Source organism: Paenibacillus sp. FSL L8-0644 (genome assembly GCF_038008165.1).
In the GTDB taxonomy this organism is placed as follows: domain Bacteria; phylum Bacillota; class Bacilli; order Paenibacillales; family Paenibacillaceae; genus Paenibacillus; species Paenibacillus polymyxa_D.
This window is the reverse complement of the sequence record NZ_JBBOYN010000001.1, coordinates 5030243-5087913: the sequence shown is the minus strand read 5'-3', so window position 1 is coordinate 5087913 and position 57671 is coordinate 5030243. Positions and strand designations below refer to the sequence as shown.

The following is a 57671-nucleotide window of genomic DNA, read 5'->3' as shown; positions in this document are numbered from 1 at the left end:
CCCTTTCTGCTCGGTGAGTTGTTCAATTACCTGATTAAAAAACGTTGTAAAGTCTGTTGCCACCAGATACAAATGTCCACATTCGTCCTGCTCTGCAATATCATAGTTCAGTTTGTCATCATAGGCATGAAGATGTGTGCGGTCCCAGTAGTACATATATGGGGTGTATTCATTACATATCAGAACGTAAAAATTGTCGCCCGCATCTGCACCAATCAACAGAGCGTTCTCGACATGATTGATTTCATCCAGAAATTCATCATTAATCGCTAGAAGGTCATGATTTTTGTTGGATATCTCATATCCGAAAAAACAAGTCAAATCAATGTCTCCGTTATCCACTCGATCGAAGGGCACATTGCAATAAAAAGGGGCGGCTACATAAAATCCGTTATATTGTGAAAGAAAACGTTTATAGCCAGCGGGCAATATATGCTGTATCTGTTCCTCCAATGCTGCGATCTGGGCAGGCAAAAGCCCTGATTCAATTGCGAATGACATCAACAACCAGCCCCCTTGATTCTAGTAAACCATAAATCTCTTTTTTGGAAATGAGACGACGCAGCGGTGCATCACTGTGAAATCATGTCATCGATAGGGTGACGATTTTGTTGTCCTCATCCACATCTACCTTCACATTCACTCCTAGCTTATCCTTAAACAGCTTACTGATATTGATATAGTCATCCTTAACCGGACGGCTTGAATTACCAGTTGTGCGAGTCATCCCAGCGGTGATGATGGAACGGACGTATGTTTTATCGAGCTTGGCTTCGGGATTATAGGTATAAATCATCCGTTCCTGCTGATTATAAAAATGGGTTAATTCCGTGTAGTCGTTAGCATTCTCATACTCCTTTTCCTCACGCACATACTCGGGATGATCCATGGTATAGTGGACTCCTCCGTCCAGAAAAGGATTTTCCTTGGAGGGTCGGAGTTCATATTGTCCATAGGCTAGCTGAAACAGATACTCTAAGCCTGAGCCCTCCGCCTGGTAGTAGAGCTGACGACTGTCCCCTCTTTTATCTATAGCGGCATAGCTACTGATTAAAGGCCAGGCATCATACTTTTTATCCTTTACCTCAATGGCAAGCTTGTAATGTACAAGCACCTTTTCATTTTGAAATAATCCAAAGCTGCTCATAATAAAATACGCAGGCACACATATAATTCCGATAATTAATATGAATATAAATATTCTTACACGCATAAGTAGAGTGATTCTCCTTTGGTTGTCGATTATGTGAAAAGCTCCCGTTTGGCAGATGCACCGAATTCTTCATGCTCAACTAATTGTTTCAGAGCATGTTGTGCGAAAGGCATGCTTTTATGTGCGCGAAGCAATGCAAAAGCGGCCCCCTTGACTAAGATATATGTATCACTGCGGATCAACTCTCATGTCTGTAGCTCGATAAAGCTTCTTCCGGTCCGCCACCCTCCAGCAGCACCATAACCGCATAGGAGATTGTATCAATCCAATCGTCGAGGGTGTTGATCTGCTCTACGGTCAGCAGATGATTTCGCTGCAGCATACCATCAGGATGCAACGCCCATGCCCGTGTATATTGGCAAATCCCCCACAGTGCGGCAATCAACTCTCGTTCTATGGATGGTTTCTCCAACTCATCTGCCAGAACTTCAATGATAGTCATGAGTTCATGAAAATTGTCCTCGATCAGTTCGCCTTGGAAGGGGCGAAGCATCCCTAAAAATCCGCTTCGCATTTTGGGATGCTCCAGATCATCATGGATAAAAGAATGACAGCGCAACAGCTCACGGGCTTCTTGTTTATTCATGAAGTTCCGTAATCTCTGCACGGATGCCTCTGCACAGAAAGCTGCCTGACAGCCCCGACAAGGCATCGATGTCAACGACCATATCAGCCTCTTCATAACGGAAGTCAAGTTGCAAAATGATATTTTCTGTTTCTACAGGGCTTAATACATGCTCTTTAGTTTCCAGAAATGTAAAAGTTACTGCATAGCGTGGGACGTCTTTTGCTGGAGCTTCAGGGATTACAGGTGCCTCAGTTGAAGGCTCCAGATCCGGTGATTTAGGGACAAGCACGCTAGCGTAGGATAGCTCAATCGTCAGCGTAATCTGGTCTTTCGTCATATTAGCAGCTGTAATTCGGTCATAATGAAAGGGAGGGAAATAGCCAAGCTTTTCGACAATGCTGTCTGCACCTTGAATAGAAACAGTTGGAGAGAAAGCCAGCTCCAGTCCGATGGACCCTGCCAGTTGGTCTTCATATTCCGGATTAATACGGACAAGGGCCTGTTCCGGCTCTACTTTCAAAATCGTGCCTATAAAATACTGTTTGCCATGGATCAGAACAATATCATGCGGAACGAACGGCAACGCTCCCCCGGCTTGATAATGAATGAGATATTCGTTCTCTTTTTTTTCAACCTTTTGAACTTGAATTTGCATAAATTGCAGCCTCCTGGGGTTAATAGTATGACGGATTGTTTAAGTGTGTGGTAAAGGGAACGGAGTCCACGATTGAAAAACATACTTCATATCCGGGGTATCCTGTTCGAGCATAAATGGAAGAATATCCATAATGGCGCGTGCTTTACTGCCAGCATAAAAGTTGCGCGAGCTATGTAACATTTTGTTTGCCTTTATCCACTGGCTGAGCTGCATCATAACGTCTTCGACGATTGTTTGGTCGATACGTTCATAAACGTCCTGACGGATCGAAACGAGTATGCCGCAATTATTGGATGATTGGGACATGGGGTCATTGGACAAAAGAATGTACACTTCCGGCGTCGTCCCTTTGTTATAGGACGATTTGATACTAGGCGCCTCTATAACCAGCATCAAAGGAGTCAATTCATCATTGGTTACAATACGAAGCAACTCCTGCTTGTCCCAGCGAATCTTACCGTGTTTGGCTTTCGTGGATTGATAGATAGACACACGGGTATTGCGGATTCCTGATATATTCAGGAACGTTTCAAAACAATCGAACAGGTTAGTAAAGCACTCTTCAGCAAACAAAGTGTGCTTCTCCGACAAGGAACCGGCCATTATAAAATTATAATGCAAGTTGTTAACCACAAGCATCCATCCTTTATTCATGAATTACCAATTCTTATACCATAATATATGACATGAAGATCGAATTCACCTTTTATATAGACTGTGGTCCTGTTCATTAAAATCGTTTGGAAACCAGTTCAACTTCGCGTATACTAGGAAAGTCATATATGGAACGGCCTGAGCCGCCTTGCGGCCGTATGTTGAGTTACATGAACAGATTCAACGATAACGGATATGCTCCCTTCCTGAAAAGGGGAGAATGAGAACCGATACAAAAATGGGAATTCTGAACTATGGAACGATAGATGTCATATGGCACATGAACCTATTTTACGTGACACATATTGAATACAGATAAGGGAAGTGAATACAACTTGAAGAATTTTACAGCATTAGGTGTGGAGCAACATTGGGTAGAAGCCTTGAAAGAGCAGGGCATCTCAGCGCCAACACCTGTACAGCAGGAGTCCATTCCACTGTTGATGGAAGGTCAGGATGTGATTGCCGAGGCACATACGGGGACAGGGAAGACGCTTGCGTTTTTACTGCCGATTTTACAAAAGCTGAATTTGGACAAGCGGCACCCGCAGGCGCTTGTGATTGCACCTACGCGTGAATTGGCACTCCAGATTACAGAGGAAGCTAAATGCTTGGCTGCTGCGGAGCCGAGTTTATCTCTACTAGCTGTTTACGGAGGACAGGACGTGGAGCGTCAGCTTCGTAAACTGAAAGGTGGCGCACAACTGATTATTGGGACACCTGGGCGACTGCTGGATCACCTGAGACGTGGCACGCTGGATCTAGGCGGCATTAAAATGCTGGTCCTGGATGAAGCCGATCAAATGTTACACATGGGCTTTTTGAACGATGTGGAGACGATTCTTCAGGAAGTTCCTTACCGGAGACAGACGATGCTGTTCTCCGCTACGATGCCAGCCGGTATTCGCAAACTGGCTCGTGTATATATGAACGAACCTGTAGATGTCAAAGTGAAATCCGCTTCTTCCGTTCCGGTGAGCCAAATCCGTCAGGTCGTTGTGCAAACAACAGACCGTGGTAAGCAACAGGCATTGGTGGATATGCTGAATACGGATCGTCCGTACTTGGCTGTTATTTTCTGCCGTACGAAGCGCCGGGCTGCCAAACTGAACGAAGAGCTGCAAGAAATGGGCTTTCAGAGCGGTGAGCTTCACGGGGATTTGTCCCAGAACAAGCGGGAGCAAGTGATGAAGGCGTTTCGTGAAGCGAAACTCCAATTGCTCGTAGCGACTGATGTAGCTGCACGCGGCCTGGATGTAGAAGGCGTCACGCATGTCTTCAACTACGACATGCCGCAGGATGCCGAAAGCTACATCCACCGCATCGGGCGTACCGGCCGTGCCGGAGGCAAAGGCGTGGCGGTGACGCTCGCTACGCCAAGGGATATTCCAGAGCTTCGGAACATCCAGAAAGTTGCTGGTGTCACATTCACCAGCAGTGAGGGCGGCGGACAGCGTAGACCTGCTTCCGATACGGCTGATCGGCAGGGTCGAGAACGCCGTTCGGGCAGAAACGACCGCCGTTCCTACGGTGGCAACGACTCCGGCGGTGGACGCCGGGGCAGCGGCCGCGAACAGGCGGGCCGTCGTGACAGTGCAGGCGGCGAACGTCGCTCTAGCCGCGGCAGTAACGAGCGCAGCGGATATGACCGCAGCAGCGGTTCCGCACGCGGAGGCCAAGGTCGCTCGGCGGGACAAAGCAGCGAGCGTGGCGGGTATGACCGTAGTAGCGGCGGTTCTGCACGTGGAGGCCAAGGTCGCTCGGCAGGGCAAAGCAGCGAGCGCGGTGGATATGACCGCAGCAGCGGCGGTTCCGCACGAGGAGGCCAAGGTCGCTCGGCAGGACAAAGCAGCGAGCGCGGTGGGTATGACCGCAGCAGCAGTGGTTCTGCGCGCGGAGGCCAAGGTGGCCGCGGTGGACAAGCCAAAGGCGGCCCGCGTGGTGGTCAAGGACAAGGAGGCCGTCGCGGACGGTCCAGATAGATAAAATAGGAGTATTCTCATAGAATGCTCCACTATGGTTATCATAATAGCCCCGGGGAGGCTCATCTTCCGGGGCTATTGTAATCTTCATCCATACCGCTGAAAGAGCAGCGCCATAAGATAAATTCAAAAGATAAATTTGGAGGGGTTATACATCATGCAGGAACAGGATATGGGCAAGCGCGCCATGGTCTCAGCATGGATCAGCCTGATTAGCAACATCCTATTAACCGGCATTAAGATTATTACAGGACTTATGTTCAACAGCAAGGTGCTGGTAGCCGATGGTGTGCATAATGCTGGGGACGTGATTGCCTCTGCAACGGCACTGGGGGCGATGCGCATATCTAGCCAGCCGCCGGATGAGGACCATCCTTATGGTCACGGCAAGGCAGAAGTGATCGGTGCAAGCGTGGTGGCGGTCATATTGTTTGGAGCGGGTATATTCATCGGCTATCATTCGATTGCAGCACTGTTCGAACCGATGCCACAGGAGCATATACTGGCATTGGTGGCCGCCATTATTTCCTTGCTCTGGAAACAGTGGCTGTATATCTACACGATTCGTATCGGGAGAGCGGCCAATAGTCAGGGTCTTATTGCAACGGCAAAAGATCATCTCGCTGATGTGTACGCCTCTGGGGCTGCTGTACTGGGTATCGGATTGGGGCTGATTGGGGAGCACTGGGGCATTTCAATCTTATCTTACGGTGACCCTATTGCGGGATTCGTAGTGGCATTGCTAGTTCTGAAATTGGCGTGGGAAATGGGCCGTGAATCCATAGATGTGCTTATGGAAAAGGCGATTGCAACGGAGGAAATTGAGAGCTACGCCGCAGCCGCACTGAGTGTAGCCGAGGTTCAACGTATTGACCGTATCCGTGCCCGTGAGCACGGCCATTATATTATCGTGGATATCCGCGCTTCAGTGGATGCCTCTTTGACGATCCAGCAGGGACACGATATTATTCGACTGATTAAGGGGGCTGTCATGAAGCGGGAACCGCGGGTTTATGAGGTGCTTGTCCATTTGAATCCATGGTATGCGGACGACCACTAGAACAGACGGCGCGAATTGACAGATAACTTGCAGGAAGGGTATGCTTTTAAAAGCCGAACGATGATGAATAAAAGCGAGGTTACCCGAAAATATGCGAAAATTTTTAAAATGGTTAGGCATTTCTGTGACTGCGGCGGTTCTTTTAGTGGGCGGATATTATACGTATTCTATATATCATTTTACGAATCAAATTTCAGTTGCTTCCGGACAGGATTCGAAATTCAAACCGCAGGCACAAACTCAAACCAATGTACAACCTGTAGAGGTATCGCTCCCACCGGAATGGGATGGGACAGAAAGAGTGAATATTCTGCTGCTAGGCGGCGACTCCCGTGGAGAGGATTCAGGGCGTTCTGACTCCGTTATGGTTGCTTCTATTGATCCGGTTACGAAAAAGGCTACACTGATGTCGATTCTTCGTGATACCTACGTCAATATCCCAGGTCATGGGCAAAGTCGATTGAATGCTGCCTTTTCCTACGGGGGACCGGATTTGACCAGACAGACCGTGAGCGACCTGCTGGGCATACCAATTCAATATTATGTATATACTGATTTCAATGGTTTTATTGCGCTGGTTGATTCTGTGGGTGGTATTGACCTGGATGTCGAAAAAGATATGCATTATACCTCCAAGGCGGATAAACACCAGTTTGATATTGATTTGAAAAAGGGAATGCAGCACATGGACGGTAAAACAGCCTTGCAATATGTACGCTTCCGTCATGATGCGACTTCCGATTTTACGCGTACGGAGCGGCAACGCAAATTCATTACTGAGCTTGGCGGTAAAATTCAGTCAACCTCATCTCTAATCAAACTGCCGAGTATTTTAAATAGCATTTCTCCTTATATTGAAACGAATCTGAGTACTACGGAAATGCTGCAATTGGCTTCATTGGGCTTTAATATCGATGCAACAACAGTAGCGAAGCAGCAAATCCCGCCGAATGAATTGGTGCGCGGGGAAACCATTAAGGGTGCGCAGGTATTGGGTGTAGACGAAAGAAAGCTCAAGCGCTTCATACAGAATCTTTTTGAACAGGAGAACAAACCTGTGACCACGACGGTGGATGCTGCAACCACGATAAATGATACTCCATAACCCTCGAAAGCAAGCGAAGTTCGTACGATGACGTACAACTTTGTTTGCTTTTGTGTTTATTTGGGTATAAGCTTGTATATTTTGTTCCAAAAATATATCGTATCTATGAAGAACGTATACTCATTTGTGTAAAGAGAAGGGGAATGTGGTGTGGAAATAACTCCGGCATGGAAAGACCGATTCAAGAAGTTTTTTCTGAACAACAAGTTTGTGTTATTCCTGCTGGTACTGCTGCTGATCGGCTTGAATATCTTGGTTCTTACCAAAATTTCATACATATTCACACCTGTCATAGTGCTGTTAAAAACGATCATTCTCCCTGTCATATTATCCGGCGTGTTGTACTATCTGTTCAACCCGTTGGTTGATGTACTGGAGCGTAACAAGGTGAAACGAGTATACTCCATTGTTGTATTGTTTTTGCTTATTATAGGGGTTATTGCGATTGTGGTTACATCGGTGGTGCCTGTGATCCGTGATCAAATACAGGGGCTTATTCAAAATTTCCCTGCCTATAGCGAGCAAGTACAACGACAATTCGAGAAACTGATCGGCAGCGATTTTGTAAACCAGTTCCAGAACACGATTCAAATTAATCCATCAGAGCTGGCCTCCAAAGCTTCTGAAAAGTTATCTAGCTTTATTAATAATGCATGGACGGGTGTGGGCAGCTTTTTGGGCGTGGTTACAGAAACGGTACTTGCGATTGCCACGGTTCCATTTATTCTGTTCTACTTGCTAAAAGATGGACACAAGCTACCACAGTTTATCCTGAAAATGCTCCCGCCTATGTTTCGTAAAGAAACAGATCGCATTATGACCGAGATGAATCATCAGGTCAGTTCCTATATTCGTGGGCAGATTATTGTCAGCTTCTGTATTGGGGCGCTGTTGTATATTGGTTACCTAATCATTGGATTAGACTACTCTCTGACGCTTGCAGTCATTGCATCCTTTACGAGCGTTGTCCCCTACTTAGGTCCCGTCATTGCCATTACACCTGCGTTAATTGTAGCCTTGGTCACCTCACCGATTATGCTGCTCAAGATGGTTATCGTGTGGACAGTCGTACAGCTCATTGAGGGTAAATTAATTTCTCCACAAATTATGGGCAAATCTCTTCGGGTACATCCGATCACGATTATCTTCGTTATTCTGACCGCAGGCAATTTGTTTGGTGTGGTGGGAATTGTACTGGCGGTTCCGGGGTACGCTGTCTTGAAAGTAATCGTTACACATTTGTACAGTTTCTTTAAAAAGCGTTCGCATCTCTATGAGGCGGATAAAGGGAACGCAAGTCTTTACGAAAAATGAAATTTTCCACTATAAAATTGATATGGGCCCCTCTTGGGTAACTGTGGCTACGCGTGCTATAATTAATGCCTATCCTTATTCCCAAATAGAAAGGTCAGACTTTTATGATAAAACTCAGCATTCTTGACCAATCTCCGGTATCGGAAGGCATGACGCATGCGCAGGCATTACAAAAGACCGCTGAGCTTGCTATAGAGGCGGAACGCTTGGGTTATCATCGCTTTTGGGTATCAGAGCATCATTCTGCAGCAAATCTCGCTGGGTCCAGCCCGGAGGTACTGATTTCACATCTGGCCGCCCGTACTCGGGCCATTCGAGTGGGGTCGGGTGGGGTGATGCTGCCTCATTACAGCGCTTATAAAGTAGCGGAAAACTTTCGTGTGTTGGAGGGATTGTATCCGGGACGCATTGATTTAGGTCTGGGACGGGCGCCTGGAGGAATGCCCATTGCTACCAGAGCCCTGCAAGAAGGCAAAATGCGAGGGGGTGTAGATCTATACCCTGAGCAGTTGGATGACCTGTTAGCTTATTTACATGACAGCACAGGCAATAATCACCGTTTCGGTTCGCTACAGGCGATGCCGCTTATAGAAACTGTACCGGAAATGTGGTTGCTCGGCTCCAGTGGTGATAGCGCAGGTCTGGCAGCCGAGCGTGGCGTGGGCTTTGCGTTTGCACAGTTCATTAATGGTGAAGGCGGCACAGGGGCTATGAAGGAATACCAGGAAAGCTTCCAGCCTTCCCAGCATAGTGACCAACCACGTTCGCTTGTTGCCGTATTTGCGATCTGTGCGGATACCGAAGAGGAGGCCAATCGCTTGGCTTCCAGCATGGACTTGTCTCTTGTACTATTAGAGCAGGGAATGCGCTCCGCTGGAACACCTTCCGTGGAAAAGGCACTGGCGTATCCGTATACGCCGTTTGACCGGATGCGGATACGTGAGAATCGCAAACGTATGGTGGTCGGTTCGCCCGAACAGGTGAAGCGTCAGATTGAGCAATTAAGTAAGGACTATAATGCACAGGAGATCATGGTTGCGAGCATTATTCATGACTTTGATGCCAAAATGAAATCTATACGTCTCATGGCCGAAGCATTTGGACTGTCTTCTGTACAGTCATAATGCAATTCGCCGGATTTGAAAGATCACAGCTTCGAGGAGCTGTGATCTTTTTTTGAATTTTTTGAGGAAATATTGGATGATATGCACTGTATGATATAGGAAATAAACCAGTTAACACTTGATAATGATTATCAATATCTTTATTATATAAAGATAGAATGAAGTTTTGATGAAAGTCGTGCGTTAAGCCCGTGACTATATATATTGGATAAGGGAAAGGGATGATTCCACATGTTTCGTCTGAAAACGGCAAATCTGGATATTGCTTATGAAGATCGATTGATTGTAGAAGATCTGAACGTAGAAATACCGCAAGGGAAAATCACAGCCTTGGTGGGCGCAAATGGTTCTGGCAAGTCCACTATTCTGAAGACGATGGCTCGCATCATGAATCCTAAGGGCGGCAGTGTTCTGCTTGACGGTAAATCCATTCATAAGCAATCCACCCGGGAAGTAGCTAAGCAGCTGGCTATTTTGCCGCAAAATCCGACTGCACCGGAAGGATTAACCGTGACGGAACTGGTATCTTACGGACGTTTTCCTTATCAAAAAGGTTTTGGTTCCATGAAAGCGGAAGATCGCAAAATGGTAGAGTGGGCCATTCAAGTAACGGGAATGAGCGAGTTCCACGATCGTCCGATTGATCAGCTTTCTGGCGGTCAGCGTCAGCGTGCCTGGATTGCTATGGCACTTGCGCAGGATACGGATATTTTGTTTCTGGATGAGCCGACGACATTTTTAGATATGGCGCATCAACTGGAAGTGCTGCATTTGCTGGAGTATCTAAATACTTCGGAGGAGCGCACCATTGTTATGGTCGTGCATGATTTGAACCATGCGGCCCGGTATGCTCAGCATATGATTGCAATCAAAAAAGGGAAAGCTGAGGCGGTAGGAACTCCAACTGAGGTTATGTCCCCTGATGTGCTGCGTGAAGTGTTCGGGATTGAGGCTGATATTGTAACAGATCCTCGTACAGGTGTACCGCTCTGTCTTCCGTATGCTTTGGCTGGACAGCCTGCGGTAAGCCAAGCCATAAAAGAAATGAATGTGGAAGATAAGCAACCTGTGGGTTCTGTTGCTGAGCGACGTGATGCTAGAGCACAAGTAGCGGCAAGAGGTTAAAGGGGACATACCATGAAACCACTGGATTACGATCAGCTTGAGCAACTAGCAAACATAGTGAGAGTCACGCCGGAGGATGCTGTATATTCCCGGCCAGTGGCCGAATGGCTTGAACCAGATAAGATCCGCTCTGTGATGGAGTATTATGGCGATCTTCTGCGTGCTGAAGACGATTTAACCGCAGCCGTTTACTTTGCGAACCAGTTGCGTGGCCTCGTGTTTGCGCAGCATTTTATGGTATCACTGTGTGAACGCCGTTGGGACCTGTCCGTTTCTAATCTCAGATTTCATATTTGTTATGAAGGTCAATATCCCTCTATTAGTCTTCAGGTCATCGACTTAACAGAGCTGGACAATACGTGGAACCATGGAGATCACCGTTCTTCCAAACAGGCTCAGCAAGTGTTACGAGACTTTTACAGTTTGCAGATGCGGCCCCTATTGGAAGCAATTGCTACAGTGGGGAGCGCATCTATCGGCCAAATGTGGGGACAGTTTCCGTTGGCATTGCTGTATTTTAAGGATAGAGTACAGCCATCGTTGACTGATCCTCAGGATGTGGAGCGCTTTGAACAAGATTATATGTATGTGACACGTGAACTTGAGGGAGAGATATTCGGGCGTAAAAGAAATCCGTTTACGGTTCGTCTCGTTGAATTGGACAATCCTTACCGCCCTGGTGAAAATACCTACATGAAACCGTCCTGTTGCCAATATTACAAGACAGGTGGAGGTCAGCGGTATTGTTATACTTGCCCCAAAATGTCCGCTTCCGAACGTGAAGAACGCAGACTCGAAGTGGTGGCATCACGGTAAAGTCTCTGTGGATGTTGGCATGTCCGTCACCTTTTGGTTAAAATAGGTTATGTAACCTAAACCAAGTGACACGAAGGAGGATGCTGTATGTCTGTCTATTCACATAATGCCGTAACACCAGCGAATCAGGAGGTTTCTCTGAATACTTACGCTGGTAAGGTGCTGGTTATTGCGAATACCGCCAGTAAATGCGGACTTACCCCGCAATATGGGGATTTGCAAAAGCTTTATGACGAATATAAGGATCGGGGATTAGTTGTATTAGGCTTTCCTTGCAACCAATTTGGCGGTCAGGAGCCGGGCAGCAGCGAGGAAGCGGCTGAATTTTGCCAACTGAATTACGGGGTTAATTTCCCGGTATTCGCCAAAGTGGACGTCAATGGACCGGATACAGCGCCTCTGTTTGAATATTTGAAAAAGCAACAGCCTGGAGAACAGGAAGATGGGACAATTCAGTGGAATTTTACGAAATTCATTGTGAATCGTGAAGGTGTACCTGTGGGTCGTTTTGAACCGAAGGAGTCACCAGAAGCGATGAAAGCAGCCATTGAGCAATTGCTATAGTAGCTTTGCCTTCATTCCAAAATATATGTTTAAAAAGGTCTGATTTCCGGCATGTCTCCGGGAAGCGGACCTTTTTTTGTTCTCTACATGTGCATTTGTCTAAGGTGGGAGCATCATGTGAAAGTCGATTCCATGGGCATAATCAGGCCGCCTACAGGGGAAACTGAATGGAGCAAAAAAACATTTCAGCAAACAGTTGATCTCGTATATCCTTTCTTTTTTAAATGTGGACAAATTGTGAATATCACAAAAAGCTATTGTAATGTGAAAAATATCACATTATAATAAGTGCATGAAGTGAAATAAATCACAAACACTAACGAGCTGTTTACGTGAAACTATTCACAATTATTATACAGTTTATGCCCACACACCAAGGAGGAATTCAACATGAAAGTAGCAGTTATCGGATGTACACACGCAGGCACAGCAGCTATCGTTAACACAGCTAAATGTTATCCAGATGCAGAAATTACCGTTTACGAGCGTAATGATAATATTTCATTTTTATCTTGTGGTATTGCGCTGTACGTAGGTGGTGTCGTCAAAGATCCGCACGGCCTGTTTTATTCGTCTCCAGATCAACTGTCTGACTTGGGTGTAGTGACCAAGATGCTTCATGAGGTAACGAGTGTGGATACGGCTGGCAAGTCGCTGCATGCCCGTAATCTCCAAACAGGTGAGGAATTTACAGACACATTTGATAAACTAATTGTGACCACGGGATCATGGCCCATTATTCCAAAGCTGGAAGGCATTGAACTTGATCATATTTTGCTCTGTAAAAACTATAATCATTCCAATGATATCATTGAGAAAGCCCAGCACGTACAGAACATTACAGTCGTGGGAGCTGGATACATTGGTGTTGAATTGGTAGAAGCTTTCCAAATGAATGGTAAAAATGTAACGCTGATCGACAGTGCTGATCGTATATTGAATAAGTATTTGGACCATGAGTATACAGACCGGATTGAAAGTTCCCTGAAGGAACATGGCATTAAGCTGGTACTTGGCGAGACGGTGAGTCGTTTTGAGGGTACGAACGGTAAGGTAAGTAAAGTCGTGACCTCTAAAGGAGAATATGAAACAGAGCTTGTTATTCTCTGCATCGGTTTCCGACCTCAAACGGATCTGCTCAAAGGTCAGGTAGATATGTTGCCTAACGGTGCGATCATTGTGGATAACTATATGCAAAGTAGTTGCCCGGACGTGTTTGCAGCAGGCGACAGTTGTGCAATTCGCTATAATCCGACCGGCAAAACGGCTTATATCCCTTTGGCAACCAACGCAGTTCGTATGGGTACGCTGGTGGCACGTAATCTGGTGCAACCAACCATTGCCTACATGGGAACCCAAGGAACTTCGGGTATCAAAATTTACGAAGACAATATCGCAGGAACAGGCATGACGGAAGCTGCGGCAACAGATGAAGGCATGACTGTAGAAGCTGTAACCATTGAGGACAGCTACCGACCTGAATTTATGCCAACCTCCGAAAAAGTGTTACTGAAAGTGGTATATGAACAGGGGACGCGGAGAATTCTGGGTGCTCAAATTATGTCGAAGGTGGATTTGACGCAATCCATTAACACGCTATCCGTAGCCATTCAAAACCATATGACCATTGACCAGTTGGCCTTTGTCGATTTCTTCTTCCAGCCGCACTATAACAAGCCTTGGAATTTCTTGAACGCGGCAGGTTTACAAGCATTGCCTACAATATCTGAACGGAACCCAGTTACTGTATAATTAGATTTGTCTGTGACATTGTTCATAAGTTTGTCAACAATCTGAGGCGTACGGATGAATCCTTATAGTACAATATAGAGTAGCATAAGGATCAGGGGGGAAGTAACTTATGGGTTTGTTTTATATCCTTTTTCTTGTAGTCGTGGCCATGGTAGGCCTTGGTGGAGTTCTTTGGTTCTTAAGAGCAGTTGAAAAGGAAGAATACAATTAAATGTAAAGCGCGTAGTAGCGCAGTAGATGTAATAATACAGAAAAACAGTCCTTTTTTCAGGGGCTGTTTTTTTATAGTTACGAAAGTGATTTTTTTCACAAACTTAATCACTGATTTTAAATAAAATATGAAAGAAGAATATTTTAGTGAATAGATATTAAAGGAGCGGGGATATATGGCGAGCTATAAACCGGGGCAAATTGCTGAAAAGACGGTGGAAACAGGAGTGGCCAAGGCGAACAACCCGTGGACTGTGGCGGTGGTACTGGGGTTTTTGGCAGGTGCATTTATTGCACTCGGGTTTTTGCTGGATATACGTGTTATTGCAAGTGCGCCTAAAGAATGGGGAAGCATTGCCACCTTTATTGGAGCTGCGGTGTTCCCTATTGGTCTGGTATTAGTTTTGATCGCCGGCGGAGAATTGCTGACCGGCAATATGATGGCGGTCCCTTTGGCGAGATGGGCAGGACGGATTAAGACAGGAGTCATGTTTCGTAATTTGGCGATTATTACGCTCAGTAATTTTGCAGGTGCGTTATTCGTTGCATTTTTCTTTGGGCATGTGCTGGGTTTGACAGAAACGGGCCCTTATCTGGACAAAGTGGTGGATATGGCAGGACATAAGCTACACGAAAGCTTTTTGCAGTCTTTTATATCGGGTATAGGATGTAACTGGCTCGTAGCACTGGCTGTATGGTTGGCATATAGCACAGACTCCATTGGCGGCAAAATTATGGGGATTTGGTTCCCGACCATGGCCTTTGTGGCTATTGGATTTCAGCACGTTGTTGCCAATATGTTTCTCATTCCGGCGGCTATTTTTGCAGGCCACTTTTCATGGGCAGATTATGTTATGAACTTCATTCCGGTCTGGCTGGGGAATTTGGTAGGAGGTAGCCTGTTTGTGGCTGGAGCCTACTGGTTGGCCTATCTGAAAAAGCCTCAAGCCAACGCACATCCAGTGAATGAATCTCCAACTACTTCTTCGGTTGCACATCCAATCCGTTGATTGATCCTACATAATCACAGTACTTTAAACAGCAATGAACAAAGCAAATCCGCCATGACAGGCCCGGGGGAACGAAACCTGTCATGGCGGATTTTTTTGGGAGTGGTCCATGATTTGGCATGGAGGATGAGTGTGCTCTCGTCCATGATGCCTTGATCTTTTTTACCCTCAGTAAGATATGATGAAACAGGATGTTGAAAAAAATTATAATTCTTAAAAAATCCGTTTTGCTCTATGCAGCAGACGGATTTTTTTAATATTTTGGAGAGCGGCTGTGTGGGAAAATCCTTCTCTTGCCATCGGCCAAAGCTGTGGATATGATAAGATCAGTGTAATTTTTGGAAACGGTAACGGAAAGGAGCATCAACACTATGGATCATCGCAATAGCGCGCCTCGTGAGGCCACGCTTCAACAAGACTTACAAGGGGGACAGCGGATGACGGAGCAGCAGGACGGTATTTTTCCGGCTGTATGCCCGTTAGATTGCCCGGATACGTGTGGGCTCCTGCTTCACAAGGAAAAAGGAAAGATAATCAAGGTGACTGGAAACCCAGATCATCCCATTACCAAAGGGGCTATTTGTAACAAAGTTCGCAATATGACGGAGCGGGTATATGATCCTGATCGGGTGCTCTATCCGTTGAAGCGTATAGGCCCCAAAGGAGAAGGGAAGTTTGAACGAATTAGCTGGGAGGAGGCGGTCAATACCATTACAGGTCGGTTCAAGGAGCTGATCCGTACGGACGGACCGGAATCTATTCTCCCCTACAGCTTTTATGGCAATATGGGCGTATTGAGTGTGGATGGAATGGATCGCCGATTTTTTAATGCGCTGGGTTCAAGCCAACTGGATCAGACGATTTGCAGCGTGGCTGGGAATGAAGGCTGGGCGTCCGTTATGGGTTTTAAGGGCGGCACCAGCCCGGAGGACACGGAGGATGCAGACCTCATTATTGTGTGGGGTGGTAATGTCATTAGCACCAACATGCATCAGGTCGTTTTGGCTGAGAAAGCACGTAAAAAAGGTGCTAAGGTGGTCGTTATTGACGTTCATCGTAACCGGACGGCGCAATGGGGGGATTGGTTCATTCCGTTATATCCGGGGACGGATACAGCGCTCGCGCTGGGTGTTATGAATGTACTGTTCGCTCAAGGACTGACGGACGACGAATTTTTACATCGCTACACAGTAGGTCATGAGGAACTGCGCGAGCATGTTAAGACATATACACCAGAGCGAGTTTCGCGGATTACCGGCGTGCCGGAAGCGGATATTATCCGTTTGGCGGAAATGTACGGAACTGCAAGAGCAGCGTATATCAATATCGGTAATGGGCTTCAGCATCATGATAATGGCGGTATGAACGTACGTGCGGTTACATGCTTGCCTGCGCTCACTGGACAATGGCTGAAGCACGGCGGGGGAGCGTCACGCTCCAACGGCGCTTATGCCAAGATTAACAGCGCCCATCTGGAGCGTCCTGATCTGCGACAGAACCCGGATGCCCGGATGATTAACATGAACCGGATCGGAGAAGCGCTGCTACAGAAGGAACAGCCGATTAAGGCGTTATTCGTATATTGCAGTAATCCGGTAGTTGTAGCCCCCGATTCGGAACGGGTGACTAAAGGATTTGAACGAGAGGATTTGTTCACAGTCGTTCATGACCTATTCCTAACCGATACGGCCCGCTATGCAGATATTGTGCTGCCTGCCGCGTCTTCTTTTGAAGGAACAGATCTATACAAATCGTACTGGCACCACTATATCCAAATGCAGCAGCCCGTCATTGATCCGCTTGGGGAAAGCAAAAGCAATTATGAGCTGTTTAGCCTGCTTGGACGGGCAATGGGCTTTGATGAAGCTGCCTTTACGGAAAGTGAAGAGGAGATGATCGCAGGCGCGCTTGATAATCCAACGAACCCTTATCTCAACGGTGTGACCTTGGAAGCCTTAAAGAAGTCACCTTTTGTAAAGCTTGATATGACGCCAAAGGCCACTTATTTGGATCGTTTAACCACGCCTTCAGGCAAGATTGAGCTATATTCGGAAAAAATGAAACAAGCAGGTCTGCCCGCGATGCCTTCTTATGTGCCGCTGATTGAAGGGTACGACGGAGAGCACCGACCGCAAGCGGACGAGCGGTATCCATTAATGTTTATTTCACCGCCAAACCATAATTTTCTGAATTCTACTTTCGCTAACTTGCCCAAGCATCAGCGACTGGAGCGGGAGCCCTTGCTACAAATTCACCCGGAGGATGCTCAGACAAGAGGCATCGCGGACGGGGAGCCGGTTACCGTATGGAATGATCGGGGGACGTATGAGCTGAAAGCCAAAGTCACCGATCTGATGCTGCCCGGTACAGTGATTAGTCAGGGATTATGGTGGGAAGGCAAAGGACGCAGACAGCGTGTCAATGTGTTAACCTCTGATCGGCTGTCGGATATGGGACAGGGGGCTACTTTCTTCTCAACGGTGGTGAATGTGAAGCGCCAATGAGATTATGCCTTTTATGGCGTCAGATGCAAAAGGAGAAACAAAAGATATGAAATGGTTGGAGTCTTATCCGAAAGAAGTGAAAGTGTTTCTCATTGCCAGCCTGATTAATTCTGCTGGAAGTTCCGTGATGTGGCCGTTGGTTAGCATGTATGTGTTTGACGAGCTAAACCGTAGTATGGGAGATGCAGGAATTGCGATTTTAGTGCAGTCTCTGGGCGGAATTTTTGGTCAAGTGTTGGGCGGAGCCCTCTATCACCGTATTGGAGCCAAGAAGCTGATTGTTGGCTCACTCGCGATGAACGCGCTGGGACTTCTCGCGCTTCCATTTACCAGCGGTCATTGGGTAGCGTTTGTCATCATGATGGGCTTTATCGGCTTTTTTAATGTCGTATCTGTACCTGCGATTCAGGCGTTTGTAGGTTTTCGTTTCGCTGACCGTCGTGGAGAGCTATTTAATATTATTTATGTCGCTAACAATATTGGGGTTGCAGTGGGTACGGGATTGAGTGGCGTTCTGGCTGACCTCTCCTATCAGCTCAGCTTTGTGATGAACGGAGTGACTTCTGCGGTATTTGCCGGATTCTTCTGGTCTTATCTAAGCAGGGTGGATCGGGAAGAGGGAGAAGTACAGCTCAGCAAGTCTGTGAAGAAAAGAGAGGAAATCCCAGCTCGTTTGCTGTTTCGTGATACCAGATTGTATCTCTTTGTGGGGTTAGGCTCACTTTTTTTATGGTTCGGCAATTCGATCTGGAATACAGGAGTGTCTCCCCATATTATTGAGCAGGGTTTGCCTAAAACGATGTATGGGTTACTATGGACACTGAATGGTATCCTTATTTTTGCCGCACAACCCATTATTTTTTGGATAAAACGCCTGTACGCTCATCACGCTTCAGCGCAAATGACATGGGCCGGAGGATTTTATTTGGCGGCTTATATTGTCATGCTGGGCACACAGAACTATACTGGGATGATATTCGCTATGGTTCTGGCGACCCTGGGAGAAATGCTGATCGCACCTGCGGTTCCAGCATTCCTGTCTGATCATGGAGGTCGGGGTGCACCCTTTTACATTGGGCTTGTGGGGGGCATTGGCGCAGCCGGACGGGTAATGGGGCCTTATATTATGGGGAAATTGTATGATGGCGGTGGGTTACCACCTACACTTTGGCTTGCATCAGGCGTAGCGGTGTTGTCGATCCTGTTTTTCGTCCTGCATAGCTGGTTGAACCGTTACCGGCATCATTCGGATACTTTGAATACTATGACGTCCAAGGCGGATGTTCCCAGTTCTTAAGTCCTAATAAAAATGCAGTATTATGCTGTAATTATGGTACAATAAGTGACGGATGATTGTAGTTATTGCTTCAGGAAAGCCTTCACAGGAAGGATTGAAAGGAATTGTTTACAAGTCAACTCTTGACGATACGTCATTCGGAGATGAAGGATGCTCCTGATCTGATTGCGCTGGATGAATTGGTATGGAATGAACGCACGGCTCCCGCCTCGCTGTCCTGGAAGTCGCGCGGGGAGTTTCTGCGTAATACGCCTCCAGGCTCTCAACTGGTCGCCATCGAACAGGAAGTACTCTGCGGGTATATTGGATTTCGTCCTCCAACGCTGTTGGCTAGTAATTGTCATGTACTCGAAATAAATATAGCTGTACATCCAGCTTATCATCGCAAAGGCATTGGGACGGCACTCATGAACTCCATGAAGGATATTGCAGCTGCGGAGGGCATACGTAAGTTGAGTTTGCGTGTACTCTCATGCAACACGGAAGCCCTTATGTTTTATGAAAAAAGTGGTTTCGCGATTGAAGGACGTTTGCATGAGGAGTTTTACATAGCAGGCCAATTCGTAGATGATGTGTTAATGGCCTATTTCTTAAAATAGGCGGGAGGCTACAGACAGCAATTCGGTTGTATGCCCGGCCTAAACCAACAACGCCGCAGACCTGCTCAGGTCTGCGGCGTTGTTGTACAATACAATATTACCGAAGTTGCTTCCATTCATTTTGGAGCATACCGTACACTGCGTGGTTCATGTAGCCGTCGGGCAGCAATTCCGCTTCGCGTACAATGCCTTCGAGCACAAAGCCCAAACGTTCCGGAATACCGCGGCTACGGCGGTTCGTCGTTGCAGAGCGGATTTCGACCCGGTGCAAGTCCAGCTCCATCAAAGCATATTCAACGAATACGCGGCAGGCGCTGGTCATTAGACCTTGTCCTTCGTACCCGTGTCCAAGCCAGTATCCGATGCTAACGGAGCGGTGAGTCCAATTGATCTCATGGTAGCTGATGATGCCAGCAAGCTCGTTGTCTATCCAAATTCCGGCGGTCAGACTACCGTTCTCTGCGGCTTGTTTCAAGGCGCCCTGCACGAACTGCTCTGTGTGGCTGATTTCCGTGGTAGAGTCTACCCATGGAAGCCATTGACGCAGGCGGTCACGGGACATTTCGATCAGCTCAAACAGAGGCTGCACATGCTCCTTGGTGAGCGGCCGAAGGACTGTGCGTTCGTCCAACGCATATGTAAACATGATTGATCCCCTCTTTCACTCGGAAAATCGCTAAACCAGCCAGTCTAGCATTTAATCCCATGCTACCTTATTCTGCGAGAGTCGTCAAAAGGGAGAGGAAGCTTCAAATTCAATAGGTCCCACCCGGAACCGTTCATGCTCGTATACATATCTCAGATCCAAATCCCCTACAAATTCGGTTGGGGATACACTGCCAGATACAGTGGCTTGCAGAGGAAGCTGTTCGGCATCATACATTACGACAGAGCTAAAATCGAGATGCTTTGTAAATTGGGCTGGATCATCGTAAAATACTGATGCTTTAGGGTCCATCGTGTGTGTGACACCGTCAATCGTGACAGCAATATGAACCTGGCGGTTGTGGTCACGTGGCTCCACTGAGCTGTGAACGCGCTGGGACACAGCATCTGCTGCCGATTCGACTGCATATTCTTCCATCGTCCGTGCGTTAACAATATGCAACTCCTGCAATTCGACACCCGTTCCCGAGGCACGCGTGAGGACCACGACGGCTTCACGCACACCATCCCCATTCACATCCCTATAATATAATTGTGGTGCGGTGGAGATATCTGCCGAGCCCGACCATCGGAATGTGTGGCGTTGTTGGCCGATTTCCAATACAGCTGAATGGAATAATCCCTGTGACGGACTAACAGCATATAAGCGGACGGATGAGTCTTCTGAAGCGCTGGCTAGTGGACGAGATTGTACAGTTCCGTTCACCGGGTCCGGTGAAGGATGGCCGGAAGTCATGACGGAAGAGGACAAAAGCATAGACAGCAGGATCACAATGAGCAGCTTAAACACGGGTGGGTCTCCTTTTCCGGGCAAAATAAAAGATATATACACTATAACGAATTTATTTGCCGAAAATGTTAACTCTTTTTCATAACTTGTCACTTTTTTTGCTGAAGAGAGCATAAGGATTTTCATTTTATTGAGTTATGCGGTGTGAAAGGGTATATTTAAGGGAACATGTTTTACACAGATTATACGGAAGAAAGGTTGATTAGCGTGGAGAAGCCGATCACTCCCCCCAATTTTATTAAAAATGTTATTGAAGAGGATCTACGTACGGGTAAGGTAAAGGAGGTTGTTACACGATTTCCGCCTGAACCTAACGGATATTTGCATATTGGACATGCCAAAGCTATCTGGATCAATTTCTCGTTGGGAGATGAATTCGGAGGACGCACCAATCTGCGTTTTGACGACACCAATCCGGCGAAGGAAGACACGGAATACGTGAACTCCATTCAGGAGGACGTGAAGTGGCTCGGTTATGAATGGGAGGAAAAACATTTTGCCTCCAATTATTTCGAAGAAATGTACAAGCGTGCCATCCTGCTGATCCAAAAGGGTAAAGCTTATGTGGATGATCAAAGCGCGGACCAAATCCGTGAAACTCGTGGCACACTGACCGAACCGGGGCAAAATAGTCCTTATCGGGATCGCAGTGTGGAAGATAATCTGAAGCTGTTTGAAGAGATGCGTGCAGGCAAATACCAAAATGGTGAAAAGGTGCTGCGTGCCAAAATTGATATGGCTTCGGGAAACATTAATTTACGTGATCCGATTATTTACCGTATTTCACACACAGCACATCACAATACAGGCGACACATGGTGTATCTATCCAATGTACTCCTATGCTCATCCGCTGGAAGATGCGATTGAGGGAGTAACGCACTCGCTCTGTTCGCTGGAATTCGAAGATCAACGCCCGCTGTATGATTGGGTTGTAGCTGAATGTGAAATGGAAAAGGTACCGCACCAATACGAATTTGGACGGCTGAACCTGGCTCAAACCGTAACCAGCAAACGTAAGCTCAAGCTTCTGGTCGATGAAAAGCACGTAGATGGTTGGGATGATCCTCGTATGCCGACGATTTCCGGTTTACGTCGTCGCGGCTATACACCGGAGGCCATCCGCAGCTTCGTATATGAGACAGGTATTTCCAAAGCCTACGGAGTCATTGATTTGCAGGTGCTGGAGCATTTTGTACGTGAGGATTTGAAGCTTAAGGCACCTCGCACCATGGCAGTCATAGATCCGTTGAAGGTGGTTATCACAAACTATCCTGAAGGACAAGTTGAAATGCTGGAGGCGGAAAATAATACGGAAAATCCGGAACTCGGTACACGCCAAATTCCGTTTTCCCGGGAAATTTATATCGAGCGTGAGGACTTCATGGAGAATCCGCCGAGCAAATACTTCCGTTTGTTCCCTGGTAATGAAGTACGTCTCAAGCATGCTTACTTCATTAAATGCAACGATGTGATTAAGGACGCAGACGGAAATGTAACGGAAATCCACTGTACCTATGATGTAGAAACCAAGAGCGGATCAGGCTTTACGGGACGTAAAGTGAAAGGCACGATTCACTGGGTAGAGGCTACTCAAGCGGTTCCTGCCGAATTCCGTTTGTATGAGCCTTTGATTAACGCAGAGGACACGGATGAGATTGAAGAGGATGCATCAGAAAAAACATTCCTTGACCAATTGAATCCGAACTCATTGGAAATTGCTCATGGCTATGTCGAGCCGAACATGAAAGAAGCTCAATCACAGGACAAGTTCCAATTTTTCCGACATGGTTATTTCAGTGTCGATCCGAAGCTTTCCAAACCGGGTGAGCCTGTATTTAACCGTGTTGTATCGTTGAAAAGCTCTTTCCAATTGCCTAAGCAATAGGCTGTTGGAAAGTGTGGGAGAGATGGTAGCTTCGTGCGACCAAGTTGAAAAGGAGTCTGCCGTCGGCAGACTCCTTTATTTTACGCATGCACACTCTTTATACATGATCATTGACTTGACGATACTCTATTGTCTTTGCTAACAAGCCAGAAGGGAAGAGAGGATACCTCATTCCTCTAGTGTTGTTAAGGGACTTCTTCTATTCGTTTGTGCCCGCTGGCAGTCCTGGCTGATAACCGTTCTTGTACAGCATATACCACATGATAGCGAATCCCGCAGATCCAAGTAGGGCGAAGAACACCCCTGCATGGTACATCATTTCTCCACCAAAGTTCTGGAATAGCCAACCTCCCGCAAAACCTGCTACGATACCGGATATACCACTCCAGGTCAAGGTATATACGGCCTGTCCGGATGATCGGTATGCTGCAGGGGTAAATAGGACGGTCAACTGGGTGCCTACATAGAAGTATCCACCGAAGGTGACGCAATGAAGTGCCTGAATGAACACGATCTGAATCGGGTCTGTGGCCAGAGCCATCAGTTCCCAACGTAAGGCAAACAGCAAACTGACGAGTGCCAAACAGCCGACCATTACGGTCATTCTTTTCTTCAAGAAGCGATCAAACAGCAAAAATACAATAATTTCGAATACCGATGACATAAAAACAGCAAAACCAAGCATCTGTTTGGACCCACCCAGCTCGGTGATGTACAGGGACATAAAGGCGCTGTTGATCGAATTCGGGATGGATACAAGGATCCCCAATAAAATAAAGGATATAAAGTATCCGTTCATTAAAACACTGCCAAAGCCACGCAAATGAATGGTTGCTGTCTCCACAGTGCTTTTCAGTGGTGGAATCGACAAGGTGCAGATCAATGCAGCTAGAAGAAGTACCGTAAAGATGGTGGATATGCTGGATATCCCCGTTTGGTCAATTACGATGCCGGCAACTGCTGCTGTCACAGCCCAGCCGAAGGAGCCCCATATACGGAATGAGCCGAATTTCCGGTCTGTGCCCTCAATATAGCTGAGAATTAGGCTATTGCTTTGGGCAAATAAAGGGCTTTGAAAAAAATAAAAACCAATCATCGACACATAAATCATGATATACGTATGGACATGAAATAAAGCTTGCAGCAATAACAAGGTACCTATAATCATAAATAGCAGAATACGTCGGAGGTTACGGCTTCGGTCGCTTGTATAGCCCCAAAAAGGGTTCGCGAATACGGATACAAAAGGTCCGATGGCCATCAGACTCCCGATCTCCAGCTTGTCCATGCCGATATCTTGCAGATACAACGGGAAGAAGCTGGAGAAAATGACCATAGCTCCATATAGAAAAAAATTATACAGTTTTAAGGAATATAGAGGAGTCTCTTGAATTTCTCTCTTTTGCAAGACAAGCCATTCCTTTCTTAGCCCGATAGAGAACTGCGCATCGATGCCGATCTGTGGGAGGTTCTTTATTCCAATGTATCATGTGTTGAAAGGGTTAACAAACCAATTAATTAACAATTATGTAATAATTAAATTTTGTTCAAAAAGTTCATGATGCACATTTGCAATTGTTTTCAGAAAAAAAGGAGGGCATATTTGTGAAAGTGACTGGTATTATCGTCGCAGGAGGACGTTCCAGACGAATGGGACAGGATAAGGCTCTGCTTGAGATTGATGGAGCCACTATGCTTGAACGGATGTATACTACATTGCAGCAGGCGGCCCAGCGGGTTGTAGTAGTCACTCGTGACAACCAAGGATATGGCCTGAGTGGTATGGAAACTGTGTCTGATGTTTTTCGGGGTATGGGGCCCTTGAGTGGTATCCATGCAGGATTATCTGCATCTACTACGGAGTGGGGGATGGTTGTCGCTTGTGATATGCCTTTTGTACAGCCAAAGGTGCTACATGATCTGCTCGCTGTAACTAAGAAGTGGACGGAGTTGCAAGGAACGAGGGAACCAGCATTGCAAGCAGTGATACCTTCTATGAATGGACGTATACACCCGTTGCTGGCTGTATACCATCGGAGCGTGCTACCGTCTGCCGAGGAATGTTTGCGTAGTGGACGGCTTCGTCTCACCGATTGGTTGGACAAGCTGAACGTTCGTTATGCGACAGTAGAAGATTTGCCGGGAGTGAGTGAAGACATGTGGCATAAGGCAGTGTTCAATATGAACAATCCGCAGGACTACCAGCTTGCTATAGAGCAGTTGAAGCATAGTATAAAACAGACCACGCAGAGCGTGAAGAATTTAAAGGAAATGCAAGAGGATTAGGAACGTACAAGCTTCCTGTTCAGGGACTATTTAGGAGAGAAAATACCAGAGAAATATAATGGGTTAAATTTGGGGGAATATATTTATGCTGGAAGCTATTATCCATGCCCTTTTATTGGCGCTGGGTTTGATTTTGCCTTTGGGGGTACAAAATGTATTTGTGTTTAATCAAGGGGCGTGCCAGTCGCGGTTTCGCAATGCATTGCCTGCTGTCATAACAGCGGGTGTCTGTGACACAATCCTGATTACGCTTGCGGTTGGGGGCGTATCTCTTATTTTGCAGCAATTTCTATGGCTCACGAACGTACTCTATGCGGCGGGCTGTTTGTTTCTGCTGTATATGGCCTGGACTTTATGGAGATCGAAGGCAGCTTCCTCGGGAGAAAGTCAGGCGATGCGGCCGAAACAACAGATGATTTTTGCCGCTTCGGTATCGCTATTGAATCCACATGCCATACTGGACACGGTTGGCGTAATTGGAACCAGCTCCCTTCAATATGACGGCGGGGAACGCTGGGCCTTTGGTCTAGCCGCCGTGTCCGTATCTTGGATATGGTTTATCGGTCTGGCAACGGCGGGGCGTCTCGTGGGACGTATGGATTCAGAAGGGAAGTTTGGGACTGTGCTCAACAAAATATCGGCACTGATTATTTTAGGCTTGGCCATTTATATGGCGATAAATTTCATTACCAGTATGTGACCCAATCCTTGTTAGAGGAAATACTTCAATACAGCGAACACCCCGCTCAAAGCAAAGGGAACACCGATCAAAAATAGCATAAAGGCCAGACAGCCTGCACCATTTATACCGCCTGCAATTCGGGCGTCCCGAGGGTTGGATGGATTGTAAATCGGAAAAGCGCATAGTTGGAATATAGAACATTCGGAATCGGAACAACTGTGTTTGTGGTATGAAAATGAGCGAATGTGTAGATGAAATAAAAAAGTGACGCTGAATTACAACAGCGTCACCGTAATGCCTTGCTCCAGACGCTTCACGTCCTGGAGCTCGATCTTCCCGGCCATGGCGTGCAGAGCTGCCGCTGTGCCGCAGGCCGCTCCCTGCCGTAGCATGGCAGGGAGATCCAGCCCCGTCGCCGCGCCGGTGACCAGGCCGGCGACCATGGCGTCACCGCTGCCGAGCGCGCTGACAATGTCCGCGTCTGGCAGGCTCACGCGGTAGCGCGCATTGTGCGTTACCGCCAGCGCCCCGCTCGCGCCGAGCGAGATGACGGCCAGCTGCGCTCCGGCGTCCAGCAGCTTCGCTGCCGCCGCTTCAGCGGCATCCGGACGCGCTGCGTCGATCCCCGCGAAGTGGGCGGCCTCGTCCTCGTTAGGCTTCACGAGGTCGGGTTTTCCGCGCAGCCCCAAGCGCAGCGCCTCACCGCTCGCGTCCAGCGCCACCCGCGCGCCGCGCGCCTTCGCTAGCGTGCACAGCTCGGCGTATAGATCGGGCGGGCAGCCGGGTGGCAGGCTGCCGGAGAATACGACCCAAGCCGAATCTTCGGCAAGGGTCTCGATTTTGCGCCGCAGTGCGGCTAATTCAAGCGGCCCAACGGTCGGTCCGCTCTCAATCAGCTCGGTCTGCGTGCGCGCGGACGGGTCGAGCACGGTAATGGCGAGACGGGTCTCCCCATGTGCCGTTTCAATGAAATCGGCGCTTACGCCTTCCGCGCTCAACCCGTCAATGAGCAGCCGTCCGGTGTGTCCGGCAGCAAACCCGGTTGCTCGTACTGGCTCGCCTAGTGTGCGAATGACGCGGGCGGCATTCACGCCCTTGCCGCCCGGTACCGTCAGGCCGCCTTCAATGCGGTGGACGGCATTCAAACCGAAGCCTGCAACTGTGTAGATTTTATCCACAGCCGCGTTAAGCGTTACGGTGGTAATCACAAGGCATCACTCCTTTAAGATCAGCAATTTGCAGCATTTGGTGCCATTCGCTTATGCTAAGATATTAGCTTTAATCCCAATGCTGCGGCAAGAATCATGGCGATGAATAAGACACGCAGTACGCTTTTTTGTTCACCGTACAAGAACATGCCTGTAATCGTGCTACCAACCGTTCCGATGCCTGTCCATACCGCATAGGAAGTCCCCATAGGCAAACTTTTCATGGCATAGCTGAGCAGGGAAAAGCTAAGAACAAAGGATAAGACCATAAGCACTAAGGACTTCCAGCCTTTGCCCACCGTAACTCCCTTCATACCAATGACTCCTAATACTTCCGAGCATCCCGCGATAACCAAAGCAATCCAAGCCATTATGCGCCACTCCCTTCCTGAACATCACGGTCGGTAACTAACTTCAGGCCGACCACACCTGCCAGCAAAAGGGCGATTAACAGCGTTTTGGACCATTGAAACGGTTCCCCGAATAGCAGCATTTCGCCTACGACCGTTCCCCCTGTCCCTAGTCCAGTAAATACAGCATATACCGTGCCTACAGGCAAACGCTTCGCAGCCTTCATGATCAAATAAAAGCTGGCCACCACAGCCAGCACGGTTACAGCCCAGGCGAGTATAGAATCCGCATGCTTCAAACCCGATACCCATACGACCTCAATCAGGCCGCCAACAAAGACGTAAATCCAACTGCGATTCATGATGAATATTCTCCTCAAAAATAAATTTTATAAGTTCGACGGCTTCATGCTTCATGAGGTGAGGTTAACGTAATCCCACGCCAAAAAATAGGCCATGCAGCGTCCAGTCTTCGGTGGTAGTTGACGCTTCCACTGTACAGGAGCTCCACCATGACTCCGTCCACCAGTGTCATAAAGGCTAAAGCCACATCCACTGGCTCCATATGCCCAAAGGGTTCCCGATCCCGTGCATTACGGAGGTGACGAGTTAATTTTCGCTCCATTTTGTCCAGAAAAGGATTAACAATATCCAGCACCTCGTTATACAACGATACAGGCGGAAAGAAGGAAAAGCGAAGCATAAACTTGGCTGAGTCGTTGCTCTCATATTCCTGTCCCATCCAAAACAAGAAGTCATGCAGGGTATGCTTAAGCGGCTGATCTTTACGTTCCGTAAAGTACTCGAAAATACGTAGATTCTGCTCTTGAAAAGCATACCTCGCTACCTGTAGGAACAGATCCTCTTTGCCTTGGAAATGCGCGTATATAGACGGTTTTCGGATACCGACCTCAGCGGCAATACTGCTCAAGGATGCTCCTTCATACCCATTGGTGGCAAATTGAAAAAGAGCGGCCTTTCGAATCTCTTCCATTCCCATTATTGTCACCTACCTAACGTTCGTTAGTTTATTCTTGCACGAAAAAAAGTAAGTGTCAACCCAGCATCATTGTGTTTTGTATAAAGCTTTTCTTTGGATTTTTTTATCAACATTTTAATAAAAAAGTGGGAAGAAATAAGGGGCTCATGTACAATATAATGAAGAATACTTGTCGAATGCAGTCCACTGGAAGTGAGGTTAGTTATGAGGCGAAGCTTACTAGCCGTATTGATCGCGGCTATGGTGTTTATTATTTATTATTTTGGCTTGTTTAATTACATCGGCAAAAATGAAGGAACTGTCATCAGTATTTTTTCCACCCTGACAGTGATCTCCATCAGTCTGATTATTTTTACGGAGAATCGTAATCCCTCCACTACGATGTCCTGGATTTTGCTGCTGGCATTGCTGCCAGTCGTTGGACTTCCTCTCTATTTTCTGTTTGGGCAAAATGTATTCAAGCGTCGCAAGTATGATAAAAAGGCATTGCGTGACCAACAGGCTTACGACCGCATAGAAAAGGATGCTTTGCGAGTCAAACGGGATCTGACCTGCTTTACAGATGAGCAGCAGCAGTTGATGCGTTTGGCCCGCAGACTGGCCCGCTCCCCGATTTATTTTGCGACCGAAACTCAAATTCTGAACAATGGAGATGAAACCTTCTCCACTTTGCTAGAAGAGCTGCGCAAGGCGCAGCATCATATCCATATGGAATATTACATTTTCCGTTCGGATGATATCGGTACCAGCATTCAGAAAATTTTGATTGAAAAGGCTAAAGCGGGTGTTAAGGTTCGGTTTATGTACGATGCGGTGGGCAGTATTCAGTTGTCAAAGTCATTTTTGAAAGAAATGAGAGATGCAGGAGTAGAGGTTGTTGCGTACGGCGGCGCTCGGATCTTGTTCTTCTCCAGCCGGGTAAACTATCGTAATCACCGTAAAATTGTAGTCATCGACGGTAATATCGGATTAATTGGTGGTCTAAATGTGGGAGATGAGTATCTCAGCCGCAACAAAGCCTACGGCTTTTGGCGTGATACGCATATGATTGTGAAGGGCGAAGCTGTGCGGACGTTGCAGCTTATATTTCTACAGGATTGGCTTCACATGACGGGTGAGTCGGTGCTCGATAGCGAATATCTGTCTCCCAGTATTGAACCCATTACAGACGGAGGCGTGCAGATTATTGCTAGCGGCCCGGATAATGAGCGGAGAGTGCTTAAAAATCTGTTTTTCTCCATGATCACGTCCGCCCGAAAATCAGTCTGGATTGCCACTCCTTATTTTATCCCGGATGAAGATATCCTGACTGCCTTACGGATGGCTGCCTTGTCCGGGTTGGACGTACGTATTCTGTTTCCCGCAAAACCGGATAAATGGCTACCTTTTCTCGCGTCTCATTCGTACTTCCAGTCGTTACTGGAGGTTGGAGTCAAGGTATATGAATATGAAAAAGGGTTCCTCCACTCCAAGCTCCTCATCATTGACGGGGAAGTTGCGACCATCGGGACAGCCAATATGGATATGCGTAGCTTTCATTTGAATTTTGAAGTTAACGCTCTGTTAATTCAAACGCACAGTGTGCAGCAGATGGTAACAGACTACGAACGAGATTTGCATTCTGCCAGTCTGATCGTACGCGAAGAATTCATGAAAAAACGTCTGTTCAAACGTTTGATGGAATCGCTCGCGCGGCTGCTTTCACCGCTGTTGTAGGTCATAAACGAATTCGCTACAGCACTATTCGGTAGTTAAAATGTAGTAAAGCCTAAAATATCCTGTAGACGGTATATAATATCTTTCCAAAATGTTGAATGATCTTCGTAAGCTGCTAGATCCAAGCTGTATTCAGCCCCCTGATTATTCCATAGCTTATCGAAATAGGCCGCAACCTGTCGGGTCAGCTTGCTGTCCGCCGGAGCGGCCACCCACAATTCATTTTCCAGATTCAAATCATCCAGATTACGGGGCGTCAGATTGGTAGAGCCACCCCAAATGATATGCTCTCCTTGCGCCTTGGCGATATAAATCAGTTTGGTATGGAATTGCTCATGGGTGGTATGATACCAGCGAATTTGAATGTTCCCGCCCGATTTATCGGACAACTCTTGGGCGACCGGACGATTGGGGATGCCGATTTTTTCCTGACCAAACGCGTTCTCATTGGGGTCCAGCAGTAATTGGATGTTTACACCGCGCGCAGAGGCATCCAGTAGGCTATTCAATACTTTGCGGTCAGCCAAATAAAACATGCCCATATGAATGCTGTCACCTTTCTTCGTCTGCCCGATGCCATCCAGAACCGAGGTGTACACCTTGCCCTCAGTTAGATATTTGATTCGATAGCTGTCCTTACTCGATGGAACTTTGGGTTCGGCCTGTGGTGTATAGGCAGGAAGCTGCCCACCGCCCGAAAAGTCCAACACCGCCTGTTCCGTTTGTAAAATGTCTCCGATGATGGGCCCCTTCACCTCCAGCGCTACATTGGAGTGGTAGGCGCTCGCGTCGTGCACATTGCCTGTAGAAATGAGCGCTGTCTGTTCGCTGACAACCAATTTTCGGTGATTGGCCTTGACGTTTAACAGCTTAAGATAGGAGCGAGCCGTAACATCCGGTCCGTCACTGGCCATCAGGTTGGGAATCCAGCCTGTGCCTTGCTGCCCGAACCATTGGAAGAAGGTACGCCACACCGCCGAATAGATGGGTGTAGAGTCCCGCAGGGGATCTACATCGGTCTGCACGACCTGAATCCCTGCTCGCTTCATATTTTCCAACAAAGGGTTGGGAGCAGAATTGTAGTTGGTATTGACTTCATCTGTAATGAAAAAGATAGGCATATCAGGATGAGCTTTCTTTTTGGCAATAAGATGATCGGTCATTTGTGCGCTAACTTGGGGGAAGTGCTGACCTTTATGCTTATAGTCGTTGAACAGAAACAGATCGATGACGATAAATTGCTCGGCTTCATCAATGATCCCGAGCATACGCTTCAAAATTTGTCCTTCATGCTGTGCAGTACTACCATCCCCGGTGGGATAGGTCAAATCCGTCCAGAAGTTTACCTCATGGGTTGAATACTCCTGGCTCTCATAAGAGACGAACGGAGGCAAGGGTTTATGGGTCTGATACAGCATGACGGCAATCAGCCAAAGGATAAGTACCAGAATGGCGATTTTAAGGGCACGGCCCTTATGCCTGGATTTTCTTTGATATTCCGGCTTAGAATGCAGCGGATCACGTGTAGTCATATGACGATCAACTCCTCAATTGGATGCTGCATTCCGTTTTACCGTGCCGGAACATGCAGTTTTATGATGGGATACTGTCAAGTTATTAACGCAAGTGTGCAGGATTGACGCGGATACTGAATGAAATGAAGGATGTTTTACTATTCGTTGAGGACATATGTCCTTTATAGAGAGTCTGCCCTATAATTTAATATATAGAAAAGTCATTTACATGGGGAGAATAACGATTTATGAGAGGAATCTTGTTTGCTTTTCTGGGAGGAGCGTGTATTACGCTACAAGGTGTAGCGAATACACGGATTAGTCAGGATATTGGTACATGGCAGGCTGCTGCTGTTACTCAGCTAATAGGGTTTATTTTGGCAGCATTAGTCTGGATGTTTACAAGGGATGGCAATGTGGCTGAAATGAAACAGGTGAAGCCAATGTATCTTTGGGGCGGTGCCTTTGCAGCTATTATTATATTTAGTGAAGTCACGGCGATCCAACATATTGGGGTTACGTTCACGATCTCGGCGTTGTTGATTGCGCAGTTGTGTTTAACCTTTCTGGTAGATATTAAGGGATGGTTCGGTATAGTGAAGCAAAAGATGAAGCTGCCACAATTTATAGGTATTGGTATGATGATCGCGGGTGTAATTATTCTGAAGCTTTAAAATAGAAATTTAACTTGTAAAGAAAGCTTAGAATGTAGAGATTGAAGGTGAGCTTAGGAATGAGAGAAATTCAGGATCAAGAGCAGCTCAAATATTTTTTGCAGCTGCATGAGTTGGAATCCATACTCTACGAGCCACTACATCCTTATTTGTCGTTGCATCGTTTGGAGCAAGGGGAAAAGCTCTGTTTACAGGGGGATCCCATTGAGCATCTATATATACTGGTGCAGGGCAAGGTCAAGATTTATACCAGTTCTACAGAAGGGAAAACCCTGATCCTTTGCTTCAAAACACCGATCGAGGTCATAGGAGATGTTGAATATATTCGGAATAGTCACGTCATCAACACGGTAGAGGCAGTGTCTCCGATCTATGTGATCGGTATTCACCACCAATGGATGAACAAATACGGCAAAGACTATGCTCCTTTGCTGCAATTTCTATTGGATGTTGTCACGCGAAAGTTTTGCCTGGACTCCGACTTTTCCAGTTTTAATCTCATGTATCCGGTGGAAGTCAGACTGGCGAGCTACCTGCTATCGGTTTCTTTTGACGAATCGAATACAGCTTTTCATGAGGAATTACGGGCATCCAGTCTGGTAGATGTGGCGAATTTGATCGGAACCAGCTATAGACATCTCAACCGTGTTATTCGCAAAATGATTGAAGATGGATGGGTTGAACGGACAAAAGGCTATATCGTCATTCGGGACAGAAAAGGTTTGAGTGAACTGGCAGGACATAATATTTATGAATCATTGTAATAGGAGCATGTAGTAAAAAACAGAAGAATATCAAGGATCATCAAGGGAGAGTTAACATATGTTATTAGGAATTGTATTGGCGGTTATCGCAGGTGCCTTGGTCAGTCTGCAAACGATATTCAATAATAAGGTGAATGAACGGACAGGATCGTGGGCCACAACAACATTGGTGCTGGGCACAGGGTTCTTGGCTTCCTTACTCGGGAGTCTTATTTTTGAAGGGAAAAATACATTTGCTTTACAGCATATGCAGCCGTGGTACTGGTTCAGTGGCATGATTGGTGTCGGTGTTGTGTTCTGTCTGGTACAAGGAATGAAGCGACTTGGCCCGACCTATGCGATCTCCATTGTATTGACAGCGCAATTAGGGACCGCCCTGTTGTGGGATTCATTAGGATGGCTAGGATTAGAGAAAATTCCGTTTACCATTAACAAGCTGATCGGTGTATTGGTCATTATCGGTGGTATTCTTGTGTTCAAATTTGGACACGGGCGTACGAAGGAGCAAGGAGAAAGCATTTCATCTGTACCTGATTCGATGAAGGGATAAAGGAGAATGTAATGACCTTTATCTTGCTGGGATAGGGATCATACTTTCGAGTAGGCATTTTGTAGAAAAGCTGCAGCTCAATTAGGGGCGGCTTTTCTGTAAAGTTTCCGAAATAACTGGTTTATTGCGTATTTTGAACATGATCTATGGGGGAGAAAAAATGTTCACGATCGTGTATATATTTTCCCATCCATGATACAATGAGAGTATCTTAAAATAACCACTTTAAGGGCATACGATATTTGTATAAGAGACGATAAATAGATCGGTTACCGTGTTCGGGAACGGTCTTATTTGTGCTTCTTGAACTTGATACAATAAACAGAGTGACTTTGGATGAGGTGGAACATAGATGAGTAGTACAGAGAATAAAAAAGGAGCACCTGACGGCTTTAACAGATCCGGCTCTTTGTTGCCTGCCGCGCGGACAGGCGAACGGAAGATTGAGCACGTCCGCCTTTGTTTGCAAGAAGATGTGGCCGGACAAGGTATCACCAGCGGGCTGGAGCGGTATGTCTTTAAGCACTGCGCTCTGCCGGAGTTGCATTTTGACGAGGTTCGCCTTGATACTACTTTTTTAGGACAGGCTGTACGAACACCGTTGCTTATTAGCTCCATGACAGGCGGCAGCGCCGAGACAGGAGCGATTAATGAGCGATTAGCAGAGACAGCGGAGAGACGCGGCTGGGCATTGGGCATCGGCTCGGTACGGGCTGCGGTGGAAAGGGAAGAATTGGCTCCAACCTTTGCAGTCCGCCGTCTGGCACCCAGTATCCCGATCCTTGCCAATCTGGGTGCGGTGCAGCTGAACTACGGATTTGGCGTGGACGATTGTCGCCGTGCAGTAGACATTGCTGGAGCAGATATGTTGGTGCTGCATTTGAACGGATTGCAGGAGATTTTCCAACCCGAAGGGAATTTGGATTTTAGCGGCCTGCTTAATCGTATCGAGGAGTTGTGTCGTCAGCTTTCAGTGCCTGTAGGAGTGAAGGAAGTAGGTTGGGGCATAGATGGCGAGACGGCATCAAGACTGTATGATGCGGGTGCAGCCTTTATTGATGTCGCTGGTGCAGGCGGGACAAGCTGGAGCCAAGTGGAGAAATTTCGTAACCCTGATCCTGTGCGTCGCGCGGCGGCGGAGGCGTTTGCGGACTGGGGCAATTCGACCGCTGATTGTATCGTGGAAGTCAGAGCCGCTCAGCCACATGGTGCTCTGATCGGCAGCGGTGGACTGAGAGACGGTGTCAATGCAGCGAAGGTGCTTGCTTTGGGAGCTGACATGGCAGGCTTCGGGCGTTCTTTGCTCGGTTCTGCGGTTGCCTCTAGTGAAGCGCTGGAGGCACGTTTGGAGCAGGTCGAACTGGAACTCCGCACGGTCATGTTTGGCATTGGGATAGATGGAATAGAAGGGCTCAAAGATACGACTCGACTAAGAAAGAAGGTAAATGGATGAGCGGACTTATTACATTGGTTCCGATGAATGCGGAGCAATATGATCGATTTGAACAACGCTCGCTTGCCGACTATGCGGATGAGAAAATCCAAGCAGGTACATGGACGGTTGAAGAAGCACCAGAGCGAGCGGCAGAAAGTTTTGCTCAATACCTGCCACAGAGACTAGACACACCTCATGCTCACCTGTATATGTTGATGTTTTCCGATGACGGGGGGCAGAGTCAGGAGGAAGCTGGCTACATCTGGTTCAATATTACGGACGGCGTGCAAGGAGAAGAAGCTTTTCTACTGGATATCCTTGTATACGATTCATACCAGGGGAGGGGTCTAGGTACGATGGCGATGGAGGCTTTGGAACAGGAGGCTCGCAGGCTGGGAGCTGTCCGCATCGGGTTGCATGTATTTGGGCATAATGAGCGAGCTTTGCATGTATATCGCAAGTCGGGCTATCGGATTACAGATATCCAGATGAGCAAAGAAATCTAAATAGGGATATAGTAAAATCCTGAATTCCATAACCGTATGCTTGCCGCGTGTATAGGTTCTCATATATAATGTGGGTTGGTAAACTAACGGATGGCATAACGCATATTTTATATAAACGGGAGTTGTTCTGATTATGGCTTTAAAAGCGGGGATTGTGGGCTTGCCGAACGTGGGCAAATCAACACTTTTTAACGCAATAACGCAGGCGGGTGCGGAATCCGCAAACTATCCATTTTGTACGATTGACCCCAATGTAGGCGTCGTTGAAGTACCGGACGAGCGGCTGGATAAGTTGACCGAACTGGTTGTGCCGAATAAAACGGTGCCAACGGCTTTTGAATTTGTTGATATTGCAGGACTTGTGCGCGGTGCGAGCAAGGGCGAGGGTCTGGGTAACAAGTTTCTGGCTCATATTCGTGAAGTGGATGCGATTGTACATGTGGTACGTTGCTTTGAAGATGAGAACATTACCCATGTAGACGGCAAAATTGACCCGATCAGCGACATTCAGACCATTAATTTGGAACTGATTCTGGCGGATATCGAAAGCGTAGACAAGCGTATTGAACGTTCCCGCAAAAACATGAAGGGTGGCAACAAGCAGTACACCCAAGAAGTTGAAGTGCTGGAGCGGATCAAGGAAACGCTATATGCTGATAAACCTGCGCGTAGCTTAGAATTGTCGGATGAAGAACGGCTGATTGTACGCGATCTTCATTTGCTGACGATGAAGCCTGTACTCTACGCCGCTAATGTTAGCGAAGATGGTGTAACGGAAGCCGACAGCAATCCATATGTGCAAAAGGTACGCGATTTTGCTGTGGCTGAAAATGCAGAAGTGGTGCCGATTAGCGCCAAGGTAGAATCTGAAATTGCTGAGCTGGAAGGCGAAGACAAGGCGATGTTCCTCGAGGAGCTGGGATTGGCTGAATCCGGATTGAACCGTTTGATTAAAGCAGCATATCGCTTGTTGGGCCTGTATACGTATTTCACAGCAGGTGTGCAGGAAGTACGCGCTTGGACGATTCACAAAGGAACGAAGGCACCGGGTGCTGCGGGCGTAATTCATACGGATTTTGAACGCGGATTTATTCGTGCCGAGGTTGTATCCTACAACGATTTAGTCGCTGCTGGTTCGATGAACGGGGCCAAGGAACGGGGGCAGCTTCGTCTGGAAGGTAAGGAATATGTAGTGCAGGACGGAGACGTTATGCATTTCCGTTTTAATGTTTAATATAAAATTTCTAGAGTACAATACTCGATTCGGATATATAAAAGACGATGTCTCAAGTATGTGTGTTCTAAAATGTGCTAGATAATGCGGTCGCTGCCTATATTAGGCGGCGACTTTTTTTATTGAATTACATGTCGTGTGGATTTTTGCAAAATCCTAAATTAGTCAGTATTTCTTGTAGCTAATTCATGAATTAGTTGGTATAATAAAGAGCTGTAGCCAGTGAAATTGAAGCTGGCTTCATATTAATTTAACTGAAGAGGTGAATCGCTTGTTGGACCGATTGCAATCATTGGCGGACCGCTACGATAAACTGAGCGAACTGCTCTGCGATCCGGATGTAGCGAACGATAGCAAAAAACTTAGAGATTATTCCAAAGAACAGTCTGATTTACAGCCTGCTTATGAAGCATATACCGAATATAAAAATGTCGTTGAAGAGCTGGAAGCTGCAAAAACCATGCAGGGTGAAAAGCTGGACGACGAGATGCGTGAAATGGTCAAAATGGAGATTGAAGAACTGAGTGTTCGTAAGCGGGAGCTGGATGAAAAAATCCGTATTTTGCTGCTGCCGAAGGACCCGAATGATGATAAGAACGTTATTATTGAGATTCGTGGGGCAGCGGGTGGTGACGAAGCGGCACTATTCGCAGCTGATTTGTACCGGATGTATACCCGTTATGCCGATACCCAAGGCTGGCGTGTAGAGCTGATGGACGCGAACATGAATGATCTCGGGGGCTTTAAAGAGGTTATTTTCATGATTAACGGCCGCGGTGCATACAGCAAAATGAAATTCGAAAGCGGCGCACACCGCGTCCAGCGGATTCCGACGACGGAATCAGGTGGACGTATTCATACATCGACATCTACAGTATCCGTTATGCCTGAGGCAGAAGAAGTGGATATTGAAATTTCCGACAAGGATATTCGCGTGGATACGTTCTGTTCCAGCGGTGCGGGCGGACAATCCGTTAATACGACCAAGTCGGCGGTGCGTGTAACGCATATGCCAACAGGTATTATGGCAACCTGTCAGGACGGAAAATCCCAGAACTCCAATAAGGAGAAGGCGCTGCAAGTTTTGCGTGCCCGTATTTCGGATATGTTGCGTCAGGAAGAGGAGGCCAAATATGCAGGCGAGCGTAAGAGCAAAGTAGGTACCGGGGACCGCAGTGAGCGTATCCGTACCTACAACTTTCCGCAAAGCCGTGTAACGGATCATCGTATTGGACTAACTATGCATAAGCTGGACCAGGTGATGAACGGGGAGATCGAAGAAATCGTATCGGCGCTCACGATTGCAGAGCAGGCTGATTTGATGGAACAAGAGGTTTAAGTTTTGGGGAACGAGCGCGATTGTGTGTATCGGATGTCGCCGGAACGAAACATGAGTGTCAGAGAAGCCTTGGTTGAGGCTTCTTCTTTTTTAGGAAGCTGTGGCGTTCTGGAGCCCCAGCATAATGCCCGTTTGTTGCTGGAGCATGTGCTCGGATTGGAAGGTACGGCGTTTTACGCCGCTCTGGGTGATCCGTTCCCTTCCACCGCCAAGGAGGCGTGGGAACGGATCATAGCCCGCAAAGCTGCGGGTGAACCGGCGCAGTATATTATCGGACGGCAGGAATTTTATGGCCGCCCGTTCGCGGTTTCGCCGTCGGTGCTGATTCCGCGCCCCGAGACAGAACTGCTCGTCGAGGCGATACTCCAGCACGGCGATCGGCTGTGGCCAAGCGGTGCTCCTCAGGCGCTCGACATCGGCGCGGGCAGCGGTGCGATTGCCGTGACGCTGGCGGCTGAGCGACCGAGCTGGCGCGTAGCGGCAGGGGATATTTCGGCTGCCGCGTTAAAAGTAGCGGCTTATAACGCTGCTGCGAACGGCGCAGCCGTAGAATTCCGCGAGGGCGATCTGCTGGCGCCATTTGCGGGAACGACGGTGGACATTCTCGTGTCCAACCCGCCGTACATCCCGGCTGCTGACATCGCTGGCCTACAGCCGGAGGTCCGCGACCACGAGCCACGGATGGCGTTAGATGGTGGTCCTGACGGGCTCGGCCCGTATCGGGCAATGCTGGAGCAGCTCGGACTCCTTCAGACTCCGCCCCGGCTAATCGGGTTTGAGCTGGGGATGGGACAGGCCAGAGACGTGGCTGGCCTGCTGGAACAGGCAGGTCATTGGAAGGATATTATAATCGTTCCTGACCTTGCAGGGATTGAACGACATGTCCTAGGCGTCTCGGAGTAGTGGTGTATTTTCTTTTTGCGAGTCTTTCCTTTAGAATAAGAGGAGTATGACCGAGAAACGGCTCAGGGGGAAATCATGCTTCAGAAATTGAAAAAAATTGACGGTCCGGTTATCTTTATTCTGGTTTTGCTCATGGCGATTAGTATCATAACGGTATACAGCGCAGGTAGGGGCCCTACGAACTTGGCAGAGCACGGCAACGACTATCAAAAGATGATCGGGTATTATATATTGGGTTTTGTGGCGATCTTGGGTTTAGCGATGGTCGATTTTCGGATATTCATTAAAAAAGCCCTGTACGTATATGGAGGCGGAATATTCCTGTTGGGTCTCGGATTTTTTGGTGGGACGGTTAACAACTCTCAGGGCTTTCTGAAAATTGGTGGCTTGAATCTTCAGCCTGCCGAGGTATTCAAGCTGGTTCTTATCATTTTTCTGACTTATATGCTGATCAAAAAGCGCAAGAGCAGGCTGTATTTCATTCAGGATGTTCTTCCAGTGGCTCTGGTGAGCTTTGTCCCGTTTGCCATGGTTATGGCACAAAATGACTTGGGTAATGCGCTTGGTTACATTGTCATCGTCATTGGTATGCTATGGATTGGTAATGTGAAGGCATCCCATGCGTTAATCGGATTCATCGTATTTGCAGTCGCCGTTGGCGGCGGGATCAAAGCTTATATTTCGTTTCACGATGAGATTGATTCCTTTATGAAGGGGATTGGCCGTAGTCACTGGGTTGAGCGGTTGGACCCTTGGTTGGTACCGGAAGAGGCAACCGCGAAGGCGTCTTATCATACCAAAAATGCCAAGCTGGCGATAGCCTCTGGCGGGATGATGGGCAAGGGCTTTTTGCAAGGAACCTCGGTACAGTCCGGGCGTGTTCCTTATACGTATGCGGATTCTATTTTTGTGGTCGTAGCGGAGGAATTTGGCTTTGTAGGCTCTTCAGTGCTACTATTGTTATATTTTATTTTGATTCACCGAATGATCCTGATTTCGCTGGAATGCCGGGATCGCGCCGGACCGTATATTATTGTCGGGATTGTGTCCATGTTACTGTATCAGATTTTTGAGAATATTGGTGCGTTTCTGGGCATTATGCCGCTTACAGGGATTACACTCCCGTTCATAAGTTATGGTGGTACCTCGTTGCTTATTAACATGGCTAGTATCGGCTTGGTTATGAGCATTAAGGTGCACGGCCAAGAGCTGGAGGATGATCTGCCACAGCCTTCCAGATTGAACTTGACGAAGGCGAAAAAAGCCTAGTACAGGTGGATTGTGGCTAGATACTGATTGGTATTTGTGTGTGAGTTGAAACGGTGCAACGCGAGAGTCCAGATTGTGAAATCTGGGCTTTTTTATATTCCTCGGCGAGGGTCAGAAGCTTGGTGTAGCATGATTCGAGGGTGTATTGAAGAAAATCTGTAAAGTGGTTATGAATATTTTACAAGACTTATAGGTTTAGACTCTCCCAAACCGGACAAACTGATAGACATGATAGAGTTTGGGTTTGGGGGGACGAAGATGAGAAGTTGGGTAAAGCAAGCTGCAATGATATTATTTTGTATTTCGATATTAATGATGTCTTGGGAAGGTCAAAAAACGGATGCTGCTATGACCACTGGAACAAGAGGAACCTTAGCATCAGGAGTGACTACAACAGGGCTGGAAGTGATTCCACACGACTCCATTCGACTGCGTATTTTGGCCAATTCGGATCGCCCGGAGGATCAGCTGGTTAAACGCGAAATACGGGACGCTATTGTGCAGCAGATGAATGCCTGGGTGGGTGAGCTGGAAAACCCGCAAAGCTTAGACCAAGCCAGATCATTGATTGATGCTCATTTACCTGAAATTGACCGTTTGGTAGGTACGGAACTGGCTCGTCGCGGCATTGCGTATGATCATCAGGTGGAACTGGCGAGCGTACCTTTCCCGACGAAAATGTACGGTGGTCTTGTCTACCCGGCAGGGAATTATGAAGCGCTACGGGTTACGCTGGGGCAAGGAAAAGGTCAAAATTGGTGGTGCGTGCTGTTTCCTCCGCTGTGCTTTATTGATGCAGGCAGTGGGGAAGCAGCGGCACAAACGGTATCAGCAAAAACGGATCATGGAGATAGTCGGACGAATACCACTGACAAGGAGCCGGAAGTGCGTTTTTTTCTGTGGGATGCACTTGCGGGACTGTGCAGCTGGGTGAGTGGCTTGTTTGCCTAAACGTTGAGGAGTGTAAGTTTCCCCATATGCTATAATGGAGCTTACGATAGATATACACATGGCAGGGCCAAATAAACTGATCTTTCAAAGTAGCCTTATAGGATCAAGCGAAATCACTGGCCTGTATACGACAATAAGATATGGGATGATCTGATATGAGTGATAAATTGAATCAAATGCAAGACTTGCGCGGAGATTTTGTGCAAAAGGAAAAATCGGAGCAAAAGCTGGACGAACAGGGGAATTGCGAGCTGAAGCAGGCATTGAAGTCTTCCCATACCCAATGGTGGGATGTCAGATGTTTGGTTCCTGTGAACAACACTGACGGGGGTGTTTCTGACGAAACTTCGGCTGAACAGACTCGGATCGCGGCGGAAAAAGGCATACGCGAGGCTGCTGTACTCCTCCAAGCTGGAGAGACGGTAGCCTTTCCTACGGAGACCGTGTACGGACTGGGAGCCGATGCTCGTAGTACAAAAGCGGTGGAGGCGGTATTCGCTGCCAAAGGACGCCCTTCCGATAACCCGCTCATTGTACATGTTTCTGATGCTGATCAATTAGAGGGTATGGTAGCAGAAATAAACGATACAGCCCGGGCGCTGATGAATATGTTCTGGCCGGGGCCGCTGACTCTCGTATTACCAGTGGTACCGCAGGCATTGTCATCGCGTGTAACGGCCGGGCTGGACACGGTTGGTGTGCGCATGCCAGATCATCCGATAGCGCTGCGCTTGATCGCTGAAGCGGGTTGTCCGTTGGCTGCGCCAAGCGCCAATCGTTCGGGAAGACCCAGTCCCACCCTTGCACAGCATGTGCGGGAGGATCTGGAGGGCCGCATCGGCGGCATTTTAGACGGAGGCCCCACAGGGGTGGGGCTGGAGTCCACGGTGGTGCAGGCGGCTGACGACGGAACGGTCACCATCCTGCGCCCCGGCGGCGTGACGGCTGAGCAGCTCGCTGCAGTTGCTCGCGCCGTCGTGCTGGACCGGGCGCTGGCCGCTACGCCCGGGGAGGATACCGACAGCCCGGCGCCGCGCTCGCCGGGCATGAAGTACACGCACTACGCGCCGCGAGGCCGCTTGAGCGTGGTACAAGGCCCGTCGTCCGTTGAGGTGACGGGCTGGATTCGCGCCGCGCTGGCGGAGGCTTCCGCCAGCGGAGAGCGCACAGCAGTGCTCGCGTTCGACGAGCATGCCGCCGGCTACGCCGGAGAACGCGTCTACACGCTAGGCAAGCTAGACGCGCTCCATGAGGCAGCGCAGCGCCTGTACGGCGTGCTGCGCCGCTGCGACGAGGACGGCGTCACCTACATTTTGGCGGAATCCTGTCCGCCGAAAGGATTGGGCGACGCCGTTATGAACCGCCTGCTTAAAGCGGCAGGTCACCGAATCGTCCGCTTGTAGCTTCTGTCGAATCAGAGCCTCTTATAGTGCGTGTTCAAAAAGTCGGCTTTTCAGGACCGAGAAGGCTGGATGAAGCTAGGGACTGAGTAGCGGAGCGTAGATAGATCTACGTGAGCAACGGAAGGCCCGGCTGAATTCAAGATTCGACGTCGAATCCGCTTCTTGAATAGCTTCGTTATGGAAAGACGACTTTTTGAACAACCTCTTATATTAAATTTTCCTCCCTCCTCTTCTCGGTATGGGGTACTTTCAGTGCATGCTTGTACTGATTTGCCCCTTGTCCGCATAACGTGTACAAGAACAGACGGATAATGGAGGGATGGAGTATGCTGGCAGCCTCTGCCCATGCCGGGCAGGTTGTAACGATTCTGATCATGGCGGTAGCGCTAGGAATGGATGCGTTATCGCTGGGCGTAGGGATCGGCATGAAGGGGATACGCCTGCGAGACGTGCTGCGCATCAGCACTGTTATTGGCTTTTTTCACATTCTGATGCCATTGCTGGGAATTTTCACGGGCCATTATATGAGTTCTTTATTAGGTCATGTGACGACCTACTTCGCAGGGGGGCTACTCATCCTTTTAGGCGGGCATATGGTGTATAATTCCTTCAAAGGGGACGGCGTACAGGTATTGGATCATCGTTCGCCTTTAGGTCTTTTGCTGTTTGCACTTGGGGTGAGCGTGGATTCATTTTCTGTAGGAGTGTCACTGGGGATGTTCCAGAGTGATCTGGTGCTGTCTGTTCTGGCATTTGGTTTTTGCGGGGGAGCAATGGCGATGTTGGGCCTGCTGTTGGGTCGCAAGGTCAGCCGCAATCTAGGAGATTACGGGGAAGCAGTGGGCGGTGCCATTTTGCTGGCATTCGGCTTTATGTTTATGTTTTGATTTTAGCTCAGACAGTGTAAAATAAGTGCAGGGTTAAAGTAAGGGATTAGGATTATAGTAATCCTCTGTTTATATATTTTTTAACATACGGGGGGTGAAAACGTTGAAGAATATCTTATTTGTATGCACAGGGAATACCTGTCGTAGTCCAATGGCTGAAGGGATGCTGCGTAAGTTGGCTGCTGAGCATGGACTAGAACTGGAAGTGCGTTCTGCGGGAGTGGCAGCGATGGAAGGCACGCCGATATCCCGACATGCAGAGGCGGTTCTACGTGATCACGATATATCCGATCAGATCACTTCAACCCCTTTGAGCGACGGGCTTGCCGGGTGGGCACATCTGATCTTAACCTTGACGCAAGGACATAAACAGCACGTAATTCAGCGCTTTCCCCAAACGGCGGGCAAAGTATTTACGCTTAAGGAATATGTGGAGAACCGGGATGCGGTGTTGAATGATGTACAGGAGTTGGACGGTTTATATGCTTCACAGCAGTTGATGGCTTCACTTGGACAAGAGCTATCGGCGCAGGAGCGTGAACGAATGATTGAATTACACCAACGGATTCCGGGCTTTGATATTTCAGATCCGTTTGGCGGTTCGCGAGAAGACTACGATGTCACAGCTGCGGAAATCCGCACGGCGCTGCATAAGCTGCTGGACAAGCTAAAGGCCTCTTCCGAATAAAATCGCTCTTACTCATCTATTTTGTACGGAATCTGTTGATTTTCGACGGTTAATCCGTTAAGATAAGGTGGAAAAATGAGAATCCGATGTAACTGGCGACAAAAGTGGGATTAACCACGATGGAGCATCGGATATACGGCCGGTCGCCTGGGCAAAAGAGCAATTCCACATAGGTGTGGACTGCTCTTTTTTCATATACAAGTTATGCCAGATGTTTAGCTGAGGGTTGATTCCTTCAAAGGTTCTTCCATTTTTTCTGCTCGAAATCTGAAACATCGGCTATAATATAGTGAGATTGTGATCAGGAGAGAGTGTGTTGAACTTGGGGCATGAGACCGTGCCTAGTCTCTGAGAGGCTGTTCAACCAAAGGAGGTTCCAATGGTGGGACAATTGGATCATGAGATTTCGCTAGAAGCACAGACCACTTCTGTTGTGCGGGAAATCGCAGAAGCAGCCAGTCTCAGGGCTGGTCGCCTGCTGGTTATCGGCGTTAGCACAAGTGAAGTGGCTGGAAGTCGAATTGGCACGGCGGGAGCGCTCGATGTGGCTCAACAACTGTTATCTGGAGTAGAGTCCGTTCGCAGGCAGTATGGCTTTGATGTAGCGTTTCAATGCTGTGAGCATTTGAACCGAGCGTTGGTCGTTGAACGGGCTGTACTGGAGCGACTGGGACTGATGGAGGTTGCGGCTGTTCCTGTTCGTACAGCAGGAGGCTCTATGGCTACCGTCGCCTATCGTTCTATGAGCGACGCGTGTTTGGCGGCGAACGTGCAGGCTCATGCCGGGTTAGACATCGGCGAAACGCTGATTGGCATGCATCTGCGACCGATTGCTGTTCCGTTTCGCCCAAGCCTTCGCTGGATTGGCGAAGCACGTGTGACAGCGGCGTTCACCCGTCCTCCACTTATTGGCGGACAACGGGCGGTGTACAGTCTGGAGCAAGAAGTCGGCGGAAACTGCGATTAGCATTTGGCATGGCGGCATGTTTGTACTAATCGTTTTTGCAATGATGATGAGGTACCCAACAGAGGAGCAGGCGTTAGCTTGTATACCCAACAATTGACTATGGAGAGGGAGTAATCAATCATGATGGAACACCTGCGTAAAAGTGACCCAGCAGTGATGGAAGCAATGGGACTTGAACTGAAACGACAACGCCACAATATCGAGCTAATCGCATCCGAGAACATTGTCAGTGAAGCAGTAATGGAAGCCATGGGCTCCGTGCTGACGAATAAATATGCTGAAGGTTACCCAAACAAACGCTACTATGGTGGCTGTGAGCATGTAGATATCGTTGAAGACATCGCACGTGACCGAGCAAAAGAACTGTTCGGCGCTGAGCATGCTAACGTGCAGCCTCACTCTGGAGCACAAGCCAACATGGCGGTGTATCTGGCAGCTCTCAAACCTGGAGATACTGTACTGGGTATGAATCTGGCGCATGGTGGCCATTTAACACACGGAAGTCCGGTTAACGCTTCCGGCTTGTTGTATAACTTTGCTGCCTATGGTGTGCGCGAAGACAACTTCCGCATCGACTACGATGAAGTGCGCAAGGCAGCCTTCAAGCACCGCCCTCGTCTGATTGTAGCTGGCGCGAGTGCATATCCGCGTACTATTGATTTTGAAGCTTTTGCTTCCATTGCCAATGATGTAGGTGCTTTGTTCATGGTGGATATGGCACATATCGCAGGTCTTGTGGCAGCGGGAATTCACCCAAGTCCAGTTCCGCATGCCCAATTTGTAACAACAACGACACACAAAACGCTGCGTGGTCCGCGTGGGGGTCTGATTCTGACTCGCAAAGCATGGGCGCAAGCGATTGATAAAGCTATTTTCCCTGGTACTCAAGGGGGGCCACTGATGCATGTGATCGCGTCCAAAGCGGTTGCTTTGGGTGAAGCGCTCCAGCCATCGTTCAAAACCTATGCGCAAAATGTAGTCCGCAACGCACAGGTGCTGGCTGAAACACTGTTGGCTGAGGGGATTAACATTGTATCCGGTGGTACGGATAACCATCTGATGCTGTTGGATACGCGCAATTTGAATATCACAGGTAAAGAAGCGGAGCATGTATTGGATTCCGTGGGCATCACGGTCAATAAAAATGCGATTCCTTTTGATCCGACCAGTCCATTCGTAACAAGCGGGATTCGTATTGGTACACCTGCTGCAACATCTCGTGGGATGGATGAAGAGGCTATGGTCAAAATCGGTAAAATCATTGCTGAAACCCTTAAAAACCCGAAAGATGATACTGTATTGTCCAAAGCAAGCCAAGCGGTTGGTGAGTTAACAGATAAGTTCCCGATTTATTCAGGAACTCAATACTAATTCATCGACATTCATAATCTTTATGTTATAGGCTGTTTTCCTTCCGTAAGCCGGAGGAGAACAGCCTTTTTTTGCTTCCAAACGACTCGAAACTTACATTTTTGGGTAATAAGCGATTACAGTAAAGGTTTATGTGCGCTTTCCTTTATATCTACGACAAAGGAGTGATTACATTGAGTCAAAGAAAATCCGCGCAATTATTGCAGCAGCTCGTATTTGTGGGACCGATGGCGTTGTTTTTCGTCTTGATTATGGTCATTCCGTTCCTGCTGGGGCTGTATTATTCCATGACGAACTGGGATGGAGTATCTGAAAATATCCGATGGCTCGGGCTAGGGAATTACGTTCATATATTTAGGGATGATCCAGATTTCCGTAATGCGTTCTGGTTTACAGTTCGGTTTACCGTATGTGGTGTCATTCTAACGAACCTGATTGGCTTTTTCCTAGCCTATGCACTTACCAAACCGTTGCGTACCCGTAATGCACTGCGAACTGTATTTTTTATGCCCAATATGATTGGCGGCTTGCTGCTCGGCTTCATCTGGCAATTTATATTTGTACGCGGCTTTTCTGCGGTAGGGGAGGCAACAGGGCTTTCCTTTTTTAAACTGCCGTGGCTGGGTGATGGGCCAACTGCTTTTTGGGGAACTGTCATTGTGTTTGTATGGCAATATGCAGGTTATCTCATGGTTATTTACATATCTTCGTTAAATAATGTCCCGTCTGCCCTGATTGAATCGGCTCAAATTGACGGCGCGGGCCGAAGACAGATTTTGCGTCATATTGTAGTGCCACTTATTATGCCAGCGGTGACCGTCTGCTTGTTCCTGGCGATATCCTGGTCCTTTAAAGTATTTGAATTGAATTTGGCTCTCACAAAGGGGGGACCTTTCAAGTCGACAGAGTCTGTAGCGTTGGACATATATAATGAAGCGTTTACAAATAATCGACTTGGATTGGGAACTGCCAAGGCTATGATTTTCTTCGTGGTCGTTGCGATCATTACCAGCATTCAGGTGCGTCTCACGAAGAAAAAGGAGGTCGAAATGTAATGGAAAAAACGTCAAACTACCGTTTGGGCACATGGGTTGCTGAAATATTGCTTATTGTGATCGGGTTAATTTTTCTGGTTCCATTCTATTTTTTGCTCGTAAACTCCGTTAAATCCTTTGGTGACATTTTGGCCCATTCCGCTTCGTGGCCGACAACCTTCCGTTTTGAAAACTATGCTAACGCCTGGAATAAAATAAACTTTCCCACAGCACTGGGGAATTCACTGATTGTCACGATCGTCAGTAATGCGCTTTTGCTGCTCATCAGCTCGATGGCCGCTTACCAGATGGTTCGGCATGACACTCCTTTTAATCGGTTTTTATTCGGTTTACTTGTGGCAGCAATGGTAGTTCCCTTTCAATCGATTATGTTGCCGCTTATGGAAGTGTCCAACGTATTGAGCTTAAACAACAGTATACCAGGACTGATCCTATGTTATCTGGGTTTTGGGGCGCCTTTATCCGTTTTTCTTTTTCATGGCTTTATTAAAACGGTACCTATTGAGATCGAGCAGGCGGCAAGGGTGGACGGTTCATCCCGGTACGGGGTGTTCTTTCGCATCGTTTGTCCACTCCTGCTGCCTATGTTCGTAACTGTGCTTATTTTGAATACCTTATGGATATGGAATGACTATCTGTTGCCTTCGCTCATTTTGAATGATCCTGAGCTGCGCACCATTCCGATTGCAACCTATATGTTGTTTGGTCAGTACACCAAGCAATGGGACTTGGCGCTGCCAGCACTGGTGTTGGGGATCACGCCAATTGTTGTGTTTTTTCTGGTGATGCAAAAATACATCGTTTCTGGCATTGCAGCCGGTGCGGTCAAAGGCTGAAGGGAGGGATATCCGATGAAAAGAACAGCGTTGCTTGTCATCTCCTTGATGGTGCTGCTCGCATGTACACTTGCAGGTTGCGGAAATACGAAGGCTCAACAGAGTGAAACGAAAACGATACACATTTATCAATTCAAAGTAGAGATTTCGGAACCGCTAAATAAGCTGAAGGCAGAATATGAAAAAGCGCACCCTGGCATCAAGTTGGATATCCAATCTGTCGGTGGTGGTACGGACTACGGTGCTTCGTTGAAGGCTAAATTCGCATCAGGCGATCAGCCGGACATTTTCACAAATGAGGGCTACCAGGACCGCGATACGTGGTTGGAGTACTTGGAGGATTTGTCGGATCAGCCATGGGTAAAGGATCTGGACGATTTCGCTCGTAAGCCGATGACGGTTAACGGTAAGATTTATGGACAGCCTATGAACCTAGAAGGATTTGGTTTTGTTTATAACAAGGATTTGTTCAAAAAAGCGGGCATAACCAAACTACCTCAGACGATAGATGAACTGGAGGAAGCGGCCAAGCGACTGAAAGCGGCAGGGATTATACCTTTTGCTAACGGGTATGCGGAATGGTGGGTTCTGGGGAACCATTTTATCAATATTCCGTTTGCCAGACAGCCGAACCCGGAAAGTTATGTTGAGGATTTAAACAAAGGAACGGCTCGCATCCCCGGTAACCCGGTGTTCGATCAGTGGGTGAAGTTGCTTGACCTGACTATAAAATATGGGAACCGCAATCCGCTCACGACGGATTACAATACACAAGTGACGCTGTTTTCGACAGGTAAGGCTGCTATGATGCACCAGGGGAACTGGACGCAACCGCAAATAGATGGAATTAATCCTAACTTGAATTTGGGTATTCTGCCTGCGCCTATAGACAATGATCCCTCCACAGGAGGTAGACTCGCTGTGGGAGTGGCATCGAACTGGGTGGTCAACAAAAATTCACCTGTAAAGCAGGAGGCAAAAGAATTCCTCAATTGGTTGGTCACATCAGAAACAGGCAAGCATTATATCACCAAGGAGTTTAAGTTTGTTCCCGCCTTCAAAAGTATTACGTCCAGCGACGAGACGACAGGCGATCTAGGTGCAGAAATATCTCGGCATGTGAGGGAAGGCAAGATATGGAGTTGGAACTTCCAGCGCTTTCCGAAGGGGCTGAATCAGGATTTAAGCAGTAGTATGCAAGCCTATATTGCAGGAGTTATCACAAAGGATGAAATGCTTCAGCAATTTCAGGGGGCATGGGACAATTTGAAGTATAGATAAAAGAATACCTCTGCATGAGGAGGCAAAGGCTATAGCTCGGGCAGGAAGTATAAAGCCTTCAGGCTTTGGCGGTCAAGGGCCGTCAGAGCCTTTTTGCTGTGTTTTTACGTGACGAAAGTCACACGTAAAGCAGTCCTATTCATTATTTTACATGTCATATCTTTCCCTTGACAAAAGGTTACGGTGGCAGGTGTTAAATCAATCAAGGGAATGTTATAATAAACAGGATTTACAGGCACGCATTGCATCTGTGCTTATTTGGTTTGTACAAATAGGTTACATAGATCCTTTCGACTCAGGATAGTTCGATATGCTGGTGCGAAAGAACGTGACGATAATACCGGAGGGAATATATTATGGCGAAACTGGTGGTTTGTGATCACCCTTTGATCCAACACAAACTTACATTTATCCGCGATGTGCGGACCAACACCAAGGATTTCCGCGAACTGGTGGATGAAGTAGCAACATTGATGGCTTATGAAATTACACGGGATATCCCGCTGGAAAGCATTACGGTGCAGACACCGGTTGCTGAGACAGAAGGTAAAGTGATTTCCGGACGTATGCTGGGTCTTATTCCGATTCTGCGTGCAGGCTTGGGTATGCTGGATGGTGTAGTAAAGCTGCTGCCTGCAGCAAAGGTAGGTCATGTGGGACTGTTCCGCGATCCTGAGACACTTCAACCCGTAGAATACTATACGAAGCTGCCTACAGATGTAACTGAGCGCGAATTGATCGTGATTGATCCAATGCTTGCAACAGGCGGGTCGGCGATCGCAGCGATTGATGTGTTGAAAAAGAGAGGCTGCACTCAAATTAAAATGATGAATCTGATTGCTGCTCCTGAAGGAGTCAAAGCTGTGCAGGATGCACATCCTGATGTAGACATCTATGTCGCTGCACTGGACGAGCGTCTGGATGATCATGGATATATCATTCCGGGTCTTGGTGACGCGGGAGACCGCTTGTACGGAACCAAGTAGACTGCCTTTGGCAGTTCGGCAAAATCTATGGACGTTATACAGGTCCTTATTTTAAATAATGGAAGATCTGTGAAGCGGACATTTATTATGAAAAGGGGTTCAACAGAAAATGTCCAAAATCAAAGTGATGACAATTTTTGGTGTGCGTCCGGAAGCAATTAAGATGGCTCCTCTTATTTTGGAGCTTCAGCGTCACCCGGAGCATATCGAGTCCGTGGTATGCGTTACAGCTCAACATCGCCAGATGCTTGATCAGGTTCTGGAAGTTTTCAATATTCACCCTGATTATGATCTGGACGTAATGAAGGATCGCCAGACACTGAATGAAATCTCCATGCGGGTACTTCAAGGTCTGGAACCTGTATTGCGTGAGGCCAAGCCCGATATCGTGTTGGTTCACGGTGATACACTGACGACTTTCCTCGCCAGCTATGCAGCCTTTATGCAGCAGATTGAAGTAGGGCATGTGGAAGCGGGTTTGCGAACGTGGAACAAGCTTTCTCCATATCCTGAAGAAATGAACCGTCAGCTTACAGGCGTACTGTCTGATCTGCATTTCTCGCCTACTTCTTTATCGGCTGGAAATTTGCGGAAGGAAAATAAGCCTGAATCGCGAATATATGTTACAGGCAATACAGTAACTGACGTATTTCAGTATACGGTTCGCCAAGATTACGAGCACCCTGTACTGGACTGGGCTCAGGGCAAACGCCTGATTCTTATGACAGCACATCGTCGGGAATCCCAAGGGGAACCGCATCGTCAGATTTTTAATGCAGTTAAGCGCATTGCAGATGAGTTTGAGGATATCGCTATTGTTTATCCGGTTCATCCGAGTCCGGCTGTGAAGGAACCTGCATTTGAGATTTTAGGCAACCATCCGCGTATTAAGCTGATTGATCCGCTGGATGTCGTGGATCTGCACAATTTTTACCCACATACACATCTGATCCTTACGGATTCCGGTGGGCTTCAGGAAGAAGCGCCTTCGTTCGGAGTACCTGTTCTGGTGCTGCGTGATACGACTGAAAGACCGGAGGGAATTGAAGCGGGCACCTTGGAACTGGTGGGTACGAGCGAAGAGAACGTGTACAATCGGACCAAGGCACTTTTGACAGATTCCGCGTTGTACGATTCTATGAGTCAGGCAGCGAATCCTTACGGCGATGGAAAAGCATCAGTAAGAATTGTCAATGCGATTTTGCACCATTATGGCGTTCAATCCGAACGTCCTGAAGAATTTCACACAATGTTCACAAAAGGTGTTCGTCCGATATAATTATTCTTTACAAGGCAAGCATACAGTTAAACTGTACGGTTACCAAGGGATACAGCAATTTAAGATGCTTTGTCGTTTGATTTTATACTTTAGGGCGCTAAAATATCTCAATTGACAAAGCATCTTATATTTAAGTAAAATGGACTGGAATTGCAGGGGTGACATGGAAAAGTGGTCAAACCTTCCAAGCAAAACAACAACCGAAATAACACCGGGAATGCCTTCAAGGCAATTGGATTGGTGAGCGCGATCGGCATTGATTTGGCGATATGCACATTGGGTGGTTTCTATGCCGGAAAGTGGCTCGATGCTAAACTTGATGGCTCCGGAATTTGGATTGGCGTAAGCGTTCTCGCAGGCTTGGTTGTAGGCGCATTAAGTATTGCCCTTGTGATCGGAAAGGTATTGAGGGATAACCATGAATGAGATGACCCGTATGCAAAAAATGTTATGGATCGTAGCGCTTGGTATTATGGCTCTGTGTTTCCTGGTCTCCGCCTTCATGCCCCAACATCGTGACATTGCTCACGGAATCATTCTGGGAACGGGAGTAAGCTGTCTTAATGTGCTGTATATGGCCTACAAAATTCGACAGGTTGCGAATGCAGCCGCCGGTGAAGGCAAGAAGAAAAAGGTGGGCATTGGCTTTGGCGTTCGAGTAGGGACCTCTATTTTGGCAGTAGTGCTGGCGCTAGAATTTCCAGCCTATTTCCATGAGATCGCTGTAATGGCAAGCCTGGTGACTGGACAATTTCTTCTTTTAATTATAGGCATCATATTCGCGCTACAGGAAAAATGATGGCTCAACTGAGAAAGGGGTGAGAAAACATGTTGCATGAATCACCGATTATCGAATTGGGCGGATTTAACATTGACTTGTCCGTCATTATTATGCTGGTTGTGACTTGCGCGATTGTATTTGGACTGGCATTTGCTGCAACGCGCAATTTGTCTGTGGAAAATCCAAGCAAGCTGCAAAATTTTATGGAATGGGTCGTCGAATTCGTTCAAGGACTGATTACCAGCACGATGGATTTGAAAAAAGGGAAGCCATTCCTCTCCTTGGGGATGACGCTGATCATGTTCATCTTCGTCGGAAATATGCTGGGCTTACCGTTCGGGATTGTGACCGAGTTCGATAATGCGCAAAGTGCCCAAGTATTTGGACATGAAATCATTCCAGTCAAAGAAGCATTAGAACAAGCACAGGCGTCTCACCCGGGCGAAGCTGCCCATGTAGGTATCAGCTGGTGGAAATCACCTACCGCAGATGCAGGGGTATCCATTGGACTGGCTTTGATGATCTTTGTCCTGGTTCATTTCCTGGGGATTTTCCGTAATACCAAAGCTTACTTCAAGCATTACATTCAGCCATTTCCATTCTTTTTGCCAATTAACTTGATTGAGCAGTTCTCAAAACTGTTGACACATGGTATGCGTCTATTCGGTAATATTTTTGCCGGCGAAGTTTTGATCAGTGTTCTGCTGAAAATGACAGCACTTGGTGTGGGAGGTATGGTTGCTTCCGTATTGGGACTCGTGGTCTGGCAAGGATTCAGTATTTTTGTCGGCAGTATTCAGGCGTTCGTCTTTACCATTTTGACGTTCGTATATATTTCGCAGGCAATTGACACGCATGAAGAAGAGCATTAGTTAAAATTAGTTTCGGGTTTTTAGTTAAGTTCAGGAGTACGCTTCGCTCTTAACTGCAAATACATGTACAACACAAATACACATCTCTAAGGAGGATTTTTTAAATGGGAGCTTGGGCATTAATAGCAGCAGCTATCGCAGTAGGTTTGGGTGCGCTCGGCGCAGGTATTGGTAACGGTCTGATTGTAAGTAAAACAGTTGAAGGTATCGCTCGTCAGCCTGAGGCTAAATCAACTTTGCAAACGGTAATGTTTATCGGTGTAGGTCTGGTTGAAGCCTTGCCTATTATCGGGGTCGTTCTGGCGTTTATTTTCTACGCTAAGGCATAATAATTTGAAACTTGCAAGGTTTGGCGGGGAAGGCCACAGCCATCCGCGCCTTCTTTGTTGCTTGGCTTAAGGGATAACTAGGACTGACGTTCACCGGAAAGGAGTGACTTCAATTGAGTTTAAATTGGACAAGTATCGTTTTCACAATTATTGCATTTTTGATCTTGTACTGGTTACTAACGCGTTATGCATTCGGACCTCTCTTTTCCGTTATGGAGAAGCGGCGTCAGCTTGTATTACAGCAAATGAATGAAGCGGCACAGACGCGTGAACAGGCTGCTGCTTATGTTGAGGAGCAAAAGCAGGCTCTCCAGCAGGCACGTAAGGAAGCGTACGACATTATTGAGCAGTCAAAACAAACAGGTAACAAACAAGCGGAGCAAATTATTGTTCAGGCTAAAGACGAAGCTGTCCGCCTGAAAGACGAAGCTGTTCGTGAAATCACAAGCGAGCGTAATAAGGCGGTTGCCGAACTGCGCAGCGAAGTGGGTAAAGCTTCGGTACAAATTGCTTCCAAACTGATTCAAAAGGAAATCAAGGAAGACCAAGTCCAGGGAGAGCTTGTCGACCAATACCTTAAAGAGGTAGGAGGCAAAGCATGAGCCGGGATACGGTAGTAGCCAAACGGTATGCGAAAGCTTTGTTTGAAGTGGCAGAGCAGGAACAGACCATTATGGAAACCGAGCAGGAGCTACGTGCTTTTGTAGAGGCTGTATCGGGGGATGCTGAAATCCGTAAATTCATTAATTCTCCTAACATTACGGAAGCGGTCAAGCTTCAAGTTCTGGCTAACAGTTTTGAAGGCAAGTTGTCTGCCTCGCTAATTAACACGATCAAACTGTTGATTCAGCGTAGTAGAGCAGATTTGTTTGAATCTCTCCTTGCCGGATACCTCGATATTCAGGAATACAAGCTGGGACTTGCTCATGCAAAGGTGTATTCGACTTATGCTTTAAGTGATCAGGAAAAAACAGCGGTAGCCGAGGAATTCGGAGCCCGTGAACATAAAACAATCCGTGTGGAAAATATAGTGGACCCGAGTCTGCTGGGCGGATTAAAAGTGGTTATCGGCGATACATTGTACGACGGCAGTCTGGCCGGCAAGCTGGATCGTCTCGAGAAATCCTTTAACAGACGAGTATAGAAGATAGGGGTGAACACACTTGAGTATCAAACCTGAGGAAATCAGTTCATTGATTAAAAGTCAGATTGAACAATATAAAAATGATATCGAGGTCGTTGAAGTCGGCACTGTTGTTGAAGTCGGCGACGGTATTGCCCGCGTCTACGGACTGGAAAAAGTTATGGCCGGTGAATTGGTTGAATTCGACACTGGCGTATTGGGCTTGGCGCTCAACGTGGAAGAAAGCAATGTCGGTGTTGTTATTTTGGGTCAATTCTCCGACATTCGTGAAGGTGGTCAAGTAAAACGTACAGGCCAGATCATGCAGGTCCCTGTAGGGGAAGCAATGATTGGACGTGTAGTTAACCCATTGGGGCAACCAGTAGACGGTAAAGGACCGATTGCTACAACAGAATTCCGTCCGGTTGAAAGTCAGGCTCCAGGCGTTATGGCCCGTAAATCGGTACATGAGCCTATGCAGACGGGGATTAAAGCTATTGATGCGATGGTTCCAATTGGTCGTGGTCAACGTGAGTTGATCATCGGTGACCGTCAAACAGGTAAAACATCTATCGCAATCGATGCAATTTTGAACCAAAAAGGTAACGGCATGAAATGTATTTATGTCGCTATTGGTCAAAAACAATCCACGGTAGCTCAAGTTGTTGAAACATTGCGTCGTCACGGTGCGCTGGAATATACGATTGTCGTTACGGCATCAGCTTCCGAGCCATCACCATTGCTGTACATTGCTCCTTACTCTGGCTGCGCTATGGGTGAGTATTTCATGTACAAAGGCGAGCATGTCCTTGTTGTTTATGATGACTTGACTAAACAAGCGTCAGCTTACCGGGAATTGTCCCTGTTGCTGCGTCGTCCACCGGGCCGTGAAGCATATCCGGGTGACGTTTTCTATCTTCACTCTCGCTTGCTGGAACGTGCAGCGAAGCTGAATGATGAGTTGGGCGGCGGATCACTTACCGCATTGCCGTTCATCGAGACACAGGCTTCCGACGTTTCTGCATATATTCCAACCAACGTTATCTCCATCACAGATGGACAGATCTTCCTGGAAGCTGACTTGTTCTATGCAGGACAACGTCCGGCGATCAACGTAGGTATTTCCGTATCTCGTGTAGGTGGTTCAGCTCAGATTAAAGCAATGAAAAAGGTAGCAGGTTCCCTGCGTCTGGATCTTGCTCAATATCGTGAGCTTCAAGCGTTCTCCCAATTCGGTTCCGACTTGGATAAATCCACAAAAGCCCGTCTGGATCGCGGCGCACGCATGATGGAAATTCTGAAACAGGGTGTTAACCAACCGCTTGCTGTAGAGCAACAAGTAGTGAGCTTGTATACTGCTGTAAAAGGCTTCCTTGATGATATCCCTGTAGCGGATGTAAAACGTTTTGAAAAAGACTTCCTGTCTTTCATGGTGTCTGACCATCAGGACGTGCTTCAATCTATCCGCGACACGAAAGACTTGGTGGCTGATAACGAAACGGCTTTGAAGGCAGCTATCGAGAAATTCAAAAAATCATTCGCCACGTCGGTATAATACATTGGAATTTGCCTGTTTATGATGAAAGATGTTCTAAGGAAGCGTGCCCTCCGGGTTTTGGCTTCCTTGGCATATTTTACCCTCAATAACAGGCCCTTTAACATATGCCCGGCTGGATTTGAATCTTACGAAGTTAGCTTTGGCTTTGCCAAAGCTTGAAGGTGGTGAAATCATGGCAAAAGGTATGCGCGAGATTAAACGTCAGATTAAAAGTGTGCAGAGTACGAAGCAGATCACGAAAGCGATGGAAATGGTCGCTGCATCCAAGCTGAGAAAAGCTCAGGAGAAAGCGGAGTCGGCTCGTCCTTACTCGGAAAAGCTTAAGGAAGTTGTGAGTAGCATTGCTTCTGGAGCGAATAACATCAAGCATCCAATGCTGGAAACGCGTCCGGTTAAAAAGACTGCTTATCTCATCATTACATCTGATCGTGGTCTGGCTGGTGGTTATAACGCCAATATTTTACGACAGGTTACGCAGACGATTTCTGAACGTCACCGTTCACAGGATGAATTTGTGATTTTCATCATTGGACGAAAAGGACGGGATTATTTCAGACGTCGTGAATTTCCTATCGCTGAATCGGTAACAGATCTGTCGGATACACCTGCTTTTGCAGATATCAAAACGATTGCAAGCAAGGCTGTACAAGGCTTTGAACTTAAAGAATTTGATGAGCTTTATCTATGCTATAACCGCTTTGTCAACGCATTGACTCAAATTCCAACAGTTGACCGTCTGTTACCAATGGCAACACCGGATTCAGCTACAGCTTCATCCTCAATTAACTATGAGTATGAGCCTTCACCAGAAGGAGTGCTGGAAGTATTGCTACCGCGTTACGCGGAAACGCTCATTTACGGCGCTTTGCTGGATGGTAAAGCTAGTGAACTGGGAGCGAAGATGACGGCAATGGGATCTGCTACGAAGAATGCTTCCAAGTTAATTGGTGAGCTTTCCTTGACCTATAACCGTGCT

The 57671-nt window shown here is 47.5% G+C and carries 58 protein-coding genes and 1 riboswitch (2 of these 59 running past the window's edge); of the genes, 45 read left to right on the top strand and 13 right to left on the bottom strand.

Annotation, left to right across the window (positions count from 1 at the left end; genetic code table 11):
- The 5 genes from NSS94_RS23000 to NSS94_RS22980 all read right to left on the bottom strand — a co-directional run.
- Positions 1–501, bottom strand: the 5' portion of a protein-coding gene (locus tag NSS94_RS23000; protein WP_341040194.1) for an SMI1/KNR4 family protein. It extends 27 nt beyond the left edge of the window; 501 of the gene's 528 nt are visible here — the first part of the coding sequence; the start codon lies at positions 499–501; the stop codon falls past the left edge of the window.
- Positions 502–583: 82 nt separating this feature from the next.
- The gene (locus NSS94_RS22995; protein ID WP_165146079.1) at positions 584–1213 is read right to left on the bottom strand and encodes a hypothetical protein; all 630 of its coding nucleotides are present in this window, start codon (positions 1211–1213) and stop codon (positions 584–586) included.
- 178 nt (positions 1214–1391) lie between these two features.
- Positions 1392–1799 carry a hypothetical protein gene (locus NSS94_RS22990; RefSeq protein WP_069010043.1) on the bottom strand — a complete coding sequence of 136 codons (408 nt, stop codon included), beginning with the start codon at positions 1797–1799 and terminating at the stop codon, positions 1392–1394.
- A complete protein-coding gene (locus tag NSS94_RS22985; protein ID WP_441913987.1) occupies positions 1792–2301 on the bottom strand; it encodes an immunity 50 family protein in 510 nt (169 codons plus the stop codon). The genes NSS94_RS22990 and NSS94_RS22985 overlap by 8 nt, the downstream gene beginning before the upstream one ends.
- Positions 2302–2475: 174 nt before the next feature.
- On the bottom strand, positions 2476–3078 hold the full coding sequence (locus tag NSS94_RS22980; protein WP_341040430.1) for a hypothetical protein: 603 nt from the start codon (positions 3076–3078) through the stop codon (positions 2476–2478).
- A gap of 350 nt (positions 3079–3428) precedes the next feature.
- On the opposite strand from NSS94_RS22980, the gene NSS94_RS22975 reads away from it, so the two are divergent.
- From NSS94_RS22975 to NSS94_RS22915, 13 genes are all read left to right on the top strand, one after another.
- The gene (locus tag NSS94_RS22975) at positions 3429–5075 is read left to right on the top strand and encodes a DEAD/DEAH box helicase (protein ID WP_318627951.1); all 1647 of its coding nucleotides are present in this window, start codon (positions 3429–3431) and stop codon (positions 5073–5075) included.
- 157 nt (positions 5076–5232) lie between these two features.
- Complete coding sequence (locus NSS94_RS22970) at positions 5233–6135, top strand: cation diffusion facilitator family transporter (RefSeq protein ID WP_029518550.1); 903 nt, start codon at positions 5233–5235, stop codon at positions 6133–6135.
- A gap of 91 nt (positions 6136–6226) precedes the next feature.
- Positions 6227–7240 carry an LCP family protein gene (locus NSS94_RS22965; RefSeq protein WP_013312376.1) on the top strand — a complete coding sequence of 338 codons (1014 nt, stop codon included), beginning with the start codon at positions 6227–6229 and terminating at the stop codon, positions 7238–7240.
- Positions 7241–7390: 150 nt separating this feature from the next.
- Positions 7391–8554, top strand: a complete 1164-nt coding sequence (locus NSS94_RS22960) for an AI-2E family transporter (RefSeq protein ID WP_069010039.1) — start codon at positions 7391–7393, stop codon at positions 8552–8554.
- A 104-nt stretch (positions 8555–8658) separates the two neighbouring features.
- A complete protein-coding gene (locus NSS94_RS22955) occupies positions 8659–9678 on the top strand; it encodes an LLM class flavin-dependent oxidoreductase (protein ID WP_029518548.1) in 1020 nt (339 codons plus the stop codon).
- Between the two features lie 231 nt (positions 9679–9909).
- Positions 9910–10803, top strand: coding sequence for an ABC transporter ATP-binding protein (locus NSS94_RS22950; RefSeq protein ID WP_029518547.1), 894 nt, complete (start codon positions 9910–9912; stop codon positions 10801–10803).
- 12 nt (positions 10804–10815) lie between these two features.
- Positions 10816–11619 carry a hypothetical protein gene (locus tag NSS94_RS22945; RefSeq protein ID WP_341040193.1) on the top strand — a complete coding sequence of 268 codons (804 nt, stop codon included), beginning with the start codon at positions 10816–10818 and terminating at the stop codon, positions 11617–11619.
- 87 nt (positions 11620–11706) lie between these two features.
- On the top strand, positions 11707–12183 hold the full coding sequence (locus NSS94_RS22940) for a glutathione peroxidase (protein ID WP_069010036.1): 477 nt from the start codon (positions 11707–11709) through the stop codon (positions 12181–12183).
- A 390-nt stretch (positions 12184–12573) separates the two neighbouring features.
- Positions 12574–13935, top strand: a complete 1362-nt coding sequence (locus NSS94_RS22935; protein WP_069010035.1) for an FAD-dependent oxidoreductase — start codon at positions 12574–12576, stop codon at positions 13933–13935.
- 386 nt (positions 13936–14321) lie between these two features.
- Positions 14322–15155, top strand: coding sequence for a formate/nitrite transporter family protein (locus tag NSS94_RS22930; protein ID WP_069010034.1), 834 nt, complete (start codon positions 14322–14324; stop codon positions 15153–15155).
- A 371-nt stretch (positions 15156–15526) separates the two neighbouring features.
- Entirely contained in the window at positions 15527–17659 is a 2133-nt protein-coding gene (locus NSS94_RS22925) for a molybdopterin-containing oxidoreductase family protein (protein ID WP_341040192.1), read from the top strand.
- A 46-nt stretch (positions 17660–17705) separates the two neighbouring features.
- On the top strand, positions 17706–18956 hold the full coding sequence (locus NSS94_RS22920; RefSeq protein WP_341040429.1) for an MFS transporter: 1251 nt from the start codon (positions 17706–17708) through the stop codon (positions 18954–18956).
- A gap of 104 nt (positions 18957–19060) precedes the next feature.
- A complete protein-coding gene (locus NSS94_RS22915; RefSeq protein ID WP_069010031.1) occupies positions 19061–19555 on the top strand; it encodes a GNAT family N-acetyltransferase in 495 nt (164 codons plus the stop codon).
- A gap of 97 nt (positions 19556–19652) precedes the next feature.
- On the opposite strand, the gene NSS94_RS22910 is transcribed toward NSS94_RS22915, so the two are convergent.
- Positions 19653–20201: a GNAT family N-acetyltransferase gene (locus tag NSS94_RS22910; RefSeq protein ID WP_029518539.1), complete on the bottom strand. Its 549-nt coding sequence runs from the start codon at positions 20199–20201 to the stop codon at positions 19653–19655.
- Between the two features lie 84 nt (positions 20202–20285).
- Positions 20286–21011, bottom strand: coding sequence for a copper amine oxidase (locus tag NSS94_RS22905; RefSeq protein ID WP_069010030.1), 726 nt, complete (start codon positions 21009–21011; stop codon positions 20286–20288).
- Positions 21012–21179: 168 nt separating this feature from the next.
- On the opposite strand from NSS94_RS22905, the gene NSS94_RS22900 reads away from it, so the two are divergent.
- Positions 21180–22898: a glutamine--tRNA ligase/YqeY domain fusion protein gene (locus tag NSS94_RS22900; protein ID WP_209018366.1), complete on the top strand. Its 1719-nt coding sequence runs from the start codon at positions 21180–21182 to the stop codon at positions 22896–22898.
- 199 nt (positions 22899–23097) lie between these two features.
- On the opposite strand, the gene NSS94_RS22895 is transcribed toward NSS94_RS22900, so the two are convergent.
- Positions 23098–24306 carry an MFS transporter gene (locus NSS94_RS22895; protein WP_318627946.1) on the bottom strand — a complete coding sequence of 403 codons (1209 nt, stop codon included), beginning with the start codon at positions 24304–24306 and terminating at the stop codon, positions 23098–23100.
- A gap of 197 nt (positions 24307–24503) precedes the next feature.
- Here NSS94_RS22895 and mobA point away from each other — a divergent pair, with 197 nt between their 5' ends.
- A complete protein-coding gene (mobA, locus tag NSS94_RS22890) occupies positions 24504–25184 on the top strand; it encodes a molybdenum cofactor guanylyltransferase (RefSeq protein ID WP_069010029.1) in 681 nt (226 codons plus the stop codon).
- Between the two features lie 85 nt (positions 25185–25269).
- Positions 25270–25884, top strand: coding sequence for a LysE/ArgO family amino acid transporter (locus NSS94_RS22885; protein WP_069010028.1), 615 nt, complete (start codon positions 25270–25272; stop codon positions 25882–25884).
- A gap of 257 nt (positions 25885–26141) precedes the next feature.
- Here NSS94_RS22885 and NSS94_RS22880 read toward each other — a convergent pair whose 3' ends face one another.
- From NSS94_RS22880 to NSS94_RS22865, 4 genes are read right to left on the bottom strand one after another with little or no spacing between them, the layout of a single operon-like run.
- Positions 26142–27074, bottom strand: coding sequence for a 1-phosphofructokinase family hexose kinase (locus NSS94_RS22880; protein ID WP_322251510.1), 933 nt, complete (start codon positions 27072–27074; stop codon positions 26142–26144).
- A gap of 56 nt (positions 27075–27130) precedes the next feature.
- On the bottom strand, positions 27131–27445 hold the full coding sequence (locus NSS94_RS22875; RefSeq protein WP_013312355.1) for a DMT family transporter: 315 nt from the start codon (positions 27443–27445) through the stop codon (positions 27131–27133).
- Positions 27445–27786, bottom strand: a complete 342-nt coding sequence (locus NSS94_RS22870) for a DMT family transporter (protein ID WP_013312354.1) — start codon at positions 27784–27786, stop codon at positions 27445–27447. The genes NSS94_RS22875 and NSS94_RS22870 overlap by 1 nt, the downstream gene beginning before the upstream one ends.
- Positions 27787–27830: 44 nt before the next feature.
- The gene (locus tag NSS94_RS22865; RefSeq protein ID WP_069010026.1) at positions 27831–28424 is read right to left on the bottom strand and encodes a TetR/AcrR family transcriptional regulator; all 594 of its coding nucleotides are present in this window, start codon (positions 28422–28424) and stop codon (positions 27831–27833) included.
- A 204-nt stretch (positions 28425–28628) separates the two neighbouring features.
- Here NSS94_RS22865 and cls point away from each other — a divergent pair, with 204 nt between their 5' ends.
- A complete protein-coding gene (cls, locus tag NSS94_RS22860; RefSeq protein WP_029518528.1) occupies positions 28629–30140 on the top strand; it encodes a cardiolipin synthase in 1512 nt (503 codons plus the stop codon).
- A gap of 35 nt (positions 30141–30175) precedes the next feature.
- On the opposite strand, the gene NSS94_RS22855 is transcribed toward cls, so the two are convergent.
- Positions 30176–31672: a phospholipase D family protein gene (locus NSS94_RS22855; RefSeq protein ID WP_069010025.1), complete on the bottom strand. Its 1497-nt coding sequence runs from the start codon at positions 31670–31672 to the stop codon at positions 30176–30178.
- A gap of 230 nt (positions 31673–31902) precedes the next feature.
- Between NSS94_RS22855 and NSS94_RS22850 the strand changes: the two genes are divergently transcribed.
- The 28 genes from NSS94_RS22850 to atpG form a co-directional block, all read left to right on the top strand.
- Entirely contained in the window at positions 31903–32328 is a 426-nt protein-coding gene (locus NSS94_RS22850) for a DMT family transporter (protein WP_069010024.1), read from the top strand.
- Between the two features lie 59 nt (positions 32329–32387).
- Positions 32388–33092 carry a Crp/Fnr family transcriptional regulator gene (locus NSS94_RS22845; protein WP_029518525.1) on the top strand — a complete coding sequence of 235 codons (705 nt, stop codon included), beginning with the start codon at positions 32388–32390 and terminating at the stop codon, positions 33090–33092.
- A gap of 58 nt (positions 33093–33150) precedes the next feature.
- On the top strand, positions 33151–33642 hold the full coding sequence (locus NSS94_RS22840; protein WP_318627943.1) for a DMT family transporter: 492 nt from the start codon (positions 33151–33153) through the stop codon (positions 33640–33642).
- A 352-nt stretch (positions 33643–33994) separates the two neighbouring features.
- On the top strand, positions 33995–35095 hold the full coding sequence (gene fni, locus NSS94_RS22835) for a type 2 isopentenyl-diphosphate Delta-isomerase (RefSeq protein ID WP_341040191.1): 1101 nt from the start codon (positions 33995–33997) through the stop codon (positions 35093–35095).
- Positions 35092–35583: a GNAT family N-acetyltransferase gene (locus tag NSS94_RS22830; protein WP_029518522.1), complete on the top strand. Its 492-nt coding sequence runs from the start codon at positions 35092–35094 to the stop codon at positions 35581–35583. The genes fni and NSS94_RS22830 overlap by 4 nt, the downstream gene beginning before the upstream one ends.
- Positions 35584–35716: 133 nt before the next feature.
- Positions 35717–36817 (top strand): redox-regulated ATPase YchF, encoded by a 1101-nt coding sequence (gene ychF / locus NSS94_RS22825; protein ID WP_013312345.1) that lies wholly within the window; start codon positions 35717–35719, stop codon positions 36815–36817.
- A gap of 271 nt (positions 36818–37088) precedes the next feature.
- Positions 37089–38156, top strand: a complete 1068-nt coding sequence (gene prfA / locus NSS94_RS22820) for a peptide chain release factor 1 (RefSeq protein WP_013312344.1) — start codon at positions 37089–37091, stop codon at positions 38154–38156.
- 3 nt (positions 38157–38159) lie between these two features.
- Entirely contained in the window at positions 38160–39059 is a 900-nt protein-coding gene (gene prmC / locus NSS94_RS22815) for a peptide chain release factor N(5)-glutamine methyltransferase (RefSeq protein WP_340886632.1), read from the top strand.
- 75 nt (positions 39060–39134) lie between these two features.
- A complete protein-coding gene (locus NSS94_RS22810) occupies positions 39135–40328 on the top strand; it encodes an FtsW/RodA/SpoVE family cell cycle protein (protein WP_029518520.1) in 1194 nt (397 codons plus the stop codon).
- A 258-nt stretch (positions 40329–40586) separates the two neighbouring features.
- A complete protein-coding gene (gene spoIIR / locus NSS94_RS22805) occupies positions 40587–41279 on the top strand; it encodes a stage II sporulation protein R (RefSeq protein WP_341040190.1) in 693 nt (230 codons plus the stop codon).
- A 155-nt stretch (positions 41280–41434) separates the two neighbouring features.
- Positions 41435–42682: an L-threonylcarbamoyladenylate synthase gene (locus NSS94_RS22800; RefSeq protein ID WP_341040189.1), complete on the top strand. Its 1248-nt coding sequence runs from the start codon at positions 41435–41437 to the stop codon at positions 42680–42682.
- 326 nt (positions 42683–43008) lie between these two features.
- The gene (locus NSS94_RS22795; RefSeq protein ID WP_029518517.1) at positions 43009–43569 is read left to right on the top strand and encodes a manganese efflux pump MntP; all 561 of its coding nucleotides are present in this window, start codon (positions 43009–43011) and stop codon (positions 43567–43569) included.
- A 103-nt stretch (positions 43570–43672) separates the two neighbouring features.
- Positions 43673–44257, top strand: coding sequence for a low molecular weight protein arginine phosphatase (locus NSS94_RS22790; RefSeq protein ID WP_029518516.1), 585 nt, complete (start codon positions 43673–43675; stop codon positions 44255–44257).
- 78 nt (positions 44258–44335) lie between these two features.
- Positions 44336–44417: riboswitch (ZMP/ZTP riboswitch) on the top strand.
- A 219-nt stretch (positions 44418–44636) separates the two neighbouring features.
- On the top strand, positions 44637–45224 hold the full coding sequence (locus NSS94_RS22785) for a TIGR01440 family protein (RefSeq protein ID WP_341040188.1): 588 nt from the start codon (positions 44637–44639) through the stop codon (positions 45222–45224).
- Between the two features lie 120 nt (positions 45225–45344).
- The gene (gene glyA, locus NSS94_RS22780) at positions 45345–46595 is read left to right on the top strand and encodes a serine hydroxymethyltransferase (RefSeq protein ID WP_165146166.1); all 1251 of its coding nucleotides are present in this window, start codon (positions 45345–45347) and stop codon (positions 46593–46595) included.
- A gap of 173 nt (positions 46596–46768) precedes the next feature.
- On the top strand, positions 46769–47650 hold the full coding sequence (locus tag NSS94_RS22775) for a carbohydrate ABC transporter permease (protein WP_029518514.1): 882 nt from the start codon (positions 46769–46771) through the stop codon (positions 47648–47650).
- Positions 47650–48486, top strand: coding sequence for a carbohydrate ABC transporter permease (locus NSS94_RS22770; protein WP_318627941.1), 837 nt, complete (start codon positions 47650–47652; stop codon positions 48484–48486). Before NSS94_RS22775 ends, NSS94_RS22770 begins: the two co-directional genes overlap by 1 nt.
- A 15-nt stretch (positions 48487–48501) precedes the next feature.
- Positions 48502–49767: an ABC transporter substrate-binding protein gene (locus NSS94_RS22765; protein ID WP_340886625.1), complete on the top strand. Its 1266-nt coding sequence runs from the start codon at positions 48502–48504 to the stop codon at positions 49765–49767.
- 356 nt (positions 49768–50123) lie between these two features.
- On the top strand, positions 50124–50753 hold the full coding sequence (upp, locus tag NSS94_RS22760) for a uracil phosphoribosyltransferase (RefSeq protein WP_013312332.1): 630 nt from the start codon (positions 50124–50126) through the stop codon (positions 50751–50753).
- 109 nt (positions 50754–50862) lie between these two features.
- A complete protein-coding gene (wecB, locus tag NSS94_RS22755; RefSeq protein ID WP_069010014.1) occupies positions 50863–52032 on the top strand; it encodes a non-hydrolyzing UDP-N-acetylglucosamine 2-epimerase in 1170 nt (389 codons plus the stop codon).
- A 171-nt stretch (positions 52033–52203) separates the two neighbouring features.
- Positions 52204–52458 carry an AtpZ/AtpI family protein gene (locus tag NSS94_RS22750; protein ID WP_069010013.1) on the top strand — a complete coding sequence of 85 codons (255 nt, stop codon included), beginning with the start codon at positions 52204–52206 and terminating at the stop codon, positions 52456–52458.
- Positions 52451–52831, top strand: coding sequence for an ATP synthase subunit I (locus tag NSS94_RS22745; protein ID WP_069010012.1), 381 nt, complete (start codon positions 52451–52453; stop codon positions 52829–52831). Before NSS94_RS22750 ends, NSS94_RS22745 begins: the two co-directional genes overlap by 8 nt.
- 29 nt (positions 52832–52860) lie before the next feature.
- A complete protein-coding gene (gene atpB, locus NSS94_RS22740; RefSeq protein WP_341040187.1) occupies positions 52861–53685 on the top strand; it encodes a F0F1 ATP synthase subunit A in 825 nt (274 codons plus the stop codon).
- 104 nt (positions 53686–53789) lie between these two features.
- A complete protein-coding gene (gene atpE, locus NSS94_RS22735; RefSeq protein WP_025683777.1) occupies positions 53790–54014 on the top strand; it encodes a F0F1 ATP synthase subunit C in 225 nt (74 codons plus the stop codon).
- 113 nt (positions 54015–54127) lie between these two features.
- Entirely contained in the window at positions 54128–54616 is a 489-nt protein-coding gene (gene atpF / locus NSS94_RS22730; protein WP_023990709.1) for a F0F1 ATP synthase subunit B, read from the top strand.
- Positions 54613–55158 carry a F0F1 ATP synthase subunit delta gene (locus NSS94_RS22725; protein WP_029518507.1) on the top strand — a complete coding sequence of 182 codons (546 nt, stop codon included), beginning with the start codon at positions 54613–54615 and terminating at the stop codon, positions 55156–55158. The genes atpF and NSS94_RS22725 overlap by 4 nt, the downstream gene beginning before the upstream one ends.
- A 19-nt stretch (positions 55159–55177) precedes the next feature.
- Positions 55178–56692 carry a F0F1 ATP synthase subunit alpha gene (gene atpA / locus NSS94_RS22720; RefSeq protein WP_029518506.1) on the top strand — a complete coding sequence of 505 codons (1515 nt, stop codon included), beginning with the start codon at positions 55178–55180 and terminating at the stop codon, positions 56690–56692.
- Between the two features lie 175 nt (positions 56693–56867).
- Positions 56868–57671: the 5' portion of an ATP synthase F1 subunit gamma gene (gene atpG / locus NSS94_RS22715; protein WP_023990707.1), read on the top strand. 63 nt of this gene lie beyond the right edge of the window; only the first 804 of its 867 coding nucleotides appear in the window; the start codon lies at positions 56868–56870; its stop codon lies beyond the right edge, outside the window.

Bases quoted from the DNA above. Each gene is read 5' to 3' on its own strand.
- NSS94_RS22995 (WP_165146079.1), bottom strand. From the start codon at position 1,213: ATGCGTGTAAGAATATTTATATTCATATTAATTATCGGAATTATATGT.
- NSS94_RS22990 (WP_069010043.1), bottom strand. From the start codon at position 1,799: ATGAATAAACAAGAAGCCCGTGAGCTGTTGCGCTGTCATTCTTTTATC.
- NSS94_RS22980 (WP_341040430.1), bottom strand. From the start codon at position 3,078: ATGCTTGTGGTTAACAACTTGCATTATAATTTTATAATGGCCGGTTCC.
- NSS94_RS22970 (WP_029518550.1), top strand. From the start codon at position 5,233: ATGCAGGAACAGGATATGGGCAAGCGCGCCATGGTCTCAGCATGGATC.
- NSS94_RS22965 (WP_013312376.1), top strand. From the start codon at position 6,227: ATGCGAAAATTTTTAAAATGGTTAGGCATTTCTGTGACTGCGGCGGTT.
- NSS94_RS22955 (WP_029518548.1), top strand. From the start codon at position 8,659: ATGATAAAACTCAGCATTCTTGACCAATCTCCGGTATCGGAAGGCATG.
- NSS94_RS22950 (WP_029518547.1), top strand. From the start codon at position 9,910: ATGTTTCGTCTGAAAACGGCAAATCTGGATATTGCTTATGAAGATCGA.
- NSS94_RS22945 (WP_341040193.1), top strand. From the start codon at position 10,816: ATGAAACCACTGGATTACGATCAGCTTGAGCAACTAGCAAACATAGTG.
- NSS94_RS22940 (WP_069010036.1), top strand. From the start codon at position 11,707: ATGTCTGTCTATTCACATAATGCCGTAACACCAGCGAATCAGGAGGTT.
- NSS94_RS22935 (WP_069010035.1), top strand. From the start codon at position 12,574: ATGAAAGTAGCAGTTATCGGATGTACACACGCAGGCACAGCAGCTATC.
- NSS94_RS22930 (WP_069010034.1), top strand. From the start codon at position 14,322: ATGGCGAGCTATAAACCGGGGCAAATTGCTGAAAAGACGGTGGAAACA.
- NSS94_RS22925 (WP_341040192.1), top strand. From the start codon at position 15,527: ATGGATCATCGCAATAGCGCGCCTCGTGAGGCCACGCTTCAACAAGAC.
- NSS94_RS22920 (WP_341040429.1), top strand. From the start codon at position 17,706: ATGAAATGGTTGGAGTCTTATCCGAAAGAAGTGAAAGTGTTTCTCATT.
- NSS94_RS22910 (WP_029518539.1), bottom strand. From the start codon at position 20,201: ATGTTTACATATGCGTTGGACGAACGCACAGTCCTTCGGCCGCTCACC.
- NSS94_RS22900 (WP_209018366.1), top strand. From the start codon at position 21,180: ATGTTTTACACAGATTATACGGAAGAAAGGTTGATTAGCGTGGAGAAG.
- NSS94_RS22885 (WP_069010028.1), top strand. From the start codon at position 25,270: ATGCTGGAAGCTATTATCCATGCCCTTTTATTGGCGCTGGGTTTGATT.
- NSS94_RS22875 (WP_013312355.1), bottom strand. From the start codon at position 27,445: ATGGCTTGGATTGCTTTGGTTATCGCGGGATGCTCGGAAGTATTAGGA.
- NSS94_RS22870 (WP_013312354.1), bottom strand. From the start codon at position 27,786: ATGAATCGCAGTTGGATTTACGTCTTTGTTGGCGGCCTGATTGAGGTC.
- NSS94_RS22865 (WP_069010026.1), bottom strand. From the start codon at position 28,424: ATGGGAATGGAAGAGATTCGAAAGGCCGCTCTTTTTCAATTTGCCACC.
- cls (WP_029518528.1), top strand. From the start codon at position 28,629: ATGAGGCGAAGCTTACTAGCCGTATTGATCGCGGCTATGGTGTTTATT.
- NSS94_RS22855 (WP_069010025.1), bottom strand. From the start codon at position 31,672: ATGACTACACGTGATCCGCTGCATTCTAAGCCGGAATATCAAAGAAAA.
- NSS94_RS22850 (WP_069010024.1), top strand. From the start codon at position 31,903: ATGAGAGGAATCTTGTTTGCTTTTCTGGGAGGAGCGTGTATTACGCTA.
- NSS94_RS22845 (WP_029518525.1), top strand. From the start codon at position 32,388: ATGAGAGAAATTCAGGATCAAGAGCAGCTCAAATATTTTTTGCAGCTG.
- NSS94_RS22840 (WP_318627943.1), top strand. From the start codon at position 33,151: ATGTTATTAGGAATTGTATTGGCGGTTATCGCAGGTGCCTTGGTCAGT.
- fni (WP_341040191.1), top strand. From the start codon at position 33,995: ATGAGTAGTACAGAGAATAAAAAAGGAGCACCTGACGGCTTTAACAGA.
- NSS94_RS22830 (WP_029518522.1), top strand. From the start codon at position 35,092: ATGAGCGGACTTATTACATTGGTTCCGATGAATGCGGAGCAATATGAT.
- ychF (WP_013312345.1), top strand. From the start codon at position 35,717: ATGGCTTTAAAAGCGGGGATTGTGGGCTTGCCGAACGTGGGCAAATCA.
- NSS94_RS22810 (WP_029518520.1), top strand. From the start codon at position 39,135: ATGCTTCAGAAATTGAAAAAAATTGACGGTCCGGTTATCTTTATTCTG.
- spoIIR (WP_341040190.1), top strand. From the start codon at position 40,587: ATGAGAAGTTGGGTAAAGCAAGCTGCAATGATATTATTTTGTATTTCG.
- NSS94_RS22800 (WP_341040189.1), top strand. From the start codon at position 41,435: ATGAGTGATAAATTGAATCAAATGCAAGACTTGCGCGGAGATTTTGTG.
- NSS94_RS22795 (WP_029518517.1), top strand. From the start codon at position 43,009: ATGCTGGCAGCCTCTGCCCATGCCGGGCAGGTTGTAACGATTCTGATC.
- NSS94_RS22785 (WP_341040188.1), top strand. From the start codon at position 44,637: ATGGTGGGACAATTGGATCATGAGATTTCGCTAGAAGCACAGACCACT.
- glyA (WP_165146166.1), top strand. From the start codon at position 45,345: ATGATGGAACACCTGCGTAAAAGTGACCCAGCAGTGATGGAAGCAATG.
- NSS94_RS22770 (WP_318627941.1), top strand. From the start codon at position 47,650: ATGGAAAAAACGTCAAACTACCGTTTGGGCACATGGGTTGCTGAAATA.
- NSS94_RS22765 (WP_340886625.1), top strand. From the start codon at position 48,502: ATGAAAAGAACAGCGTTGCTTGTCATCTCCTTGATGGTGCTGCTCGCA.
- upp (WP_013312332.1), top strand. From the start codon at position 50,124: ATGGCGAAACTGGTGGTTTGTGATCACCCTTTGATCCAACACAAACTT.
- wecB (WP_069010014.1), top strand. From the start codon at position 50,863: ATGTCCAAAATCAAAGTGATGACAATTTTTGGTGTGCGTCCGGAAGCA.
- NSS94_RS22745 (WP_069010012.1), top strand. From the start codon at position 52,451: ATGAATGAGATGACCCGTATGCAAAAAATGTTATGGATCGTAGCGCTT.
- atpB (WP_341040187.1), top strand. From the start codon at position 52,861: ATGTTGCATGAATCACCGATTATCGAATTGGGCGGATTTAACATTGAC.
- atpE (WP_025683777.1), top strand. From the start codon at position 53,790: ATGGGAGCTTGGGCATTAATAGCAGCAGCTATCGCAGTAGGTTTGGGT.
- NSS94_RS22725 (WP_029518507.1), top strand. From the start codon at position 54,613: ATGAGCCGGGATACGGTAGTAGCCAAACGGTATGCGAAAGCTTTGTTT.